Source organism: Gordonia jinhuaensis (genome assembly GCF_014639795.1).
In the GTDB taxonomy this organism is placed as follows: Bacteria; Actinomycetota; Actinomycetes; order Mycobacteriales; family Mycobacteriaceae; genus Gordonia_B; species Gordonia_B jinhuaensis.
The window spans coordinates 115,343-157,109 of the sequence record NZ_BMGC01000007.1; the positions used below are offsets into that span (position 1 = coordinate 115,343).

General features: G+C 66.7%; 37 protein-coding genes (1 of these 37 only partly in view). 19 read left to right on the forward strand and 18 right to left on the reverse strand.

The genetic code is table 11. The features are described 5' to 3' along the window. Positions 1-140: the beginning of a TetR/AcrR family transcriptional regulator gene (locus IEW22_RS07340; RefSeq protein ID WP_188585954.1), read on the reverse strand. Its footprint begins 502 nt before the window's first position; only the first 140 of its 642 coding nucleotides appear in the window; the start codon lies at positions 138-140; its stop codon lies beyond the left edge, outside the window. A gap of 194 nt (positions 141-334) precedes the next feature. Between IEW22_RS07340 and IEW22_RS07345 the strand changes: the two genes are divergently transcribed. The 3 genes from IEW22_RS07345 to IEW22_RS07355 all read left to right on the forward strand — a co-directional run bounded on the left by IEW22_RS07345 (position 335) and on the right by IEW22_RS07355 (position 4,277). Continuing rightward, on the forward strand, positions 335-2,572 hold the full coding sequence (locus tag IEW22_RS07345; protein WP_229742266.1) for an acetate--CoA ligase family protein: 2,238 nt from the start codon (positions 335-337) through the stop codon (positions 2,570-2,572). Further along, positions 2,560-3,777, forward strand: a complete 1,218-nt coding sequence (locus IEW22_RS07350) for an acyl-CoA dehydrogenase family protein (protein ID WP_188585955.1) — start codon at positions 2,560-2,562, stop codon at positions 3,775-3,777. The genes IEW22_RS07345 and IEW22_RS07350 overlap by 13 nt, the downstream gene beginning before the upstream one ends. Positions 3,778-3,911: 134 nt before the next feature. Then, a complete protein-coding gene (locus IEW22_RS07355; protein WP_229742267.1) occupies positions 3,912-4,277 on the forward strand; it encodes a cupin domain-containing protein in 366 nt (121 codons plus the stop codon). 3 nt (positions 4,278-4,280) lie between these two features. Here IEW22_RS07355 and IEW22_RS07360 read toward each other — a convergent pair whose 3' ends face one another. Next, entirely contained in the window at positions 4,281-5,000 is a 720-nt protein-coding gene (locus IEW22_RS07360) for a helix-turn-helix transcriptional regulator (protein WP_229742268.1), read from the reverse strand. Between the two features lie 91 nt (positions 5,001-5,091). Here IEW22_RS07360 and IEW22_RS07365 point away from each other — a divergent pair, with 91 nt between their 5' ends. Then, a complete protein-coding gene (locus IEW22_RS07365) occupies positions 5,092-6,288 on the forward strand; it encodes an MFS transporter (RefSeq protein ID WP_188585957.1) in 1,197 nt (398 codons plus the stop codon). A gap of 48 nt (positions 6,289-6,336) precedes the next feature. Here the strand turns inward: IEW22_RS07365 and IEW22_RS07370 are convergent, their stop codons facing one another. Further along, positions 6,337-7,260: a 4-(cytidine 5'-diphospho)-2-C-methyl-D-erythritol kinase gene (locus tag IEW22_RS07370; protein WP_229742269.1), complete on the reverse strand. Its 924-nt coding sequence runs from the start codon at positions 7,258-7,260 to the stop codon at positions 6,337-6,339. A gap of 219 nt (positions 7,261-7,479) precedes the next feature. Here IEW22_RS07370 and IEW22_RS07375 point away from each other — a divergent pair, with 219 nt between their 5' ends. Continuing rightward, entirely contained in the window at positions 7,480-8,469 is a 990-nt protein-coding gene (locus tag IEW22_RS07375) for a TIGR03557 family F420-dependent LLM class oxidoreductase (protein WP_188585997.1), read from the forward strand. Between the two features lie 23 nt (positions 8,470-8,492). Here the strand turns inward: IEW22_RS07375 and rsmA are convergent, their stop codons facing one another. The 4 genes from rsmA to IEW22_RS07395 all read right to left on the reverse strand — a co-directional run bounded on the left by rsmA (position 8,493) and on the right by IEW22_RS07395 (position 12,396). Then, positions 8,493-9,398: a 16S rRNA (adenine(1518)-N(6)/adenine(1519)-N(6))-dimethyltransferase RsmA gene (gene rsmA, locus IEW22_RS07380; RefSeq protein ID WP_188585958.1), complete on the reverse strand. Its 906-nt coding sequence runs from the start codon at positions 9,396-9,398 to the stop codon at positions 8,493-8,495. After that, on the reverse strand, positions 9,371-10,507 hold the full coding sequence (locus IEW22_RS07385; protein WP_229742270.1) for a resuscitation-promoting factor: 1,137 nt from the start codon (positions 10,505-10,507) through the stop codon (positions 9,371-9,373). Before IEW22_RS07385 ends, rsmA begins: the two co-directional genes overlap by 28 nt. Positions 10,508-10,708: 201 nt before the next feature. Then, positions 10,709-11,551 (reverse strand): TatD family hydrolase, encoded by an 843-nt coding sequence (locus tag IEW22_RS07390; protein WP_188585959.1) that lies wholly within the window; start codon positions 11,549-11,551, stop codon positions 10,709-10,711. After that, positions 11,548-12,396, reverse strand: a complete 849-nt coding sequence (locus tag IEW22_RS07395) for a PhzF family phenazine biosynthesis protein (RefSeq protein WP_188585960.1) — start codon at positions 12,394-12,396, stop codon at positions 11,548-11,550. The genes IEW22_RS07390 and IEW22_RS07395 overlap by 4 nt, the downstream gene beginning before the upstream one ends. Before the next feature lie 278 nt (positions 12,397-12,674). On the opposite strand from IEW22_RS07395, the gene metG reads away from it, so the two are divergent. From metG to IEW22_RS07410, 3 genes are read left to right on the forward strand one after another with little or no spacing between them, the layout of a single operon-like run. Next, positions 12,675-14,228: a methionine--tRNA ligase gene (gene metG, locus IEW22_RS07400; protein WP_188585961.1), complete on the forward strand. Its 1,554-nt coding sequence runs from the start codon at positions 12,675-12,677 to the stop codon at positions 14,226-14,228. A 49-nt stretch (positions 14,229-14,277) separates the two neighbouring features. Next, positions 14,278-15,456 carry an aminodeoxychorismate synthase component I gene (locus IEW22_RS07405; protein WP_188585999.1) on the forward strand — a complete coding sequence of 393 codons (1,179 nt, stop codon included), beginning with the start codon at positions 14,278-14,280 and terminating at the stop codon, positions 15,454-15,456. Then, the gene (locus IEW22_RS07410) at positions 15,453-16,247 is read left to right on the forward strand and encodes a phosphotransferase (protein WP_188585962.1); all 795 of its coding nucleotides are present in this window, start codon (positions 15,453-15,455) and stop codon (positions 16,245-16,247) included. Before IEW22_RS07405 ends, IEW22_RS07410 begins: the two co-directional genes overlap by 4 nt. A 37-nt stretch (positions 16,248-16,284) precedes the next feature. On the opposite strand, the gene rsmI is transcribed toward IEW22_RS07410, so the two are convergent. Then, a complete protein-coding gene (rsmI, locus tag IEW22_RS07415) occupies positions 16,285-17,133 on the reverse strand; it encodes a 16S rRNA (cytidine(1402)-2'-O)-methyltransferase (RefSeq protein ID WP_188585963.1) in 849 nt (282 codons plus the stop codon). Positions 17,134-17,242: 109 nt separating this feature from the next. Here rsmI and IEW22_RS07420 point away from each other — a divergent pair, with 109 nt between their 5' ends. Further along, positions 17,243-18,760 carry a dolichyl-phosphate-mannose--protein mannosyltransferase gene (locus tag IEW22_RS07420; protein ID WP_229742283.1) on the forward strand — a complete coding sequence of 506 codons (1,518 nt, stop codon included), beginning with the start codon at positions 17,243-17,245 and terminating at the stop codon, positions 18,758-18,760. A gap of 26 nt (positions 18,761-18,786) precedes the next feature. Here IEW22_RS07420 and IEW22_RS07425 read toward each other — a convergent pair whose 3' ends face one another. Then, positions 18,787-19,155, reverse strand: coding sequence for a GntR family transcriptional regulator (locus tag IEW22_RS07425; RefSeq protein ID WP_188585964.1), 369 nt, complete (start codon positions 19,153-19,155; stop codon positions 18,787-18,789). After that, positions 19,152-20,387: an arginine deiminase gene (gene arcA, locus IEW22_RS07430; protein ID WP_188585965.1), complete on the reverse strand. Its 1,236-nt coding sequence runs from the start codon at positions 20,385-20,387 to the stop codon at positions 19,152-19,154. Before arcA ends, IEW22_RS07425 begins: the two co-directional genes overlap by 4 nt. Positions 20,388-20,500: 113 nt before the next feature. Between arcA and IEW22_RS07435 the strand changes: the two genes are divergently transcribed. Then, on the forward strand, positions 20,501-21,259 hold the full coding sequence (locus IEW22_RS07435; RefSeq protein WP_188585966.1) for a DUF429 domain-containing protein: 759 nt from the start codon (positions 20,501-20,503) through the stop codon (positions 21,257-21,259). Between the two features lie 74 nt (positions 21,260-21,333). Here IEW22_RS07435 and IEW22_RS07440 read toward each other — a convergent pair whose 3' ends face one another. The 6 genes from IEW22_RS07440 to IEW22_RS07465 all read right to left on the reverse strand — a co-directional run bounded on the left by IEW22_RS07440 (position 21,334) and on the right by IEW22_RS07465 (position 27,988). Next, on the reverse strand, positions 21,334-22,473 hold the full coding sequence (locus IEW22_RS07440) for a M20 family metallopeptidase (RefSeq protein WP_188586001.1): 1,140 nt from the start codon (positions 22,471-22,473) through the stop codon (positions 21,334-21,336). Positions 22,474-22,505: 32 nt separating this feature from the next. Next, the gene (locus tag IEW22_RS07445) at positions 22,506-23,180 is read right to left on the reverse strand and encodes a DUF1028 domain-containing protein (RefSeq protein WP_188585967.1); all 675 of its coding nucleotides are present in this window, start codon (positions 23,178-23,180) and stop codon (positions 22,506-22,508) included. After that, the gene (locus IEW22_RS07450) at positions 23,177-23,629 is read right to left on the reverse strand and encodes a RidA family protein (RefSeq protein WP_188585968.1); all 453 of its coding nucleotides are present in this window, start codon (positions 23,627-23,629) and stop codon (positions 23,177-23,179) included. The genes IEW22_RS07445 and IEW22_RS07450 overlap by 4 nt, the downstream gene beginning before the upstream one ends. Continuing rightward, positions 23,626-25,362: a GMC family oxidoreductase gene (locus IEW22_RS07455; RefSeq protein ID WP_188585969.1), complete on the reverse strand. Its 1,737-nt coding sequence runs from the start codon at positions 25,360-25,362 to the stop codon at positions 23,626-23,628. The genes IEW22_RS07450 and IEW22_RS07455 overlap by 4 nt, the downstream gene beginning before the upstream one ends. After that, positions 25,359-26,834 carry a purine-cytosine permease family protein gene (locus tag IEW22_RS07460; protein ID WP_188585970.1) on the reverse strand — a complete coding sequence of 492 codons (1,476 nt, stop codon included), beginning with the start codon at positions 26,832-26,834 and terminating at the stop codon, positions 25,359-25,361. The genes IEW22_RS07455 and IEW22_RS07460 overlap by 4 nt, the downstream gene beginning before the upstream one ends. A gap of 194 nt (positions 26,835-27,028) precedes the next feature. Next, positions 27,029-27,988 carry a LysR family transcriptional regulator gene (locus IEW22_RS07465; RefSeq protein WP_188585971.1) on the reverse strand — a complete coding sequence of 320 codons (960 nt, stop codon included), beginning with the start codon at positions 27,986-27,988 and terminating at the stop codon, positions 27,029-27,031. Between the two features lie 93 nt (positions 27,989-28,081). Between IEW22_RS07465 and IEW22_RS07470 the strand changes: the two genes are divergently transcribed. Then, complete coding sequence (locus tag IEW22_RS07470; protein WP_188585972.1) at positions 28,082-29,578, forward strand: aldehyde dehydrogenase family protein; 1,497 nt, start codon at positions 28,082-28,084, stop codon at positions 29,576-29,578. A 152-nt stretch (positions 29,579-29,730) separates the two neighbouring features. After that, positions 29,731-31,305 carry an amidohydrolase gene (locus tag IEW22_RS07475; RefSeq protein WP_229742271.1) on the forward strand — a complete coding sequence of 525 codons (1,575 nt, stop codon included), beginning with the start codon at positions 29,731-29,733 and terminating at the stop codon, positions 31,303-31,305. 367 nt (positions 31,306-31,672) lie between these two features. Here the strand turns inward: IEW22_RS07475 and IEW22_RS07480 are convergent, their stop codons facing one another. Continuing rightward, positions 31,673-33,022, reverse strand: coding sequence for an aminotransferase-like domain-containing protein (locus tag IEW22_RS07480; protein ID WP_188585974.1), 1,350 nt, complete (start codon positions 33,020-33,022; stop codon positions 31,673-31,675). A 207-nt stretch (positions 33,023-33,229) separates the two neighbouring features. On the opposite strand from IEW22_RS07480, the gene IEW22_RS07485 reads away from it, so the two are divergent. The 7 genes from IEW22_RS07485 (at position 33,230) to IEW22_RS07515 (ending at position 40,555) form a co-directional block, all read left to right on the forward strand. Further along, positions 33,230-34,069: a nitrilase-related carbon-nitrogen hydrolase gene (locus IEW22_RS07485; protein WP_188585975.1), complete on the forward strand. Its 840-nt coding sequence runs from the start codon at positions 33,230-33,232 to the stop codon at positions 34,067-34,069. An 81-nt stretch (positions 34,070-34,150) separates the two neighbouring features. Continuing rightward, positions 34,151-35,572 (forward strand): dihydropyrimidinase, encoded by a 1,422-nt coding sequence (gene hydA, locus IEW22_RS07490; protein WP_188585976.1) that lies wholly within the window; start codon positions 34,151-34,153, stop codon positions 35,570-35,572. Between the two features lie 144 nt (positions 35,573-35,716). Further along, entirely contained in the window at positions 35,717-36,751 is a 1,035-nt protein-coding gene (locus IEW22_RS07495) for a TIGR03842 family LLM class F420-dependent oxidoreductase (RefSeq protein WP_188585977.1), read from the forward strand. Further along, the gene (locus tag IEW22_RS07500; RefSeq protein WP_229742272.1) at positions 36,748-37,683 is read left to right on the forward strand and encodes an ABC transporter permease; all 936 of its coding nucleotides are present in this window, start codon (positions 36,748-36,750) and stop codon (positions 37,681-37,683) included. Before IEW22_RS07495 ends, IEW22_RS07500 begins: the two co-directional genes overlap by 4 nt. Positions 37,684-37,692: 9 nt before the next feature. Further along, positions 37,693-38,478 carry an ABC transporter ATP-binding protein gene (locus IEW22_RS07505; protein ID WP_188585978.1) on the forward strand — a complete coding sequence of 262 codons (786 nt, stop codon included), beginning with the start codon at positions 37,693-37,695 and terminating at the stop codon, positions 38,476-38,478. After that, positions 38,475-39,341 carry an ABC transporter permease gene (locus tag IEW22_RS07510; protein ID WP_229742273.1) on the forward strand — a complete coding sequence of 289 codons (867 nt, stop codon included), beginning with the start codon at positions 38,475-38,477 and terminating at the stop codon, positions 39,339-39,341. Before IEW22_RS07505 ends, IEW22_RS07510 begins: the two co-directional genes overlap by 4 nt. Beyond that, positions 39,341-40,555, forward strand: coding sequence for an ABC transporter substrate-binding protein (locus tag IEW22_RS07515; protein ID WP_229742274.1), 1,215 nt, complete (start codon positions 39,341-39,343; stop codon positions 40,553-40,555). The genes IEW22_RS07510 and IEW22_RS07515 overlap by 1 nt, the downstream gene beginning before the upstream one ends. Before the next feature lie 151 nt (positions 40,556-40,706). Here IEW22_RS07515 and IEW22_RS07520 read toward each other — a convergent pair whose 3' ends face one another. After that, complete coding sequence (locus IEW22_RS07520) at positions 40,707-41,588, reverse strand: universal stress protein (protein WP_188585979.1); 882 nt, start codon at positions 41,586-41,588, stop codon at positions 40,707-40,709. Positions 41,589-41,767 lie beyond the last annotated feature (179 nt).

The following is a 41,767-nucleotide window of genomic DNA, read 5'->3' on the forward strand; positions in this document are numbered from 1 at the left end:
GAGGAGACTTCAGATCGTTTGGCGACATCGGCGATACGCGTGTCGGCGAACCCACGCTCACACATCAGTTCGGCTGCCGCGGCGAGAATGCTGCGACGACGTTCTTCGTTGTCCTTGGTCGCACTTGCCGCCTCGGCCATCGACTTCCCATCCCTACTGGACCGCCGCGCGATCAGCACGGCGGTCGACTGTGAAATGCGTTGCACTACAGAGACTTCTACGGACAAGATTTCACACGCTTGTCACACGCCACATATTGCACGCACTATATCACGGTGATTCGATTGAACAGTCAGTCAAAGAGCTGACGATCCGACCGATCCCCGGGGGCAGCATGGAACGACTCGTCGTCGCACCGACCGCGCCGCCGTCGTCGCCGCAGACCGGATCGACCCACGATTCCTCCGGCGCAGCATGCGCACATCACGTCGCCGCCCGGATGTATCGCCCACCGGCCGAATCGGTTTCGGCCATGCTGAATGCGCATCACATCGCGCTGGTCGGCGCCAGTCCACGACCGGGGTCATTCGGCGAGCGCATGGTGATCGAGGTACTGCGATCGCGCGGCAACCGAGAGGTCTCGCTGGTGAACCCACGACACACTCGTGTCGCCGACCGGTGCTGTCTGCCCTCACTCGATCACCTCGACACCGCGCCCGACCTGGTGCTCCTCGGTGTCGGGGACGACGCGCTCGAGAGTCAACTGCGTGCCGCGGCCGACGTGGGTGCGTCCTCGGCGGTGGTCTTCGGCTCGGCGCACGCACCCGGGCTGCGTGAACGCCTCGCCGACATCTGCGCGGAGGCGGAGATGTCGTTGTGCGGGGCCGGATGTATGGGCTTCTGGAATGTCGGGAAGGGACTGCGCGCCCTGGGTTACGTCGAGCGCACCGACCTGCCGACGGGGCCGATCACCCTCATCACCCACTCGGGCTCGATGTTCTCGACCATGCTGCGCACCGACCGCGGCCTGGGTTTCGATCTTGCGGTCTCCTCGGGTCAGGAGATCGTGACGACCACCGCCGACTACGTCGATCATGCCGTGGCCACCGGCCGCACGCGGGTCCTCGCGCTGATCCTGGAGACAGTGCGCGACGGCGAGCGGCTGCGCGCGTCCCTGCGCAACGCCGTCGCACAGGGAGTTGACGTGGTGATCCTGGCGACCGGGACCTCGGCGGCCGGATCGGCAATGGTCGCCGCACATTCCGGTGCGATCGCCGGCGACTTCGCGATGTGGGATGCGCTGTGCGCCGACGTCGGCGCGGTACGCACCGGTGACCTCGGCGAGTTCACCGACACGCTCGAACTGTTCTCCTCGCCGCGACGCACCGCACATGCCGCGGGGACGGGGCTGGCCGCCGTCCACGACTCCGGTGCAGAGCGCAGTCTCCTGGTCGATCTCGCCACGGAGCTCGGCACACCGGTGGCACAGATCACCGAGCAAACCACCGAACGTCTTGCCGCCCGGCTCGACCCGGGACTGCTGCCGATCAACCCCCTCGACGTGTGGGGTACCGGACACGACTCCCGTGAGTTGTTCAGCTCATGCCTGACCGCATTGAGTGACGACCCCGGCGTCGGGGTCGCCGCTCTCGCAGTCGATTTCGTCGCGGAGTATGACGGTGACACCGCCTACGCAGACGCCCTCCTCGACGCGGCCGCCGCCACCGACGAGCCGGTCGTTGCCCTCACCGGCCTCCCCTCTGCTCTCGATGCTGCTGTTGCCGCCCGACTGCGAGGAGCGGGCGTACCGGTCCTCGAGGGCATTCGGTCGGGCCTGCCGGCGCTCGCGCATCTGTTGGACGCACCGCGCCGCCGCGCCCACGCGATTCGTCCGCGCGGCCACGAGATCGACCCCGTGCGGGCACATCGGTGGCGCACCAGACTCACCGACCCCACACCGCTCGACACCATCGAGATGACCACACTGCTCGACGATTACGGGATCGACCACCCCTCGACCAGGGAGTGCACGAGCCTTCCAGAGGTCCTCACGGCCGCCACCGAGATCGGGTGGCCGGTGGCGCTGAAGACGGCGAATCCCGCAGTGGCGCACAAATCCGATGTCGGCGGGGTCGTACTCGCACTCAGCGACGAGGCGGCACTGTCGCGGGCCTACCTCGCGATGTCGGCCGCCCTCGGCGACCGGGTCACGGTGTCGTCCATGGCGCCGTCGGGGGTGGAACTCTCCGTGGGAATCGTCGGTGGTGGGCCACTGGGTCCGCTGCTCCTCGTCGCCGCCGGTGGCGTGATGATCGAACTGCTCGCCGATCGGGCGGCGGCACTGCCTCCCGTCGACACAGCCACCGCCGCCGAACTGGTGGGCCGGCTACGAATCGCCACGCTTCTACCGGGATTTCGCGGGTCACCACCGGTCGACGCCGCGGCGCTGCACAGGCTGATCGTCGCGGTGTCACTGCTGTCGACCGAGATCGGTGATGCGGTGGGCGCCATCGAGTTCAACCCCGTGATCGTCACACCCTCGGGAGCGTGCGCGGTCGACACGCTGCTCGTGCCGACGACGATGTCCCCACCGCCACTTCCCCATCATGAGGAGCACACATGTACAGCCTGAGTGCCGACGAGACGCGTCTGCGCGACGCGGCGGCCGAATTCGCCGACGAGCTGATGGTCTACGAAGTACAAGCGGAGATGTCAGGCGGCACACTGCCTCCCGAGGTCACCACCCGGCTACACAACACGGCACTCGAACGCGGGCTCTACGCCACGAACATGCCCGAGTCGGTGGGCGGGCCAGGCTTGTCGATGCTGGCGCAGGTACTCGTACAGGAGCAGGTGGGCAGGGTCACCAACGGCCTCGGATGGGTCATGCACACCCCTCCCCAGTGGTGGGCTGCGGTGGCCACCGATCATCAACGCCGCCAGTGGCTGCTTCCCGCAGTCGCGGGCCACCGGCATGAGTGCTACGCGATCACAGAGGAATTCGCGGGCTCCGACGTATCGGCCCTGTCGACCACCGCGGTCCGACGCGGCGACGACTACGTGCTCAACGGGGTCAAATGGCATGTGACGTCCTACAACGTCGCCGACTACGCGATCGTTCAGGCCGTCCTGCGCGGCGGACCGCACGACGGCGAACACGCTCTGTTCGTGGTCGATCTGCCCTCGCCGGGGATCGAGGTGGTGCGGAGTCCGGCCTACACGCACACCATCGCCGACGAACACCCGATCGTGTCGTTCACCGACGTGGTGGTCCCCGCCGACCAGCTGATCGGAGGGGAGGGCGAGGGGATGCTGTTCACCCAGGACTGGTTCCGGTTCGAACGGATCATGGTCGCCGCACGGTGTGTCGGCGCAGCCTCGCGTCTGGTCGACGAGATGAGCACGTTCGCCGCCTCGCGTGAGGTGGGTGGGGTTCGGCTCGGTGAGCATCAGCTGGTGACGGCAATGCTCGCCGACTCGGCCACCGAGCTGTTCGCCGCGCGCTCGATGCTGTACGCGGTGGCGCGCTGCGTGGACGCCGGCGACGACCGAAAGTCGTTACACGGCAAAGCATCCATGGCAAAGCTGTACTGCTCGGAAATGGCCGGCCGAGTCGCCGACCGCGCGGTGCAGGTCTTCGGCGGTCGCGGCTACATGCGCGAGAACGTCGCCGAACGGATGTATCGCGAACTCCGAGTCGAGCGGATCTGGGAGGGCGCCAGCGAACTGCAGCGGCTCATCGTCGGTCGCGCGCTGCTCAACCGAGGACCACACGCCCTACTCGCGAACACCTGTCAGACAACGCCGTCGGAGGCTGTCGCCACGGCGGTCTCCTAGACTCGCCTCCCGCAATCCCGCCCGACTGTCGATCACGACCGTCTGTCCACCACTCCCACCTGTCCACCACTCCCAACTATCCACCACGACCGCTCCACCATCACGCACTCTTATCACCCGACGAAAGGTCCATCATGTCAACAGAATCCCCTGCGACTGCGGTAGCCACCATCCTGGTCTCCGACCCGACATCCATCGAACTCGAGGACTGGGGGCCATTACCCGAGGCGACCGGTGCGCCGATGGCGACCGCGGGCATCACCTTGTGGACGGGTGAGAACGGTGCCGAGGTGGGCCTGTGGAAGTGCGCACCCGGGCCATCTCGCTGGCTGCAGGAGGAGAACGAGTTCATCACCGTCATCACCGGCCGGATGACCGTCACCGAGGACGGCGGCGAATCCTATGAGGTGAAGGCCGGCGAGAGCGCCTTCTTCCCGAAGGGCTGGTCCGGCGTGTGGGATCTGCACGAGGAGATCCTGAAGGTCTTCGCGATCTTCTGATCCTCACCGTATGGGGGCGGCGCACAGTCGATGGATGCCTGGTGTCGTCCCCATCGCTCGGCGGAACGCGTCGACGAATGCGCTCGCCGTCGCCCACCCGCAGGCGTGCGCAGTATGGGTGACCGTCGCCCCGTCCGCCAGCAGCACCATCGCCGCGAACACCCGAATCTTGGTGCGCCACTGCGGATAGGTCATCTCGAACTCCGACCGGAACAGGCGCGAGAGGGTCCGCTCGCTGGTGTTCACCTCGGCGGCAAGCTGGCCGAGCGTTCTCGGGCGCGACAGATCACTGTTCACCACAGCGCAGGCCGCCACCAGCCGCGGGTCGGTGGCGTTGGGCAGCATCAGCGGCTGGGCGAGGCCGCGACGGAGCCTCGCCGAGAGCAAGGTGCGCATCGCCGGGATCTCCGCACTCGGGGCGTCGGGAGCGCAGATGGCCACGATCAGTTCCCGCACCAAGCCCTCGACGGTGATGATGGCCGGCATGTCCTCGGGCAGATGCGGCGGAAGCGTCTCGAAACCCACCGTGTGGAACTCGCAGTGTCCGTAGAAGCGGTGCTCGTGCCAGATCCCCGACGGCACCCACAGTGCGCTCTGGACCGATGCCACCCAGGCACCCCGATCAGTCTGGATGGCGAGCACGCCGCCGGTGACATAGATCAGCTGATGGCCGTTGTGCACATGACGATCGATGACGTCACCACCGGCCCGTCGCTCCGTCATGGCGGACGGCAACGGCAGGTGGCGGATTTCCGACATAACTGGGCAGATTACCGGAAGCGAGCAGGATGACCTGCCCGCGATCCTGATCGTCATGTCCAGTGAATCCCTCTCGACCACCAGTGACGGCCCCTCGACGGGGGCGGCGCCCGCAGGCCACGGGGCCTGGCGCCGGATGCGGCTGTGGGTATTCGCCCACGCCGTCGATGACTTCTACCAGGGCCTCATCCCTGCTGCAGTGCCGTTCTTCGTACTCGAGCGCCACTTCAGCTACTCGCAGGCCTCCGGTCTGGCCCTCGCCGCGACGCTCGGCGGCGCACTCCCGCAGATCGGCATCGGTCTGCTCGCCGACCGTCGCCGGATGCCGTGGATGGCACCGGCGGGGATCGCCCTGGCCGGTGCCGGCGCCGGACTCGCGGGCCTGTTCTCCGACTACGCGGTGGTGTTCATACTCCTGTTGCTCTCCGGTGTGGGGGTGGCGATGTTCCACCCACCCGCCGGGCGCGACGCCCGCATCAGCGCGGGCGGCAGCGCCACCGCGATGAGCTACTTCGCCGCGGGCGGCAGCGTCGGGTTCTTCATCGCGCCCGCACTCGTGACGCCGGCGCTGGACGGACTGGGACTGGGCGCCACAGCGCTGTTCATCCCGCCGGCGATACTGATGGGGTTCGTGCTGCTGCGTGCACACCACCGCGCCCCGGTGGTACTCCACGGCGTCACAACCGCACACGCCGGCACCGACCGCTGGCGACTGTTCTCCACGCTGACCGCCGTCGAGGTCATCCGCTCGACGATCTTCTTCGGCCTCAACACTTTTGTCTCGCTGTACTGGATCCGCCATCTCGGCGCGAGCAGCGCGGTCGGCGGGGTCGCACTCACTCTGTTACTGGCCGGCGGGGTCGTGGGCACTCTCGTGGGCGGCCGGCTCGCCGACCGGATCGGGCTGGTGCGCACGGTTCAGGTGGGCAGTGCAGCGATGTTGCCCGCGCTCTGGCTGCTGCTGGCCACACACGACTACCACGCGGCGCTACCGGTGGTCGCGCTCGTCGGACTCGTGGGCAACATCCCTTTTGCGGTGCTGGTGAAACTCGGTCAGGACTACCTGCCGACCCGCCCGGGTACCGCCGCAGGCGTCACCCTCGGACTCGCGGTCAGTGCCGGTGGCCTGTTCATGCCGATTCTCGGTGCCATCGCCGATCAGCACGGTCCGCGCGGTGCGCTCGTCGCGCTGGCATTCCTCCCGATCGTCGCCGCTGCCCTGTCGTCCATGCTGCGCGAGGTCGGTGACTGAGGAAGCCGCACCCGCGACCGGTGGCCCCGACTCCGCCCGGGCCACCGGTCAGTCGTTGTCCACGCGTGCGCCGGCTACCGGGCCGGAGGCGGTGCGCACAGCCGAAGCGACTCCGGCACCGGACAATTCGGCCGCCACACCGATGGCGTGTGAGGCGTCTGAGCAGATGAAAACACATGTCGGGCCCGAACCCGACACGATGCCGGTCAGTGCTCCAGCATCGATCCCGGCGCGCAGCGTCCGGCGCAGCGCAGGCCGAAGGGAGATCGCGGCGGGCTGCAGATCATTGCGCATCGCCGCTGCGACCCGCTCGGGGTCACCCGCAGCGAGCGCCGACAACAACGCATCCGGCGGTTCGAGTTCGGCCGGACCCGATCCGCGCTCGGCGTGCAGACGGTCGAGCTCGCGGTACACCGCCGGGGTCGACAATCCCTCGCGTGATGCGGCGATGACCCAATGCAGTTCGCCTCGCGACAACGCCGGTGTGAGGCGCTCGCCGCGGCCGTGCCCCACAGCGGTGCCGCCCTGCAGGGAGAACGGAACGTCACTGCCGAGTTCCGCGGCGATCGACATCAGCTCCGAGCGCTCGACGTCGAGCCGCCACAGCCGAGTCAGGCCCAACAGCGCCGCGGCGGCATCAGCACTGCCACCGGCCATACCGCCGGCCACCGGGATGCCCTTCTCGATCTCGATGTGCACGGCAGGCTCGATCCCGGCGCGGCGGGCCAGCACCACCGCAGCCTGTGCGGCCAGATTCGAGGCGTCGGCCGGGACCCCCGCGGCACCGTCCCCGCGCACCGACACCGTCAGCTCCTCGGCGGGCGCCAGTCGCACCACATCGGTGAGCGAGACGGCGTGAAAAACGGTCAGCAGATCGTGATACCCGTCGGCACGCAGATCGCCGACGCCCAGATGGAGGTTGATCTTGGCGGGCACACGCACGACCACCGCTCGCGGAACCACTGACAGCACGGTGCAAGCCTAATCGGCGGGTGCATGCTCACCCGACCGGTGGCGGTCGGTCGCGATGAGAGACGCGACACCACCGGGCGCCCGCGTACGGTGGTGACGGCAACCGAGATTCGGCGAGACCGATGTCTGCCACGCGTCACGGTGCTGTTCTCGGGTCCAGTACACGGCCCATACACGCCATCCCGATCTGTCGTGGCTGACTCGAGAAAGCAGGCGATCATGGCCGTCCGATTCGGCTACACACTCATGACCGAACAAGCCGGACCGCGACAACTGGTCGCCGATGCCGTCCGCGCCGAGGCCGCAGGGTTCGACTTCGAAGTCTCCAGCGACCACTACTTCCCGTGGCTGTCGTCGCAGGGTCATGCACCCTATGCGTGGACTGTTCTCGGCGCGGTCGCGCAGGCGACCGAACGCGTCGAGCTGATGACCTATGTGACCTGTCCGACCATCCGCTACCACCCGGCGATCGTCGCGCAGAAGGCCGCAACCTTGCAGATTCTCGCCGAGGGCCGCTTCACGCTGGGACTCGGCAGTGGCGAGAACCTCAACGAGCACGTGGTCGGCGAGGGCTGGCCGGCGGTCGGCGACCGGCAGCTGATGTTGGTGGAGGCGATCGAGATCATCCGCGCGCTGCACGAGGGCGGACTGCTCGATTATCGCGGCGAGTTCTTCCAGGTCGATTCGGCCAAGATCTGGGATCTGCCCGACGAGGGGGTACCGATCGGTGTGGCCGTGGCCGGTGAGCGTGCGATCTCGGAGTTCGCACCGATCGCCGATCACCTGATCGCGACCGAACCCGACCCGTCGCTGGTGTCGATGTGGAATGACGTCGAGGGGGCGCCCACGATCGGTGCCCCGGCACGTGCCATCGGTCAGATCCCCATCTGCTGGGACCGCGACCGCGACGCCGCGCGGGAGCGCGCCCACGATCAGTTCCGCTGGTTCGGCGGCGGGTGGGACGTCAACTCCGATCTGCGCACCACCGCCGGCTTCGCCGCTGCGACGCAGTTCATCACCCCCGACGATGTGGCCGGCTCGATTCCCTGCGGACCCGATCTCGACGAGATCGTCGAGGCGATGAGCGCCTATTGGAAGGCAGGTTTCACCGACATCGCTCTGGTGCAGGTGGGCGCGGAGTCGCAGCAGGCATTCTTCGACGAGGCCGCACAACCGTTGTTGGAGAAACTCCGGTCAGCCGCAGCCTGACCGAGTCGCCGCAGCAGCTGGGCTCAGCTCTCGGCAGCTCGCCCCTCGGCCGCTGCCGCGAGGCGGACGAAGCCGTCGATGTCGAGACGTTCACCGCGCAGCGAGGGGTCGATATCGGCTGCCCGCAAAAGTTTCTCGGCCTCGGCCGGTGAACCGGCCCATCCGGCCAGCGCCGAGCGCAATGTCTTACGCCGCTGGGCAAAGGCGGCGTCGATGACGGCGAACACGCGTCGGCGCAGCGCGTCGTCATTGCTCGACCAGCGCGGGTCGTCGCGGCGGTCGATACGCACGAGACCCGACTCGACATTGGGTTCGGGCCAGAAGACGTTGCGCCCCACCGTCCCCGCCTTGCGCACATCACCGAAGAAGCGTGCCTTGACACTGGGCACCCCGTACACGCGGTTGCCCGGCGGAGCAGCGAGGCGGTCGGCGACCTCCAGCTGCACCATCACGAGAACCGTTGCGATGGAGGGCATCTCGGCCAGCAGATGCAGGAGAACCGGAACCGCGACGTTATAGGGCAGATTCGCCACCAGGGCGGTCGGTGTAGCAGGCAGGTCGGCCGCCGACACCCGCAGCGCATCGGCGGTGACCACATGGAGATGGTCGGCCCGGTCGCCGGCGAATTCCGATGCGGTCGCGGGTAAACGGGCTGCGAGTTTCGGATCGATCTCCACGGCGACCACCTCATGCACCGTGTCGAGCAGCCCCAGGGTCAACGAGCCCAGACCGGGGCCGACCTCGAGAACGGTGTCGTGGGTACCCACCCCGGAGGCGGCAACGATACGACGAACCGTGTTCGCGTCATGAACGAAGTTCTGGCCCAGCGTCTTTGTCGGCCGGACCCCGAGTTCTTCTGCGAGAGAACGTATCTGAACCGGACCCAGCAGTGTGACGTCGCTCAGCGCAGGCCCAGACTCGACGAGCATGCCGGCCAGGCACCCCACCCCTGTGCGGCAAGTGTCTTCTCGGCGATGGCGATCTGCTCCTCACGCGAGGCGAGGTCGGGCCGGGCGGCGTACTGCTGGCCACCCCAGCGATCCCAGGTGTTCTGGTCGAACTGGATGCCGCCGTAGAAGCCGTTACCGCTGTTGATCGCCCAGTTGCCGGTCGATTCGCACTGCGCGAGGCGATCCCACACCGAGCCGTCGGGCACGGCGGGCGGGCCGGGCTTGGTTCCGATACGCACGGTCGGCGCGACACCGGTCTCGAAGATGAACTCGCCGTCGGGCACGCGCTTGGTGACGTCACCGTTGACGGTGGTCACCTCGTAGGACACGAACTTCGCCCCCGGCTTGCCCGGGTCGACCATCGTTCGGGTGCCCTGGGTCATCGTCGGATCCTTGATTTCGTGGGCAGGCAACTCGATGGGCTGGATGTAGGTCTGGCGGTCGGTGTGGATACGGGTGACCGTGACGTTCATCCCGTCGGTCACCGGGGTGTCGGCCGCCGGGCTCACCTTGTCGGTGTCGGCGAGCGGGGTCCCGGTGGCCTCGGCGACGAAGTCCCCGACAGTCTTCGCCGCGAGTGACTTCTTCACCACGCCGCCGGCGTCGTGAATGGTCACGGTCTTGGGCCGCACCACGTTGACCTCGCCGCCGGCCACCGGCAGCGTCTCGTCGCGGGGTGCTTCCACCTCGTTGTCGTAGGAGGCGAGGTTGTACTGCGCGAGTGCGTCCTCGACCGTCACACCGGTCGTCTTCACCTCGCGCTTCTGGCCGTCCACGTCGAGCGTCAGCGTCTTGAGCCGGTGCATGACGATCGTTTCGCCGTCATCCACCGACGACGACACCGACGGTGTGACCAGGTCACCCTCGCCCGGCGCATACCCCTGCGACTCGAGGATCTCCTTGACGCCTGAACTCATCGTGCTGACCTTCATCAGCTTGCCGTCCACATCGAGCGTGACCGTCTTGTGCGCGGCCACGCCCATCACGCCACCCGCGACGAGCGTCGTCAGCACTCCGCCGACAGCGAGCCGGAACTTGGGTGCATGAGGATGAGCGTGGGCACCGTGGATGCTCTTCAGTACAGACAATCGACTTCGTTCCTGATCGGGGGCAGTACGTGCCGTCTGTGCGCGCGGAGCGCACCGACGTTATCCGCGAGATCACGAACACAACACGAACTACGCTCGTGTGATCGCGGTGAAGGCTCCCGACAGCGCATCCGACCGGCGTAAACCGGACGTAGCGACCGCTGACGGACCCTTCGATCACAGTACGATAACGAAACGTGGTTACGTTGGCAACGGGATGGAATACGCGTCGCAGGCATTCGCGGTGACGGCATCGGCCAGCACCTGCTCGTCGACGCCCAGGATCCCGGCGAGTCCGCGAACGGTATAGGGCAGCACATAGGACTGATTCGGCGCCCCGCGGAACGGATGCGGGGTGAGAAACGGTGCGTCGGTCTCCACCAGGATCTGCGACAACGGCACCTCTCGGGCCGCCTCCTGCAACGAGGCCGCATTGGTGAAGGTGACCGTTCCCGCGAAGCTCAGGTAGTAGCCGCGCCAGACGCATTCTCGTGCGATATCGGCGTCGCCGGAGAAGCAGTGCATGATCACGGTGTCCGGGTCGCCCTCGGCGGCGAGGATGTCGAGTAGATCCTCATCGGCGTCGCGGTTGTGGATCATCAGCGGCTTGCCCACCCGCTTGGCCAGGTCGATATGCCAGGCGAAGGACTGCGCTTGGGTCGCCTTGTCGGCGGTGTCGGGATCCTTGCCGATCCAGTAGTAGTCCAGGCCGGTCTCACCGACGGCGACCGTGCGGGGACGCCGAGCCATCTCCTCGAGTTCCACCTTCGCGGCCTCGTCGAGATCGCCGGCATGGGTGGGGTGCAGTGCGACGGCGGCGTAGGCCCGCACATCCCAGTCAGAGGCGTCCACGGCCCAGCGTGCGTCGACCATGTCGTCGGCGACGGTGACCACCCGCGCCACTCCCACCGACTCGGCGCGATCGAGGATGGCCTTCACCGAGGCGGGGTCACGACCCCCGCATGCCGCCAGGTGCGTGTGGGCGTCGATGAGGGGGAACAGCCGATCCGGGTCGGCCGGCGGTTCTCTGCGCTTACGGCTCACAGGCGAACGGTACCGTCGATGATCGTCCGGCTAGTGCCGCCCACCCAGATCCCGGCCGCACCCTCGTCGTCGACGTAGACGCGACCAGAACGTCCCAGCACAGTTCCCTGTGAGGCCACGTAGTGCTCGGGCACCGATTCGATCGACCGCAGCCACACCGCGAGCCCGGCGTTGAGACTGCCGGTGACGGGGTCTTCGGAGACGCCGACCGCCGGGATGAATCCGCGCACCTCGATGTCGGCGGGAGCGGCATTCGGATACCGACCGAAAACACCGATCTTCATGTCCGCGACCTTGGCGAAGTCGGGCGTCAGATCGAGAACCGCACGTGCAGAGGATAGTTCGATTCCCATCCAGCCGGGACCGTTGTCGACCCAGTTGCTCGACACGTAGTCGTCTCGCGTCACACCGATCGCCTCGAGCGCGCGATCGATGGTCGCATCGTCCACGTCGCCGGACCGCAGCAGTTCCGGTGCCTTGAACGCCAGTCGTTCACCGTCGACCCGCAATTCCACCAGACCGATACCGCACTCCTGAACGATCCTGTCTCCCTGCGGTTTTCCACCGGATGCGAGCCACGCATGAGCCGAACCCAACGTGGGATGGCCGGCGAACGGGAGCTCGCCCCCGGGAGTGAAGATACGTAGTCGGTAATCCGCGGCGGGGTCGGTGGACGGGAGCACGAAGGTGGTCTCGGAGAGATTGGTCCACCGTGCGAACTGCGCCATCGACTCATCCGCCAAATCTGTCGAATCCAGCACCACCGCAACGGGATTGCCGGTCACAGCATCCGATTCCTCCGGCGCAGAGGTGAACACGTCGACTTGGGCGAACGGGCGCTTCATGAGACCGATCGTGCCAGATGGCCCCTCGCGACGTCACGCGGATTATCCCGACCACACCGACCACACCGCGACAATGTGTCCCACTCTTCGACGGGGCGCCGATGTAGATGTGTCGGCAGTCCCCTTTCTCGGCATCACGCCGACGTATACGTCCGCCGAGGTAGACGTCCGCCTCGGGATCCCCGAAGAACTGGGGACTCGGGCAACCCGCTGCATCTCCGGAGTCGGCAGTGAGTGCCGTATGAACACCGGGCTCATCCCGATAAGCTGGACGCACTATGGCTGCTGACTCCAAGACCCCGTTCTACCTCACCACCGCGATCGCCTACCCGAACGGCGCACCGCACATCGGGCATGCCTATGAGTACATCTCCGCCGACGCCATCGCCCGCTACAAGCGGCTTGACGGTTTCGACGTACGCTTCCTCACCGGCACCGACGTCCACGGCCAGAAGATGCAGCAGACGGCCGCCGCCGAGGGGGTACCCACAGCCGAACTCGCGCGCCGTAACTCCGACAGGTTCCAGGAACTGCAGGATCGGCTCGGATCCAGCTACGACCGGTTCATCCGCACCTCCGACGACGACCACAAGAAGGCATCGGCGGCGATCTGGAACCGGATGGCCGCAGCCGGCGACATCTACCTCGACACCTATTCAGGCTGGTACGACGTCCGCGACGAGGCCTTCTACGCTGAGGCCGACACCAGCGTCAACGACAAGGGTGAGCGGGTCGCAACCGACACCGGCCATGTCCTCACCTGGACCGAGGAGCAGACCTACTTCTTCCGGCTCTCGAAGTACCAGGACAACCTCCTCGACCTGTACGAGGCCCATCCGGAGTACATCGGTCCCGACGTGCGCCGCAATGAGGTGGTCAGCTTCGTCAAGGGCGGGCTCACCGACCTGTCGATCTCCCGGACCACCTTCGATTGGGGCGTCCCGGTGCCCGATCACCCCGAACACGTCATGTACGTGTGGGTCGATGCGCTCACCAACTACCTCACCGGTGTCGGTTTCCCCGACGACACCGCGACGTTCGAACGGTACTGGCCGGCCAACCTGCACATCATCGGCAAGGACATCATCCGGTTCCACTGCGTGTACTGGCCGGCCTTCCTGATGAGCGCCGGCATCGAGGTACCCAAACGGGTGTTCGCACACGGCTTCCTGTTCAACCGCGGCGAGAAGATGAGCAAGTCGATCGGCAACGTCGTCGACCCGAACACCCTCATCGACGAGTTCGGCCTCGATCCCCTGCGCTATTTCTTCCTGCGTGAGGTGCCCTACGGCCAAGACGGCTCCTACTCCACCGACGCGATCATCGCGCGTATCAACGCCGACCTCGCCAACGACTACGGCAACCTCACCCAGCGCACCTGCTCGATGATCGGCAAGTATTTCGACGGCATGATCCCCGTCCCGGGCGACCTCACCGACGAAGACGAGCAACTCCTCGCCCGCGCCGACGAACTCCACGCGCGTACGCGCTGGCATTACGACCGGCAAGCCATGCATCTCGCGCTCGAGGCCACCTGGGAGGTGCTCGCCGAGACCAACCGCTACATCTCCGCACAGGAACCGTGGAAGACGGTCAAACTCGACCCCGACCGCGCCGGGACTGTGCTCTACATCTGCGCCGAGGTGGTTCGGATCGCGTCGATCCTGACGCTGCCGGTGATGCCCGAGGCCTGCGGCAAGGTGCTCGACACCCTCGCGGTGTCCGACAACGCCCGCGACTTCTCCCACCTGACCGATCGCCTCGACGCGGGTACCGAACTGCCGACACCGACGCCGGTGTTCCCACGGTACGAGGCGAAGACCGAGCAGTGACGATGCGGTGAGCACGGGAGCCGGATTCGCTCTCGACGCCGGCGAGACGATCGGCGCAGGACTCGCCCCCGAGGACGCCCTCGTCGCGCTGTCCGTGCGGGCACGCAGCCGTGGACTGCCCGGACCCGCGGCCGTCATCGGCGACTGGTTCGGCCACACGGCGATCATCGCGCCGAGCATCGAGATCATCGGCGGCACAAGCCTGCTGGACCGCGGCGGGGTCTTCTCCTTCGGCTGGTGGTCGTTCCCCGACCGGGTGGCGCAGTCGCAGCTGCCACCCGTCGGTGCGGGTGCCACCGAGGGTGTGCTCGCCTGTCGAGACGGCGTGTGGGTCTATCACCACGTCGGCGGCGCGCCATGCCCGGAGTGGGTTCGGCAGAGTGTGCTCGGTGATCGCCCCCGAACCGGCACCGAGAGCTGGTCGGCAACCTGGCACGCCCCCGAGCGCGCACCTCATCTCGAGGCGATCATCGCGTGTAAGGAGGCGATCGCCGCGGGCGAGATCTACCAGGCGTGTGTGTGCACGCGGTTCGACGGGCGGCTCGACGGGTCCGCCGTCGGCTTCTTCGCCGATGGCGTCCACAGTCACCGGCCACGCAAAGCCGCGTTCCTGCACGGCGATTGGGGATCGATAGCCTCGTTCTCGCCGGAGACCTATCTGCGCACACGGGGCCGAAGGGTCACATCGAGCCCGATCAAGGGGACCCTCCCCCGCACTGCCGATCCGGCGCTGCTGCGCAGCTCGGCCAAAGATGTCGCCGAGAACATCATGATCGTCGACCTCGTGCGCAACGACCTCGGACGTGTGGCCGTCACCGGATCGGTTGCCGTCACTGAACTGCTGGCTGTGCATCCGGCACCCGGTGTATGGCATCTGGTGTCGACCGTCTCGGCGCGGCTACGCGACGACGTGTCGTGCGCCGACCTCCTCGAGGCCTCCTTCCCACCGGCATCGGTGACGGGAACACCGAAGCTGCGCGCACGAGAATTGTTGCGCCAGTGGGAAACAAACCCTCGCGGCGTGTACTGCGGCGCCATCGGCATGCGCACGCCCGGCGGCGACATCGACCTCAACGTCGCGATCCGGACCGTCGCCGTGACACCGGATGGCCGCGCGACACTCGGTGTCGGCGGCGGCATCACGATCGGCTCGGATCCGGAGCTGGAATGGCAGGAATGCCTCGACAAGGCCGCCGCCACGATCGATCTCACCCCGCTCGGCGCATGAGCACCGGCAGCCCACAAGCCGCAGTCGCACCTTCTGCCGGTGAACTCGTCAGCGCAACAGTGAAGCTGGCGAGGTCCTTCGGCGTGCGTTGCGACGATCCGACGGTTCTACGCGACCGGGCAAACCTCATCGTCCACCTCGCGCCGGCGCCGGTTGTCGCACGTATCCCCTTCCAGCTGAACCGCTTTCGTGATGACGTCCTCGGCGGACAGCGCATCGAGGTGGCGGTGACGGGCCACTTGGCGGCCCACGGTCTCCCGGTCATCGCGCCATTGCGCGACATCGCGCCCGGACCTCATACCGTCCTGGATCGGCATGTCACCTTCTGGCCGTATGTCGCCAAACTCGACGAGCGTCCCGAACCCACCGCTGTCCGTGACTCTCTGACCGCGATCCATCGCGCGTTGAGCACACTGTCGATCGACCTCACCGGCCGAGGGCCCGCACGCGACATCATCGGCGCGCTGGGCCGGATCCCTCTCAGCGCCCCGCGCCAGGCCGCGATCCGCGCCGAACTCGACTCTCTGCTCGAAGTCCTCGCATCCGCACCGACGCAACCGCTGCACGGCGACCCGCACACCGGCAACGTGTACCTGACCGCGATGGGCCTGCGCTGGACGGATTTCGAAGACATCTGGTGCGGACCGGTCGAATGGGATGAGGCGTGCCTGATGACCGGCCGCACCCCGTTGCGGCCGGCACCCCGCCACGACCGTCACCCCGAGGTCCTCTCGGCATGTCTGTCGCTTCGCCGCCTGCAGGCCGATATGTGGTCGGCATGCACCGGCTGAGTTCCCCGACACACCCGTGACACCGGATGGTCGGGCGTCACTCCCGCGACGCGAGCACCGCCTGGTAGAGCTCCCGCTTGGACACCCCGGACTCCTCGGCCACCTGCGCGCAGGCGTCCTTGAGGCGCATTCCCTCGTCGACGAGTTCCCCGACCCGGTCGACGAGATCCTCCGGCTCGTCGGTGGCCACATCAGTCGCGCCCTCGATGACCACGGTGATCTCCCCGCGCACACCGTCGGCGGCCCAGTCGGCGAGTTCGGCGAGACCCCCGCGCCGAACCTCCTCGTAGGTTTTCGTCAGCTCACGGCACACCGCGGCTCGCCGGTCGGCGCCGAGCACGTCGGCTGCGTCGGCCAGCGTCGAGGCGAGCCGGTGCGGCGATTCGAAGAAGGCGACTGTGCGCGGCTCGGCGACCAGTGTCTGCAACCACCGTTTACGCGCTCCCGGTTTGCGCGGGGCGAAGCCATCGAAACAGAACCGCTCCACCGGCAGTCCCGAGACCGCGAGCGCGGTGGTCACCGCCGACGGGCCCGGCAAGCAGGTGACCGTCAACCCCGCAGCCGCGGCCGCCGCGACGAGCCGGTACCCGGGGTCGCTGACCGACGGCATTCCCGCGTCGGTCACCACGAGCACGGTCGCACCGTCGCGGATCTCCTCGACGAGTGCCGGCGTACGAGCGGCCTCCACATGGTCGTAGTAGCTCACGACACGCCCGCCGATCTCCACGCCGAGTGCCGAGGCGAGTGCCCGGGTGCGGCGGGTGTCCTCGGCGGCCACGATGTCGGCCTGCGCCAACGCGGCCCGCAGCCGGGGTGAGGCGTCGTCGGTCTGGCCCATCGGGGTCGCTGCGAGAACCAGTCGACCGGCGGATTCGTCGGTGCTCATCACACCTCAGCCTACGATTGTCCGCGTGACCCTCGCCTCGACACTCATCGCGCGTCCGCGCCCCGACCGCACCGATGAGCTCCTCGACACCCCGGGTTACGTCGAAGACCTGGGTGTTTCCCCCGCGCCGGTGGTCCCCAGACCGCCCTTCGGCGCCACCGATCGCCGACGCGGACTGATCGTCGGCGTGGTGATCGTGGTGATCGCGGCACTGACCCGGTTCTGGGATCTCAACCATCCGACCGACAAGGGCACGCCGGTCTTCGACGAGAAGCATTACGTGCCGCAGGCGTGGCAGGTGCTCACCGGCGGCAACTGGATCGAGGACAATCCCGGATACGGGCTGGTGGTCCACCCGCCGGTGGGCAAGTGGATGATCGCCATCGGCGAGTGGATGTTCGGCTACGACCCGATGGGCTGGCGTTTCATGTCGGCGGTGGTCGGCGTGGCGATGGTCCTCATCATCTACCGGATGACCCGTCGGCTCACACGCTCGACGATGATCGGCGCGGTCGCCGGGCTGTTCGCGATCTGCGATGGCGTGCTGTTCGTGCAGTCCCGGATGGGCATGCTCGACATCTTCCAGATCTTCTTCCTGCTCGCGGCGATCGCGGCCATCGTCGTGGACCGCGATCAGATGCGCGAGCGGATGTACAACGTGTGGCTCGACGGCCGGATGAACGACTCCCCACTCGGCCCGCGACTCGGCTTCCGGTGGTGGCGATTCACCGCGGGCGTGCTGGTGGGATTGGGACTGGCCACCAAATGGTCGGGCATCTACTTCGCGCTGTTCTACCTGCTGCTCTCGCTGGGACTCGACGTGGCCACCCGCAAGTCCTTCCACGTGACGCGGCCGTGGCGCGGCACCCTGTTCCGTGATGCGCTGCCGTCGTTCCTGTCCATCGCGGTGCTGCCGGTGGTCATCTACTTCGTCTCGTTCACCCCGTGGTTCGCCAGCGAGACCTCGGTCTACCGGCACGCCGTGGGGCAGCAGGTGGGTACCGGCGGCACCTGGTCGTGGGTGCCCGACGCGTGGCGGTCGCTCTGGTACTACGAGTCGGGCGTGTTGAACTTCCACGAGACGCTCACCAATTCCGCGGGCTATCACCATCCGTGGGAGTCGAAGCCATGGACGTGGCCGATGGGTCTGCGCCCGATGCTCTACGCGGTGTCCAACGGCCCCGACATGTGCGGCGGTCAGGAGTGCGTGCGCATCCAGATGCTGATCGGCTCACCGGCGATGTGGTGGGTGAGCCTGCCGATGCTCCTGTGGGGCACCTGGCGGTGGCTGGTGCACCGCGACTGGCGCTATGCGGTGGTGCTCACCGGCTACGCGGCGAGCTTCCTGCCGTGGTTCGCCAACCTCGACCGGCAGATGTACTTCTTCTACGCGACCGCCATGGCGCCGTTCCTGGTGATGGGCCTGGCGCTGTGCGTATCCGATGTGATCGGCACCCGCGACGCCGGCCCACGACGCAGCGAACGCCGCATGCTCGGGGTGATCGTGGCCGCGATCTACGTCGCTCTGGTGGTGGCCAACTTCGTGTGGCTGTGGCCCATCCTCACCGGGGCGCCGATCTCACCGACGATGTGGAACCAGGAGATCTGGTTGCCCAGCTGGCGCTGAGAACCCCGGCGCCGCATGGTGTGCGCTCACAGCGCCTTGTCGAGCAGCTCCCTGATCGCCGCGTCGTCGAGGCCGAGATCGCGCGCCTGCGCCACGAACTGCACCGCGAGTGCACCGGCCCGCTGGCGCGCCGAGTCGGCCTGGGCCTTGATGAACGACCCGTGACGGCCACGGGTCTCGATGACCCCCTCGGCCTCGAGTTCGCGGTAGGCCTTGGCGACGGTGTTCGCGGCCAGGCCGAGCTGGGCGGCCAGGGCTCGTACCGTGGGAATCCGACTACCGGCCAGGATCTCGCCGCGCGCGATCAGATCGAGGACGCCCGCGCGGAGCTGTTCGAAGGGCGGCACCGGCGATGACGGGTCGATCCGCACGTCGAGGGAGATCTGCTCACTCACAGCGCATCCCGAGCCACCGGACACGACATGCACCGCGGACCGCCGCGACCAGAACCCAGCTCACTGCCCGCGATGGTGAGCACTTCGATCCCCGAGTCGCGTAACCGTCTGTTGGTCTCGACGTTGCGGTCATAGGCCACCACCACACCCGGCGCGATGGCCAGCGTGTTGTTCCCGTCATCCCACTGCTCGCGTTCGGCGGTGATCGCGTCCAGTGTCCCGGTGTCGATCACGCGCAGCTTCTCCAACCCCATCGCCTCGGCGGCGGCCGCCACGAACGGGGTCGGACCCGAGATGGTCGCGTGCGCGCCGTCACTGCGCAATGTGTACGCCGACAACGTGTCCGCGACGGCGGGATACATCACCAGCGCATCGACGTCGACCATGGTGCACACGGTGTCCAGATGCATCGACGCTCGGCGCTGCTCGATCGGCACCACCAGCACGGTGTGGGCCAGCTCATCTTCGAAGAGACTGCGCGCCAAGGCTTCTGCACCGGCCGGGGTGGTGCGCTCCCCCACCCCGACGGCCACCACACCCGGCGCGAGCAGCAGCACATCGCCGCCCTCGACCGGGGCGGTCCGCGACTCATACGCCCGTCGCGCACCACGGAAGCGCGGGTGATGTGCGTAGATCAGGTCGGTGAGCGACGTCTCGCGGGTGCGTGCGGCCAGCGCCAGTGAGGTGATGGCGAACCGCCCGCCGATCCAGAACGACGAGTCGCGGGTGAACAGCAGGTTGGGCAGCGGCGAGATCGCGAATTCGATCCCGTTGTGCATCCGTCGCACCAGCGATGCGCGGGCGGCCGAGGGCGTCTCGGGCAACTCGTCGAAGGTGACACCGGCGGTCAGCACGGTCGCCAGCTCGGCCGGTGGCAGTCCCCGCAGATACACCGCGACCTCGTCGGCGAGGTGGCGACCGAGCTGACGTTCGCTGACCGCCGCACTGATGCCCTGCATGCGCGCGGCACCGCTGATGTCGAAGGTTTCGGCGAGCAGATCGCCGAGCAGCAGCACCTCCACCCCATGCGACCGGAGCAGTCCTGCGAACGCGTCGTGTTCCTCCTGCGCCCTGTCGACCCAGGGAATTCCGTCGAACAGCAGCTGGTCGGAATTACGCGGTGTGAGGCGGCGGAGTTCGTCGCCGGGACGATGCAACATCACCGTGCGCAGCCGGCCGACCTCGGAGTCGGCGCCGAAACGGGGTTGTGCTGGCGTGTCGGGCACGGTCATCAGACCACGGTAGGTGATGGCGGCCGCTTCGTCGGTGTGACCACACCGACACCGGGCGCTATTCCCCGAGGACACCGCGACGCACGCGCGGAGGTGCCACCTACGCTGGGTCGATGACCACGAGCACCTCGCGCACCGTGGGGATCGACCTGGCCGCCGCACCCGAACGCACCGCGGCCGCGGTGCTGGAGTGGTCGCCCGAGTGCGCCCGCGTGGTGGCACTCGCCCTGCCCGCCGACGATGCGACACTGCGCGAGGTGTGCGCCGGCGCCGACCGGATCGGGGTGGATGCGCCGATCGGCTGGCCGTCGGCATTCGTCGACTTCGTCACCGCCCATCGCGCGCACCGGACCCCGCCGGGGCTCGGCCTCGACCAGCGCGGCGCCCGCAGGCCACTGACCCTGCGTGTCACCGACGACTATGTCGCACGCACGACCGGGCTGACCCCGCTGAGCGTCTCGGCCGACCTCATCGCCAACGTCGCCTTCCGCGCCGCCGGGTTGCTCGCTGATCTGGGCGTCGACGATCGCGTGAACGGGCGCGCAGTCGAGGCCTACCCGGCTGCGGCACTGCACCATTGGGGATTGGCCCACCGCCGCTACAAGGGGGCCGCCAATGCGGTGGCGCTCGCGGAGCTGGTGTCCGCGCTGGAACGCGCCGCACCGTGGCTCGACCTCGGCGAGCATCGAGCGCTGTGCACCCGGCGCGACGACGCCTTCGACGCGGTCATCACCGCGATGATCGCCCGGGCCGCCCAGCTGGACGCCACGGTGTCACCACCGCCCGATCTCGACCGCTCGGTGATCGCCGACGAGGGATGGATCCACATCCCGCGGTGCACACTCGCCGACCTCGTCGGAACCGACACCTGATCGCAACCGATACCTGGTCGCGGCCGATCAGGGTGGGCGAGAACCTGTTCGGGCGATCAATCGACCGCCGGCGGTCAGTCCGATGCGTCGAGCAGTCGCCGCCGGATGGTGTCGGTGCGGGCGGCATCGGCAAGGGTCGCCGCGAGTGCCGCCGCGCCGTCGAGCATCGCCTTCTCGGCGGCCGCTGTGAGCGTTGCCGCGGCGAAGGCCGGTTGATGGTTCACCGCGGGCAGGGAGTCGATGCCGATGTAGGGGTGGATCGCGGCGATCACCTGGGACACGTTGCCCATGTCGGTCGACGCTCGACTCATGGTGTTGTCGGGCGAATCACCGAACTCACGGCCCAGTGCGGTCGCGTTGGCCTCATACCGACAGAGCAGGTCCTCGTCGGTGCGGAACTCCGCATACGGCTTGCTCTCCGGGGTCACCACGAGCTCGGCGCCGGTGGCCAGCGCACCGGCCTCGAAGCACCGCATCACCCGCGGCTCCACCTGCGCGAGTTCGGCGAGCGTCTCGGCGCGCACATACCAGCGCCCCTCGGTGTGTTCGGGGATGGAGTTGGGCGCTTCGCCGCCCCGGGTCATCATGCCGTGTACACGTACCGAATGCGGAAGCTGTTGGCGCAGCAGGCCGATCGCCACCTGCGCGATGGTGAACGCATCGGCGGCGTTGACACCGCGTTCGGGGAATGCCGCGGCGTGCGCACTCTTGCCGTGATAGTCGATGCGGCTGTGGGACACCGCGAACGGCCGTGCGCGAGCCACATCGGCCGGACCGGGATGCACCATCGCCGCGGCGTGCACACCATCGAAGACGCCACGTTCGAGCATCTCGATCTTGCCGCCGCCGCCCTCTTCGGCGGGGGTTCCGAACACCACGAGGCGGATGCCGAGCTCGTCGACCAGCGGCGCGAGTGCAGTGGCGGCGCCGACCGCCATCGCCGAGATCAGGTTGTGTCCACAGGCGTGTCCGAGGCCGGGCAATGCATCGTATTCGGCGCAGATCCCCAGGGTCAGTTCACCGGATCCGACGGTTGCGGTGAACGCCGTCTCGAGACCCGCGACCGCCGGAGTGATCTCGAAACCGCTGTCGGACAACGCCTCGGCGACCCGAGCCGACGATCTGATCTCCTCCCACGCCACCTCGGGGTGATCGTAGAGATCATGCGACAGCGCGATCAGCCGATCGGCGTCGGCGACCACCGACTGCTGCATGCTCTCGACGTCTGTGTTGTTCGCCGACACGATCATTCGTCTCCCGGAACCCCGTAGGAGGGTGCGGATGTGGGATCCACACCGCGCACCCGATAGTCGTTCTTCTGCGGCGCCCACACCGCCCACAGCGCGTGAAGGTCGGCGATCGGGTCGTCACTGAAGTCCACGCGCAGATCGGTGACCGGCCACGACACATCCTCCACCACAGCCAGTCCCGCCGAGTGCACCGGTCCCGCCTCACCACCGGCCTCGATGGCCGCGTCGAGACCGGCGAGCAGCCGGGCCTCGAAGGTCGACTCCTCGCTGCGGCGGTAACCCGTGATGAGGGCGTCGATCACCGCCTTGTCGCGCAACATGTTCCCCGCCGCCACGGCGTGCGGCACCTGTGCGGAGGTGAAGATCCCCAGCGCGTTGCCGCCGGAGTGCACCGCTGTCGCGCCCTGCGGGTCGACCACCAGCACCTGCCGGTAGTCGGGGAACTGCTCATTCGACAGTGCCGTGGTCAGGGCGGTCTGCGCGTCGACTCCCGTCGCCAGCGCGTCGAGCGTCAATTCGCCCAGCGCCGGGTTGGTCACATTCTGCGACGAGACACCGCCGACTCCGGCTCGCAGATGAGTACAGCGCGATGCCACAGCCGGACTCGACGAGCACACCACCATCCCGAAGGCACCGGTCGACTCATCATGTGCGACAAGCGAGAAGGTCACGCCGTCTCACCTGCCGAAGCCTGGGACACGACTGCGGTGGCATCGATCTCGACAAGCCACTCCGGGCGGGCGAGCGCCTCGACCACCAGTCCGGTGGACACCGGGTAGACACCCTTGAGCCAGCGGCCCATCACCCGGTAGACGGTTTCGCGGTAGCGGATGTCGGTGAGGTAGACGGTGACCTTGACGATGTCGGCCAGCGAACTCCCCGCCTCGTCGAGCAGCATGGCGATATTGCTCATCGCCTTCTCGGCCTGGGCTTCCACGTCGCCGATACCCACCGACTCACGGGTCTCGAGATCCTGACCGATCTGCCCACGCAGGTACACCACGCCGCCGGCGACGACGGCCTGACACAGGTCGTTGTCGAGATTCTGCTCAGGGTAGGTGTCGCGGGTGTTGAACGGGCGGATGCGCGTATGTGTGGCGCTCGCTGCGATGTCGGTCATGATGCCTCCTGTACTGGTCGGGCCGCGGCGTGCCCGGCGAGATCTGCGCCGCGGCTGGGTTCGGCACCGCGGCTCGGTTCGGCGCCGCGGCTGGGTTCGGCACCGCGGCTCGGTTCGGCGCCGCGGCTCGGTTCGGCGCCGCGGATGAGTTCAGCGGCGCGTTCGGCCACCGCCATGATGGTTCCCACCGGGTTCACCGAGGTGAGCGTGGGGAGTACCGACGCGTCGACCACCCGCAACCCTTGCACACCACGCACCTGCAAGTATGAGTCCAGCACCGCCATCGGATCGTGATCGCCACCCATGCGGCAGGTTCCCGACACGTGATAGACGGTCTGATGCGTTGCCCGCAGGGCTTCGGACAATTGTGCGTCGCTCGTTCGCTGCGGACCCGGGAAGACCTCGCGGACAATCCATTCCGACATCGGCGACTGCGCAGCGATGCGCCGCGCGAGCCGCACACCGGCGACGAGCGCCTGCTCGTCGATCCCGTCGGGGTCGGTGAAGTAGCCGTAGTCGATCACCGGCCTGGCCGCGGGGTCCGCCGACGAGATACGCACACGCCCCCGGCTGCGGGGTTTGGCGACGTTGGGGGCGATCGAGATGATCTTCTCGGGCATCTCCACGCCGTATGCCACCGCATGATCGGCCACCGGCTCCACCGGGAAGTGCATCAGGACATCCGGCCGGGCCGCTGAGTCGTCCGACAACCGGACGGCCGCCCCGGCGTCCCAGCCGGTGGCGCAGGTGGTCGGCACGTCGCGGTCGGTCTCCCACACGATGAGACCTTCCGCGTGATCCATCAGGTTCTCCCCCACCCCCGGTGAGTCCACGCGGACATCCACACCGGTGGCACCGAGCACCTCGGCCGGACCGATTCCCGACAGCTGCAACAGCTTCGGGGAGTCGATGGCCCCCGCGCACACGATCACCTCACGCCGCGCGCGGTGCTCGAACACGGTCCCGTCGACGCTGACGGTCTGTACCCCGACAGCCCGAGGTCCGACACCACCGGTGTCGGTGTCGGTGTCGGTGTCGGCGTCGGCGTCGGCGTCGGCGTCGGCGTCGGCGTCGGCGTCGGCGAACAGGATTCTGGTCGCCACCTCTCCGTGTGCGACGGTCAGGTTGGCGCGGGTGCGCACCGCCTCGTGCAGATAGTGCACCGACGTGGAGGACCGGAGATTCGTCTCCGGGGTGTAGCCGATCTCGAAGAATCCGGCACCCTCACCGGTGGCCGCGAAATCCGGGTCGCTGTTCCAGGCCTGTCGCGCAGGCAGATCCAGCGCCTGACGTGCCGCGCTGACCACATCGGCGACGTAGGGATTGCGGTCGGCCGGCGCCACGGGGGTGATCGGAGTGGCGAGCTTGTCGAAGCATCGCGACAGGGTCGCCGTATCCCAGCCCGTGACCCCGAACTCCGCCCACTCGTCGATGTCGGCGGGTAGCGGACGCCAGGTGATCATCGTGTTGGCCGTGGAGCAACCGCCGAGGATCTGCATGCGCGCCTGACGGATCGCAGAGTTCCCGCGCAGCTGCGGCACCGACCGGTAGTCGAGGTCGTATTCGCTCTCGACCATCTCCGCCCACCGCCGGATCGACCGCGCGCGTTGTTCGGTCTCGTCGGAGGGGCCCGGTTCGATGACCTTGACCGTGACGTCGGGGTCTTCTGAGAGTCGGGCGGCGACGATGCACCCGGCCGTACCGCCGCCGATCACCAGATAGTCCGCGGTCATGCCGCCACCGGGGTGTCGCTCTCCAATGCTGTTGCCTTGCCGGTGATCTTCACCAGGAAGTAGTACAGCGGGCAGATCACCACGAGGCCGACGATCCAGGAGATGTCCACTCCGTCCATCGACTTCGCGGCCGGACCGGTGAACATCGTGGTCGACAGGAACGGGATCTGCACCGCGATACCGATGAAGTAGCAGGCGATCGCGTTCCAGTTGAATCGGCCGTAGTGGCCGCCGTCGCGGGCGAACAGCGATTCGATGTGGTACTCGCCGTGACGAAGCAGGTAGTAGTCCACCAGATTGACTGCGGTCCAGGGGATCAGAACGCACAGCAGCACCGACAGGAAGTTCTCGTAGTTCGACAGGAAGTCGTCGGCCGAGATCAGCGCCGGGACCAGCGCGATGGCGAACAGCACGATGGACACGACCGCGCGACCGAGGGCCTGCGGCTTCCACTTCGGGAACAGCGTCTGTCCCACGGTGATCGTCGAGAGCGCGCCGCAGTACAGATTCATCGCGTTGGTGGCGGTGATGCCGATGGCGAAGATCGCGAAGACGCCGGTCGAGATGCCGTGCAGCAGAGAGCCCATGCCGTCGAGCGTGTCGGCCTTGGGCAACGCCGAACCGACCAGCGCACCGAGCAGCATCGGCAGCACCGAACCGATCACGCATCCGGAGTAGGTCCCCCAGAATGCCGCTCGGACACCGGTGTCACGCGGCATGTAGCGGGTGTAATCGGAAACATACGGGGCGTAGGCGATCTGCCACAGTGCGGCAACCGAGACGGTGGACATGAAGCCGGCCCACGCGAACGATCCGCCCGACCAGGTGCCCGACGGGGTTCCGTGGACGGCAAGTATCCAGATGAACGACAGCAACAGCGCGCCACCGGCCACCACCGACAGGATCGCGGTGACGGTGTGGATGAGTCGATAGCCGACGATGGTCGCCACGACGCTGATCACGCCGATGATGACGATGCTGGTCGAGGTCGACAGTCCGGTCGCATTGCCCAGCGCCTGTCCGCCCAGCACGAGGTTCGAGGCGAAGAAGCCGAGGTACATGAAAATCACCAGCACCACCACGAGCAGGCTGCCGTAGGAGCCGAACTGGGCGCGGGTCTGCAGCATCTGCGGCACACCCATCTGCGGACCCTGCGCCGCGTGCAGCGCCATGACGGTCCCACCGACGATGTTGCCGATGAGGATCGCAATCACCGCAGCCCAGATCGGCAGCCCGAACAGCGCCGTCGACAGGGCGCCGGTGGTGATGGTCAGCAGCATGATGTTGGAGCCGAACCACACGGTGAACAGGTCGCGAGCGCGACCGTGTCGCTCGTCGAGCGGCACATGGTCGATGGTCCGCTTCTCCACCGTGCGTACCGCGCTGTCGGCAGCATTCTCAGGCCGGTCCGGGCCGTTGGGGTTCTGGTCGACGGACGCATCCGACGGTGGCGTCGAAGTCGGTGTGCTCATGGCGGGAGCTCTTTCGGCAGAAGTGACGGGATCGGGCGTCGTCGCTGGCCGCCCCGATAAAACCCAGTATCGAAAGCACCGCTAGAAAAATAAATCACAAAGATCCGGCGAACAGCATCAATAATTCAGATGCACCGGTGTGACCTGCGCCTCGTAATACCCACGTAACCTCACCGCAGCGCAGATTGCCCGGCTCACACCGGTCGCGCCCCCATCGTCAGTGCTGCGTAGCGACGTCGGCAGAGCTCCTTGAACGCCTTGGCTCTGTTGGTCAGGCGCACCCCGGAGATCTGCACGATCACCACCTCGATCGAAGATGCGTAATCCGTCAGTTCGATGATCACCGTCTCGCGACCGTCGTAGGTCATCGAGGTGGCCGGGCGCTGATTGAGGATGGAGAAGCCGTGGCCGTGTGCCACCAGCGACCGCACGGTCTCGAAGCCGGCGCTGCGGAAACGGATCTCAGGAGTGAAACCCGCGCGTCTGGGCATCGACAGGAAGTACTCGCGGCTGTGCGGCAGGTCGAGCAGCACCATCGGATCACCGGCGAATTCCGAGAGGGAGACCTCACGGCGGCCTTCCTTGACCAGTCGATGATCTGCACCCACCAGCGCATACGGACGCACCAGGGCCAACGGCTGATAGTCGATGTCCTCGTCCCGGTCGAAGCCGTACATGAGCGCCAGCTCGCAGCGACCGTCGCGCAGCAGTTGCGGCATCTGGTCGTGGGCACCCTCGACCACATTCATCCGGACCTGCGGATGCGAGGCCTCGAACTCCGAGAGCAACGTGGGCAGACCGAACGGCGCGATCGTGGTGAAGCAGGCGATGGTCAGCTCGCCCACCAGCGCGTTCCCCTGACGGCTCGCCGACTCGGCCAGCTCGGCCGACTGCGACAGGAAGCTCCGCAGATCCTGCCGAAACGTCTGGCCCGCCGGGGTCAATGTCAGGCCGCGGGCGTGATGGCGGATCAGCAACTGGACACCCAGATCCTTCTCGAGCTGCCCGATCGCGGTGGAGATCGCCGACTGCGACACCATCAGCGCCTTGGCCGCCGCGGTCATACTGCCGAAGTCAGCAGCCGCGGCGAAGTAGCGCAGCTGCACGAGCGTGAACGGCGGCGCGGGATTCTGGCGGGCGAAGGACGAGGTCATATCTAAAATTCTGATGCAATTGATCGAAAAGTTCGAGTTTGCTTTCACTGCGTTGTAACCTGCGGACGGCCGGAGCTGGGCCACCATGAACCCATGAGCACCATCCCCGACGCGCCGATCGACTGGCACGCGCGAGCCCGCAGCATCAAGTTCCCCCATCTGGCGTTCATCGACGGCGCCGCGGTGGCCGCCCGTTCCGGGGAGACCTTCGCCTCGGTCAATCCCGCGACCGGCGATGTGCTCGCCGAGGTCGCCTCCTGTGATGCCGCCGATGTGGATGCCGCCGTTGCCGCCGCGCGGCGTGCCTTCCCGGGCTGGTCTGCCACCAGCGCCTTCGACCGAGGCCGTATCTTGTGTCGGCTCGCCGACCTGATCGAGCGAGACGTGGAGGAATTGGCACTGCTGGAGTCGCTGGACTCGGGTAAGCCCGTTGCCGATGCGCTCGGCGGTGACGTTCCCGGCACCGCGGCGGTGTTCCGCTACTACGGCGAGGCCATCGACAAGATTCCCGGCGAGCTGCCACCCACGGCCGACGGCTCGATCGCACTGGTGACGCGTGAGCCGCTGGGCGTCGTCGGCGCGGTGGTCCCGTGGAACTTTCCGCTCGACATCGCCGGGTGGAAGGTGGCGCCGGCACTGGCCGCCGGCAACACAGTGGTGCTCAAACCCGCCGAGGAGACACCGTTCACGGCGTTGAAGCTCGCTGAACTCGCCTGCGAGGCAGGCCTTCCCGACGGTGTGCTCAACGTGGTGCCCGGATTGGGGCACACCGCCGGACAAGCGCTGGGCCGCCACCCCGACGTCGACTGTGTGGCCTTCACCGGGTCCACCGAGGTGGGCAAGATGTTCCTCTCGTACTCCGGCGAGTCGAATATGAAGCAGATCTGGCTCGAATGCGGCGGCAAGAGCCCCAACGTGGTGTTCGCCGATGCCGATCTCGATGCCGCCGCACAGAAGGCGGCATTCGGGATCTTCGCCAATCAGGGCGAGATCTGCTCGGCCAACAGCCGACTGCTCGTGCAGCGATCAGTACTCGACGAGTTCCTCGAGCTGTTATGCAGCGCCGCAGCCGATTACGCCCCCGGCGATCCACTCGACCCGGGATCAGGCGCAGGCGCGCTGGTATCAGACAAGCATATGACGCGGGTACTGGAGTACATCGACATCGCTCGCAAAGAGGGCCGTATCTTCCTGGGCGGCAACCGAATCGGAGACGTCGGCTGCTTCGTGGAGCCCACCGTGGTCGTCGACACTGGTCGCGATGCCCGCGTGGTGCGCGAGGAGATCTTCGGCCCCGTACTGGTCGTGCTGGCCTTCGACACCGAGGAGGAGGCAATCGAGATCGCCAACGACACCGAATTCGGGCTCGCCGCCTCGGTGTGGACCACTGACATCAATCGCGCTCTGCGCATGTCGAAGTCGTTGCGCGCAGGCACCGTGTCGATCAACACCGTCGATGCCTTGTCGCCCGGCACCCCGTTCGGCGGATTCGGCGCGTCGGGATTCGGCTCGGATCTGTCGCTGCGCGCGCTCGACAAGTTCACCGGGTCCAAGACCACCTGGATCAGCGTCTCCGGGACGGCCTCGTGAGCGGCGATGGGCGCACCGGGGTCGATGGTCTCGGTGTTGGGTGTGCCGCTGTGAACGGAGCGGCTGTTGAGGGTGCAGCGGTTGACGGTGCTGGTGTTGCCGAGCTCATCGTCGCCGGCGGCATCATCAGGACTATGAATTCCGCTGTGCCGGTGACTGATTCCGTCGCCATTGCTGATGGTCGGATCATCGCACTCGGCGAGGACGACGTGTCGAGTGTGCGTGGCGAGCACACCGAGGTCCTCGATCTCGGCGGTGCCACGATGCTCCCCGGATTCGTCGACGCCCACATCCATCCGGTGATGGGTGGTCTGCGTCGGGTGCAATGCGACCTGTCCGAACTCCACGATCTGTGTGCCTACCGCGACCGCATCTCCGACTATGCCGCCACCCATCCCGAGGCGCCGTGGGTGCTGGGCGGTGGCTGGTACGGCGACGTGTTCGACGGCGGCTTCCCCGACCGGCGCGAGCTCGACTCGCTGGTCCCCGACCGCCCGGCAGCCCTGGGAAGCCATGACGGACATGGCGTCTGGGTCAACTCAGCAGCGCTCGCCGCAGCTGGAATCACCGACGAGACACCCGATCCACCCGGTGGACACATCCTGCGCGACGCCGAGGGCGTGGCCACCGGCATGCTGGTCGAAAGCGCCGCCGACCTGGTGTATGACGTGATCCCACCGGTGGAGCCCGGCGAAGTGCGCGCCGCCCTGCTCGACGCGCAGAGCTACCTGCATTCCCTGGGTGTGGTGGCCTGGCAGGACGCCGCGGTGGGTGAAGCGCTCGGCCTGCCCGACTGCTACGACCTGTACTGCGAACTCGCCGAATCCGGTGCGCTCACCGCACGTGTGACCGGCGATCTGTGGTGGTATCCCGATCGCGATCTCGACCAGATCGAATCGATGACCAAGCGTCGAGACGCGTTGTCCGACAACGGACTGACCTTCAGCGCGACCGCAGTCAAGATCATCCAGGACGGTGTGTGCGAGAACTTCACCGCCGCGCTGACCCGTTCCTATCATCAGCATCCGCACGAGCACGGGATGAGTTTCATCGAGCCGCAGCAGCTGCGGCGAGTGGTCGCCGCACTCGACACAGCCGGATTCGACGTCCATCTGCATGCCGTGGGTGATCGCGCGGTCCGCGAGTCCCTCGACGCGTTCAGTGACACCGCCAACGCCGACGATCGTCGTCACCAGATCGCGCACATCGATCTGATCACCCCCGAGGACGTCGCCCGGATGCGTGACACCGGTGTCATCGCCAACATCCAGCCTCTGTGGGCACGTGAGGATCCCGTACTGGTGGAGACGAAGCTGCCCTTTCTCGACGAGGACCACCAGAATTGGCACTTCGCCTTCGGCTCACTGGCCGAGGCGGGCGTTCCCTTGGCGATGGGTTCGGACTGGCCGGTCTCGAGCCCCGACCCACTGTGGGGCGTTCACACCGCGGTCAACCGCACGGCGCCCGCCGGGGATCCGCACGCTCAAGACGAGCATTCGCAGACGGTGCCACTGCTCGCCGAACAGGGCATCGACATCGACGCCGCACTGCACGCCTACACGATCGGCGCCGCGCGCGCTGCACGTCTCGACGAGTTCTGCGGCTCCATCGAGGTCGGCAAGGACGCATCACTGGTAGTGCTGGACGCTGATCCGATGACCGCCGACCCCCGCCACCTCAGCGACATCCGCGTGAGAGAGGTCTTCGTGCGCGGAGTTCGGGTGTAGTCGCGGAACTGGTCGCGCGGATGGGACTGGCCCGCCGCAGAACTGGCTGCGTCTGTGGGCACCCGCCGCAGAACTGGTTGCGTCTGTACAAACGCAACCACTTCTCACAGACGCAACCAGTGCAAAGGATGCGTTCACAAGAACTGGCTGCGTCTGTAACACCCGCCACAGAACTGGTTGCGTCTGTGGTCACCCGCCGCAGAACTGGCTGCGTCCGTACAAACGCAACCACTCCTCACAAACGCAACCAGTGCAAAGGATGCGTTCACAAGAACTGGCTGCGCGAACACAAACGCAACCAGTTCACCGGCCCGGCACCCATCCGCGCAACCAGGTCACGACGCGACACCATACAACCGCAACCACTTCACCGGCGGCGTGAGTAGAGCGCGTCGGCAACCGACGCCTTGGCGAGCTCGTCGGCAATCCAGTCGGACTGTTCGTCGGCGAGGGCGGCGAAGGTGACGCGAACGTGATCCTCACGCGGCTCGTCGACGCGGAAGGGGCCGCCGGGGGCGACCTTGATCCCCGCAGCGGCCAGCGACACCAACGCCGCCGATTCGTCGCGCACCGGCAGCCACAGGTTGATGCCGTCGGCGGGCGCCAGGTCGACACCACGGTCAGCAAGCGCTGCGATGAGGCGCGCCGATCGGGAACGATAGGTATCCCGAGCGGCCTCCACCGCAGACAACGACCCCTCGTCGGAGAGCATCACCAACAGCAGACGCTGCAGCAACCGACTCGTCCACCCCGGCCCGAGCATCCGGCGGTCGACCACCGGATCGAGCACGCGTTCGGGACCGCCCACCATCGACAGGCGCAAATCGGCACCGTGAGACTTCGAATACGACCGGACATGCACCACCTGGTCGGGCAGATAGGTCGCCAACGTCAGATCCGGTGAGCTCGACACGGGCCCGGCATGATCGTCCTCCACCAGCAGCACCTGTGAGCCGACCAGTACGTCGGCGAGCGCACGCACCCGCTCGGCACACATCGACGCACCGGTCGGGTTGTGAGCACGTGGCTGTATCACCAGCATCGCCGGCCGCGAATCTGCCACGGCCGCAGCAACGTCGGCAGGAATCGCACCGAATCTGTCGACGCCGACGCCCACGGCCTTGGCGCCGAGTCGGCTGACCAGGTCGATGAACGGCGGGAAGCCTGGGTCCTCGAGCAACACCCGGTCACCGAAGCGGACCCACTCGCGCATCAGCCGGTCGACCGCGTCGACGGCCCCGTCCATCACGACCATCCGCTCGAAGCGTGCCGGAAATGACTGTCGCATCAAGCCTTCCAGCTCCGCCACCGTGGGCTCCCCCAGATAATCCGAGGCGAGAACGGTGTCCGACATCCGCGCCAATGCGGGTGTCACCGGCGGCAACAGCTCGGGATCGGGAGTACCGCGCGAGAGATCCACCCGGAACGCCCCGCGGTCACCGCTGTGCAGACGCCAATACCGCGCCGAGGGCGCACTCCCCCGCTCGTCAGGCACGTCGGCGACGAATGTCCCCGCCCGTCCGCGCGAGACGATCGCGCCCGTCGCTGCCAACGCCTGCCACGCCTGACTGACCGTCGCAGCCGAGACCTTCAGCTCACGCGCGACGGTACGAACGGTCGGCAACCGATCGCCGGGCATGAGGTCGCCGGTCCCGATCCTCCGGGTGATCGCAGCGGCAATCCCGACAGCGTTGCGTTCGGATGGCGCCAAATCCATTCGCACAGCCTGTTGTTCGCGCGGTGGTTCAGCCACGTCACCGATTGTGCTGGTCACGAGGTCCGCGGGACACCACCAATCGAAGTGTTTACTCGCCGGTAACTGTTTCTGCGAACTTGTAACACAACGGGAATGTTTCACAGGGCAGTATCACAAGAGCGAATTCGAATAATTCTCCCGATAACAACAACAGATGGGATGTGACCCATGACGATCGTGCGAGCAGCACTCGCCCAGGCCGCCTGGACCGGCGACCGTGAGTCCATGATCAAAGCCCACATCGAATACACCCGCGAGGCCGCGGCTCAGGGAGCGCAGATCATCGGCTTCCAGGAGATCTTCGACGGTCCCTACTTCTGCCAGCAGCAGGATGCCAAGTTCTACGACTTCGCCGAGTCTGTCCCTGGACCCACCACCGACGTATTCTGCGATCTGGCAAAAGAACTCAACATCGTCATCGTGCTCCCGCTGTTCGAGAAGGAGCAGGACGGCTTCCTCTACAACTGCGCTGTGGTGATCGACGCAGACGGCACACTGCTCGGCAAGTACCGCAAACACCACATCCCCCACGTCAACGGGTTCTGGGAGAAGTTCTACTTCCGCCCCGGCAACCTCGGCTGGCCGGTCTTCGACACCGCCGTGGGCAAGGTGGGCGTGTACATCTGCTACGACCGTCACTTTCCCGAAGGCTGGCGCGCGCTCGGACTGGCCGGGGCCCAGATCGTCTACAACCCCTCGGCGACCAGTCGCGGCACCTCGGCGTACCTGTGGAAGCTCGAGCAGCCGGCGGCGGCGGTGGCCAATGAGTACTTCATCGCCGCGATCAACCGGGTCGGCGTCGAATCCGAATACGGTGACGACGACTTCTACGGCACAAGCTATTTCGTGGATCCCGAAGGCAAGTTCGTGGGCGACGTGGCGTCGGACACCGAACCGGAGGTGCTGGTGCGCGACCTCGATCTCGACCTCATCAAGGAGGTTCGCGACCGGTGGGCGTTCTACCGCGACCGTCGTCCCGACGCCTACGCACCGCTGACGGCGCCCTGATCTGTGGCGCGGCAGCGACCAGTCGCCGCCCACCCGGCCCAGACCTCACCTGACCAGCCCACCCTGACAAGGACTTCCACTGTGGCAACGACTTTCATCCACGGCGGCACCGTCGTCTCCTCCACCGGACGCCAACTTCTCGACGTGCTGATCGACGACCAAAAAATCGTCGCCGTCCTCGAACCCGGTTCGACCACGCTCGGCGCGGACCTCGCATCGACCGCCGACACCGTCATCGACGCGACCGGGCGATATGTGATCCCCGGCGGAATCGACGGACACACCCACATGGAGATGCCGTTCGGCGGCACCACCGCGTCGGACACCTTCGAGACCGGCACCCGCGCGGCCGCGTGGGGCGGCACCACCACCATCGTCGACTTCGTGGTGCAGAACCCGGGGATGCGCCTGCAGGACACCGTCGCCGCATGGCATGACAAGGCGTCGGGCAACTGCGCCGTCGACTACGGCTTCCACCAGATCATCGGTGGTGTCGACGACGACAGCCTCAAGGGGATGGCCGAACTGGTCAACGAGGGCATCACCAGCTTCAAGCTGTTCATGGCCTACCCGGGGGTCTTCTACTCGACCGACGGGCAGATCCTGCGGGCTTTCCAGGAGGGTGCAGAACTCGGTGCGTTGATGATGATGCATGCCGAGAACGGCAGCGCCATCGACGTCCTCGTCGAGCAGGCGATCGCCCGCGGTGACACCGCCCCGTACTTCCACGGCACCAGCCGGGCCTGGCAGATGGAAGAGGAGGCCACCCACCGCGCCATCATGCTCGCCCACCTCACCAAGGCGCCGCTCTACATCGTGCACGTCTCGGCCAAACAGGCGATGCAACAGGTGGTGACCGCACGCGACAACGGCCAGAACGTGTTTGCCGAGACCTGCCCCCAGTATCTGTACCTCTCACTCGAGGAACAGTTGGGCGCACCGGTGTTCGAGGGCGCCAAGTGGGTGTGCTCGACACCACTGCGCTCGCGTGCCGAGGGCCACCAGGACGAGCTGTGGAAGTACATCCGCACCGGCGACGTGACCACGGTGGCGACCGACCACTGCCCGTTCTGCATGAAGGACCAGAAGGAGATGGGGATCGGCGATTTCAGCAAGATCCCCAACGGGATCGGCTCGGTGGAGCACCGCATGGATCTGATGTTCCAGGGCGTCAAAGACGGGCGGCTGTCGCTGGAACGCTGGGTCGACGTCTGCGCCACCACACCCGCCCGCATGTTCGGGATGTATCCGCGCAAGGGCATCATCACCGCGGGGGCCGATGCGGATGTGGTCATCTACGATCCCAACGGCCACACCAGCATCGGGCTGGGCAAGACCCACCACATGAACATGGACTACTCGGCGTGGGAAGGCTACGAGATCGACGGTCATGTCGACACGGTGATCTCACGCGGCACGGTCATCATCGACGACGGCGAGTACCGCGGCACCAAGGGACACGGACAGTTCATCAAACGCGGGCTGAGCCAGAACCTCATCTGAGCCAGAACGTGACCCGAGTCAGACCCGCTGGGCCAGAACACCATCGGCGCTGACCCTCATCCGGGCCGGACTCATCCGCCGGACGGACCGCAGACACCACCCCTGCGAGTCTGCTCGGCCCCATCATCTTCGGAAGGAGCGCACATGGATGTCGGTGTTGTGCTGCAATGCAATCCGCCTGCCTCACGCGTGGTCGAACTGGCCAAGCGTGCCGAGACGCTCGGTTTCAGTCATGTGTGGACGTTCGACTCACATCTGCTGTGGGAAGAGCCGTATGTGATCTACTCGGCGATCCTCGCCGAGACCCGGCGGGTGATCGTCGGACCGATGGTCACCAATCCGGCTACCCGCGACTGGACGGTCACCGCATCGACATTCGCCACACTCAACGAGATGTACGGCAACCGCACCATCTGCGGCATCGGCCGCGGCGACTCGGCGGTGCGCACCCTCAACGGCAAGCCGACCACGCTGGCGACTCTGCGTGAGTCCATCGGTGTCATCCGTGAGCTGGCGAATTCCCGGTCGACGTCGTATGAGGGCCGCACACTGCGCTTTCCGTGGAGTCAGGGCTCACATCTCGACGTATGGGTCGCCGCATACGGCCCCAAGGCGCTCGCGCTGACCGGCGAGGTCGCCGACGGATTCATCCTGCAGCTCGGCGACCCCGAGATCGCCTCCTGGATGATCGCTCGCGTGCGCGCCGCTGCCGAGGCGGCCGGCCGCGACCCCGACAGCATCAAGTTCTGCGTTGCGGCACCGGCATACGTGACCGCCGACGACAGCCCCGAGGCGCTCGCTGCAGCACGCGAACAGTGCCGATGGTTCGGTGGGATGGTGGGCAACCACGTGGCCGACATCGTCGAGCGCTACGGGACCGAGGGCGATGTCCCGGCCGCACTCACCGAATACATCGCCGGGCGCAAGAGTTACGACTACAACGAACACGGCCGCGCCGGGAATTCACACACCACCTTCGTCCCCGACGAGATCGTCGACCGGTTCTGCGTGATCGGCACCGCCGAGACACATGTGGCCCGACTGACCGAACTCGCCAAACTCGGTGTCGACCAGTTCGCGGTCTACCTGCAGCACAACAACAAGTCGGCGACGCTCGAGGCGTACGGGGAGAACGTGATCCCCGCGCTGCGTCCACAGCAGATCGCGACCGCCGAGTGACAACGACGACCCGCCAGACGCGCTCGCTCTCCCACCGCCGTAGTTCCGAACGGCTCGGCTCCCGCCGCAGCATCCCCGTGCGCCGGATCGTCATGGCGGTGGCCTCGCTGGTGGTGTTCCTGCTGATCTGGGAGTTCGTCAAACTCGTGGTCCCCGCTGACGGTGTGAGCATCGGCGGAGTCCGCGTGCTGCCGCGCACCACCGACGGCGCCCTGCCGCACGTCTCGTCGGTGATCTCGACCTTCGGCGACAAGGAGGTCGACCTCCCGGGCTCGCGCACCGTGGGGATGGGTGTGGCCGAGGCCGGCTGGTTCAGCTTCAAACTGGCGCTGGCGGGACTGGTGATCGGCACCATCGTCGGCATCCTGCTCGCTGTGATCATGCAACGCTTCCGTACCGCCGAACGCGCGCTGACCCCCTATGTGATCGCCTCCCAGACGGTTCCGCTGGTTGCGTTGGCGCCGCTGCTCAACGGTTGGAGCGGCAAGATCGCGATACTGGGCCACCCGTGGACGTCGACGACGTCGGTGATCGCCATCTCGGCGTATCTGGCGTTCTTCCCGGTCACGCTGGGGATGCTGCGTGGATTGCACGCTCCCACAACCCAATCAGTCGAACTGATGCACTGCTACAACGCGGGCTGGTGGTCCACGCTCATCCGGCTGCGGTTGCCGGTGGCCGTGGGCTATCTCCTCCCCGCACTGCGGTTGGCCGCCGCAGCGGCCGTGGTGGGCGCCATCGTCGCCGAGATCTCCACCGCCACCACCGGCGGGATCGGCCGACTGATCATCGAATACGCCCAGCAGTCCACCGGCGACGCGAGCAAATTGTTCTGCGCCGTCATCGGCGCCGCGGTGGTGGGACTGGCGATGACCGCAGTGGTACTGATCGTCGGCGTCGGCGCACGACGCTATTCCGGAAACTCGAGGTAAACCAACGCCATGTCCGTGGTCGAGATCGACAACCTGTCCAAGCAGTATCCCAACACCGTTGCACTCCACAATGTCTCGCTGACCGTGGGCGACGGCGAATTCGTCTCGCTGATCGGCCCGTCCGGTTGCGGCAAGTCCACACTGCTACGGCTGATCGCCGACCTGGAGAGCCCGACTTCGGGAACGGTGCAGGTGCGCGACAAGTCGGCGTCACAGGCCCGCAAGGATCAGGACTACGGCATCGCTTTTCAGCAGGCCGGCCTGCTGGATTGGCGAACCGTGCGCGAGAACATCGAACTGCCACTGCAATTGCACAAGGTCGGCCGTGCCGAGCGACGTGCGCGCAGCACCGAACTGCTCGAGATGATCGGGCTGAGCGAGTTCGCCGATCACCGTCCCACTGAACTGTCCGGCGGTATGCAGCAACGTGTGGCCATCGCCCGCGCGCTCGCACCCAAGCCGCGGCTCTTGCTGATGGACGAGCCCTTCGGCGCGCTCGACGAGATGACCCGGGAGAAGATGCAGACCGAACTGCTCAGCATCGTCGAGGAGACCAAGGCGGCTGTGGTGTTCGTGACGCACTCGATCGGTGAGGCGGTGTATCTGTCCGACCGAGTGGTGGTGATGAGCCCACGTCCGGGCCGCATCACCGAGATCGTCGACATCGACCCGGGTCTGCGTGACCTGCCCGACACGCGGGAGAGCCCGGAGTTCTTCGCCGCCATCACCAGGGTGCGTGAGGCGCTGCGGCGCAAGGGCGCACCCGTCGACGAGGTCGCCGGGGAGCCGGCATGACCGTCGTCGATCCGCTGGTCGAGGAGACCGGGACCGCGCTGCCGCACCTGCGCACCGACCGGCTGCGACTGCGAGTGTGGCTGCCGGCACTGCTCTTCGGCGTCGCACTGCTGGTGGTGTGGGAGGTCATCTGCCGAGCCGGCCATCTTCCCACCTATGTCCTGCCCGCCCCGTCGGACATCTGGACACAGGTCACCGCCAACACCGACGTCATCCGAACCTCGGCCTGGGTCACCACGCGCAACTCACTGACCGGACTGGTGATCGGCGTGATCGTGGGTATGGTCGCCGCGATGCTCGCGGTGTGGATCCGCCCGTTCGACGAGCTGCTCTCGCCGATGGCCGCTGCGGCCGCGGCGATTCCGATCGTGGCCATCGCCCCGATCTTCTACGGCATGTACTCGGCCACGCAGGAGATGCCCCGTCTGCTCACTGTCGCGGTGATCGTGTTCTTCCCCATCTACGTCAGCTGTGCTCGGGGCCTGCGCAACATCAGCGGAGTCCACGCCGACCTCATGCGGTCGTATGCGGTGGGCCGATGGGCGATCACGCGCACCGTTCGCATCCCCGCCGCGGTGGGCTATCTGTTCACCGGGCTGCGGGTGGCCGCACCGAATGCGGTGATCGCCGAGATCGTCGCGGAGTACTTCGGCGGTCTGCAGAACGGCATCGGCTACCGCATCACCTCGGCGGCCGCCGCCACCAATTACGCACTGGCCTGGGCGTTCGTGTTCGCCGCGATCGTCATCGGGCTGTTGTTCTTCCTCGTTGTCGTACTCATCGAGGTCGTCGCCACCCGGCGTCTGTCGGCGCCGCGTAATCGTGCGGACAGCAAGTCCGCCAACACCAGAGGAGGGTCCTGATGACACCATCAGGGGTGAGCAATGAGGGGAAGCGATTGCGGGACAAGGTCGGCGGGCGCACACCCGGCCGCATGACCCGGCTGATCGCGGCGGTCGGGGTGTCGGCTGCTCTGGCCGTCACCGCGGCCTGTTCGACGACCAACGACAGCTCGTCGAGCGGCGGTTCGTCTTCGGACGGCGCCAAGAAGGTCACCCTGCAGCTGCAGTGGTTCAAGCAGGGGCAGTTCGCCGGCTACATCGCCGCGGTGAACAAGGGCTTCTACAAAGAAGAGGGTCTCGACGTCACGCTCAAGGACGGCGGTACCGACATCGTGCCGCAGACCGTACTGGCCCAGGGCCAGGCCGATTACGCGGTGGCATGGGTCCCCAAGGCGCTGCAGTCGCGCGAACAGGGCGCCAAGATCACCGAGATCGCCCAGATCTATCAGAAGTCGGGAACCACCCAGATCAGCTTCAAGGACAAGAACATCGACTCCGTCGGTGCGTTCAAGGGCAAGAAGATCGGCAACTGGGGCTACGGCAACGAGTTCGAGCTGTTCGCCGGCATGACCAAGGCCGGTCTGAACCCTGCCAAGGATGTCGATCTGGTGCAGCAGCAGTTCGACATGAACGCCTTCCTCAACGGCGACATCGACGCCGCCCAGGCGATGACCTACAACGAGTACGCCCAGGTGCTCGAGGCCAAGAATCCCAAGACCGGCAAGCTCTATCAGCCCTCGGATCTGAACGTCATCAACTGGCAGGACGAGGGTGTCGGCATGTTGCAGGATGCCCTGTGGGCCAACAGCGACAAGCTCTCCAGCGACAAGGGTTACCAGGACCAGACGGTCAAATTCCTCATCGGTTCACTCAAGGGCTGGATCTACTGCCGCGACCATGTGCGGGAGTGCCGTGACATGACCGTGGCAGCCGGTTCGAAACTCGGTGCCAGCCACCAGCTCTGGCAGGTCAACGAGGTCAACAAGCTGATCTGGCCCTCGCCGGCGGCGGGTATCGGCACCATCGACCAGGCCGCCTGGGACCAGACGGTGAAGATCTCGATGGACACCAAGAACCAGGACGGCAAGACCGTGCTGACCAAGGCACCCGATGCCGATGCAAAGAACACCACCTACATCACCCAGGCGCAGGACGAGTTGCGCAAGGAGGGTGTGGACCTGGTGGGCTCGAGCTATCAGCCGATCTCGGTGACGCTCAACGCCGGGGGTAACTGACCCGCAACGCGAATGCACCACTAATCAAGCGGGGCCGTCGGTGATGTACCGGCGGCCCCGCTTGTGTGGTTACGTCCCTGCCGTCACCGGATCCAGGGCAGCGCCGGATCCAGGGCAACGATCAGCTCGAGCGATGTGCCCGAGCCCGCGCTCAGCTGGCGCGGGTCTCGGTGCGGACGATCTCCACCGGGCATTGCGCCTTGTGCAGCACCGACTGGCTGGTGGAGCCGAGCAGCATGCCGGCGAAGCCACCGCGACCGCGGCTGCCCATCACGATCAGCTGCGCGTCGTTGTCGGCTGCGACGTCGAGTAGTCGCTGCGCGGGTCCGTCGGCGACGATCACCCGTTCGACCTCGACATCGGGGTAGTCCGCCGAGAACCCGGCCAACCGTTCCGACAATGCCTCGTACGCGTCGTCGGACAGTCGCTGCAGCTCGGCCTCGTCGAGCCCGTAGCCGTAGAGCGCATCAGCGGCGAGGTCGGTGTAGGTGTGTACGGCGAACAGTTTTGCCTTGCGGAACGAGGCCTCCTTGAACGCCTCGGCAACTGCCGGCGCGCTGACCTCCGAGCCGTCGATGCCGACGACCACGGCGCCGTCGCCACCGGGCTTGCCGACCACCACCACCGGACACTTGGCGTGTGCGGCCACGTTGACGCTCACCGATCCCAGGAACAGCCCCTTCACGCCGCCCAGACCGCGGCTGCCGACCACGAGCTTGTACGCGTCCTCCGACAGATCGCGCAACACCAGCGCCGGCTTGCCCTCGAAGATCTTCGTCTCGATCGAGATGCCCGGTGCGACCGACTTCGCGGTCTCCACCGCATCGGTCACGACCTTCTGCGCGTCGTCGCGGATCGCGTCGACCACGTCCTGCGGGATCACCAGCCCCGGAGCATAACCACTGGTCTCGGTCTGGAACGTGGTGACGATCCGAAGCGGACGGTCCTCGAGTTCAGCGGAATGAGCAGCCCACTTGATCGCTTCAGTGGCTGCGCTTGAGCCGTCGGCGCCCACCACGAACGCATTGCTCATCATCGAACCTTTCGTCGTGAGCCCAACTCCCAGGCTCTTCTCCCTCATTGTCATGCAGTTGACCGGTCAGATCAATGGGGCTGGTGCACGAGTAGGTGACATCTGATCTGGCTTGCCCTGCCGGGCGGCCTGGAAGGATGCCAGCTGTGCCCAAGCCCTATCCCCAGGAGTTCCGCGAC

What these genes read in the sequence shown, in the direction of transcription:
- IEW22_RS07345 (WP_229742266.1), top strand. Translation starts at nt 335, where the DNA reads ATGGAACGACTCGTCGTCGCACCGACCGCGCCGCCGTCGTCGCCGCAG.
- IEW22_RS07350 (WP_188585955.1), top strand. Translation starts at nt 2,560, where the DNA reads ATGTACAGCCTGAGTGCCGACGAGACGCGTCTGCGCGACGCGGCGGCC.
- IEW22_RS07355 (WP_229742267.1), top strand. Translation starts at nt 3,912, where the DNA reads ATGTCAACAGAATCCCCTGCGACTGCGGTAGCCACCATCCTGGTCTCC.
- IEW22_RS07360 (WP_229742268.1), bottom strand. Translation starts at nt 5,000, where the DNA reads ATGACGGAGCGACGGGCCGGTGGTGACGTCATCGATCGTCATGTGCAC.
- IEW22_RS07365 (WP_188585957.1), top strand. Translation starts at nt 5,092, where the DNA reads ATGTCCAGTGAATCCCTCTCGACCACCAGTGACGGCCCCTCGACGGGG.
- IEW22_RS07375 (WP_188585997.1), top strand. Translation starts at nt 7,480, where the DNA reads ATGGCCGTCCGATTCGGCTACACACTCATGACCGAACAAGCCGGACCG.
- rsmA (WP_188585958.1), bottom strand. Translation starts at nt 9,398, where the DNA reads ATGCTCGTCGAGTCTGGGCCTGCGCTGAGCGACGTCACACTGCTGGGT.
- IEW22_RS07395 (WP_188585960.1), bottom strand. Translation starts at nt 12,396, where the DNA reads ATGAAGCGCCCGTTCGCCCAAGTCGACGTGTTCACCTCTGCGCCGGAG.
- metG (WP_188585961.1), top strand. Translation starts at nt 12,675, where the DNA reads ATGGCTGCTGACTCCAAGACCCCGTTCTACCTCACCACCGCGATCGCC.
- IEW22_RS07410 (WP_188585962.1), top strand. Translation starts at nt 15,453, where the DNA reads ATGAGCACCGGCAGCCCACAAGCCGCAGTCGCACCTTCTGCCGGTGAA.
- rsmI (WP_188585963.1), bottom strand. Translation starts at nt 17,133, where the DNA reads ATGAGCACCGACGAATCCGCCGGTCGACTGGTTCTCGCAGCGACCCCG.
- arcA (WP_188585965.1), bottom strand. Translation starts at nt 20,387, where the DNA reads ATGACCGTGCCCGACACGCCAGCACAACCCCGTTTCGGCGCCGACTCC.
- IEW22_RS07435 (WP_188585966.1), top strand. Translation starts at nt 20,501, where the DNA reads ATGACCACGAGCACCTCGCGCACCGTGGGGATCGACCTGGCCGCCGCA.
- IEW22_RS07440 (WP_188586001.1), bottom strand. Translation starts at nt 22,473, where the DNA reads ATGCAGCAGTCGGTGGTCGCCGACGCCGATCGGCTGATCGCGCTGTCG.
- IEW22_RS07450 (WP_188585968.1), bottom strand. Translation starts at nt 23,629, where the DNA reads ATGACCGACATCGCAGCGAGCGCCACACATACGCGCATCCGCCCGTTC.
- IEW22_RS07455 (WP_188585969.1), bottom strand. Translation starts at nt 25,362, where the DNA reads ATGACCGCGGACTATCTGGTGATCGGCGGCGGTACGGCCGGGTGCATC.
- IEW22_RS07460 (WP_188585970.1), bottom strand. Translation starts at nt 26,834, where the DNA reads ATGAGCACACCGACTTCGACGCCACCGTCGGATGCGTCCGTCGACCAG.
- IEW22_RS07465 (WP_188585971.1), bottom strand. Translation starts at nt 27,988, where the DNA reads ATGACCTCGTCCTTCGCCCGCCAGAATCCCGCGCCGCCGTTCACGCTC.
- IEW22_RS07470 (WP_188585972.1), top strand. Translation starts at nt 28,082, where the DNA reads ATGAGCACCATCCCCGACGCGCCGATCGACTGGCACGCGCGAGCCCGC.
- IEW22_RS07480 (WP_188585974.1), bottom strand. Translation starts at nt 33,022, where the DNA reads ATGGATTTGGCGCCATCCGAACGCAACGCTGTCGGGATTGCCGCTGCG.
- IEW22_RS07485 (WP_188585975.1), top strand. Translation starts at nt 33,230, where the DNA reads ATGACGATCGTGCGAGCAGCACTCGCCCAGGCCGCCTGGACCGGCGAC.
- IEW22_RS07495 (WP_188585977.1), top strand. Translation starts at nt 35,717, where the DNA reads ATGGATGTCGGTGTTGTGCTGCAATGCAATCCGCCTGCCTCACGCGTG.
- IEW22_RS07505 (WP_188585978.1), top strand. Translation starts at nt 37,693, where the DNA reads ATGTCCGTGGTCGAGATCGACAACCTGTCCAAGCAGTATCCCAACACC.
- IEW22_RS07510 (WP_229742273.1), top strand. Translation starts at nt 38,475, where the DNA reads ATGACCGTCGTCGATCCGCTGGTCGAGGAGACCGGGACCGCGCTGCCG.
- IEW22_RS07515 (WP_229742274.1), top strand. Translation starts at nt 39,341, where the DNA reads ATGACACCATCAGGGGTGAGCAATGAGGGGAAGCGATTGCGGGACAAG.
- IEW22_RS07520 (WP_188585979.1), bottom strand. Translation starts at nt 41,588, where the DNA reads ATGAGCAATGCGTTCGTGGTGGGCGCCGACGGCTCAAGCGCAGCCACT.